This is a genomic window from Mycobacterium sp. 852002-51971_SCH5477799-a, assembly GCF_001667145.1.
In the GTDB taxonomy this organism is placed as follows: Bacteria; Actinomycetota; Actinomycetes; order Mycobacteriales; family Mycobacteriaceae; genus Mycobacterium.
Genome location: NZ_LZIF01000087.1, coordinates 113,736 through 164,485 on the forward strand (window position 1 = coordinate 113,736; position 50,750 = coordinate 164,485).

At 68.9% G+C, this 50,750-nt stretch carries 47 protein-coding genes and 1 pseudogene (1 of these 48 only partly in view); 22 read left to right on the forward strand and 26 right to left on the reverse strand.

Features of this window, described 5'->3' with window-relative positions; translation table 11 throughout:
* The 3 genes in view from pstS to pstA are tightly spaced (at most 19 nt apart) and all read left to right on the forward strand, a layout consistent with a single transcriptional unit that may run on beyond the window.
* A protein-coding gene (pstS, locus tag A5753_RS13255; protein WP_082971300.1) for a phosphate ABC transporter substrate-binding protein PstS crosses the window boundary here: on the forward strand, window positions 1-829 show its 3' portion. The gene continues 287 nt to the left of window position 1, outside the view; 829 of the gene's 1,116 nt are visible here — the last part of the coding sequence; its start codon lies off the left edge, out of view; the stop codon is at window positions 827-829.
* A 19-nt stretch (window positions 830-848) separates the two neighbouring features.
* Window positions 849-1,874, forward strand: a complete 1,026-nt coding sequence (gene pstC, locus A5753_RS13260; protein WP_067128524.1) for a phosphate ABC transporter permease subunit PstC — start codon at window positions 849-851, stop codon at window positions 1,872-1,874.
* A gap of 1 nt (window position 1,875) precedes the next feature.
* Window positions 1,876-2,724 (forward strand): phosphate ABC transporter permease PstA, encoded by an 849-nt coding sequence (pstA, locus tag A5753_RS13265; protein WP_067128338.1) that lies wholly within the window; start codon window positions 1,876-1,878, stop codon window positions 2,722-2,724.
* 6 nt (window positions 2,725-2,730) lie between these two features.
* On the opposite strand, the gene A5753_RS13270 is transcribed toward pstA, so the two are convergent.
* The 6 genes from A5753_RS13270 to A5753_RS13295 all read right to left on the reverse strand — a co-directional run bounded on the left by A5753_RS13270 (window position 2,731) and on the right by A5753_RS13295 (window position 9,239).
* On the reverse strand, window positions 2,731-3,180 hold the full coding sequence (locus A5753_RS13270; protein WP_067098765.1) for a response regulator: 450 nt from the start codon (window positions 3,178-3,180) through the stop codon (window positions 2,731-2,733).
* Window positions 3,177-4,706, reverse strand: coding sequence for a CHASE3 domain-containing protein (locus tag A5753_RS13275; RefSeq protein WP_156656088.1), 1,530 nt, complete (start codon window positions 4,704-4,706; stop codon window positions 3,177-3,179). Before A5753_RS13275 ends, A5753_RS13270 begins: the two co-directional genes overlap by 4 nt.
* A gap of 68 nt (window positions 4,707-4,774) precedes the next feature.
* Entirely contained in the window at window positions 4,775-5,965 is a 1,191-nt protein-coding gene (locus A5753_RS13280) for a PP2C family protein-serine/threonine phosphatase (RefSeq protein WP_067128345.1), read from the reverse strand.
* 199 nt (window positions 5,966-6,164) lie between these two features.
* Window positions 6,165-7,334, reverse strand: coding sequence for an acyl-CoA dehydrogenase (locus A5753_RS13285; RefSeq protein WP_067128348.1), 1,170 nt, complete (start codon window positions 7,332-7,334; stop codon window positions 6,165-6,167).
* Window positions 7,335-7,416: 82 nt separating this feature from the next.
* Window positions 7,417-7,938, reverse strand: coding sequence for a 5-(carboxyamino)imidazole ribonucleotide mutase (purE, locus tag A5753_RS13290; RefSeq protein WP_067128351.1), 522 nt, complete (start codon window positions 7,936-7,938; stop codon window positions 7,417-7,419).
* Window positions 7,935-9,239, reverse strand: a complete 1,305-nt coding sequence (locus tag A5753_RS13295; protein WP_369829313.1) for a 5-(carboxyamino)imidazole ribonucleotide synthase — start codon at window positions 9,237-9,239, stop codon at window positions 7,935-7,937. Before A5753_RS13295 ends, purE begins: the two co-directional genes overlap by 4 nt.
* A 110-nt stretch (window positions 9,240-9,349) precedes the next feature.
* Here A5753_RS13295 and A5753_RS13300 point away from each other — a divergent pair, with 110 nt between their 5' ends.
* Complete coding sequence (locus tag A5753_RS13300) at window positions 9,350-10,009, forward strand: GtrA family protein (RefSeq protein WP_067128357.1); 660 nt, start codon at window positions 9,350-9,352, stop codon at window positions 10,007-10,009.
* Here the strand turns inward: A5753_RS13300 and A5753_RS13305 are convergent.
* The 4 genes from A5753_RS13305 to A5753_RS13320 form a co-directional block, all read right to left on the reverse strand.
* The gene (locus tag A5753_RS13305; protein WP_067128527.1) at window positions 9,964-10,482 is read right to left on the reverse strand and encodes a PH domain-containing protein; all 519 of its coding nucleotides are present in this window, start codon (window positions 10,480-10,482) and stop codon (window positions 9,964-9,966) included. The two genes, A5753_RS13300 and A5753_RS13305, sit on opposite strands and share 46 nt — an antisense overlap.
* Window positions 10,483-10,603: 121 nt before the next feature.
* The gene (locus A5753_RS13310; protein ID WP_067128360.1) at window positions 10,604-11,428 is read right to left on the reverse strand and encodes a biotin--[acetyl-CoA-carboxylase] ligase; all 825 of its coding nucleotides are present in this window, start codon (window positions 11,426-11,428) and stop codon (window positions 10,604-10,606) included.
* Between the two features lie 17 nt (window positions 11,429-11,445).
* On the reverse strand, window positions 11,446-12,993 hold the full coding sequence (locus A5753_RS13315; RefSeq protein ID WP_067128363.1) for an FAD-binding protein: 1,548 nt from the start codon (window positions 12,991-12,993) through the stop codon (window positions 11,446-11,448).
* A 2-nt stretch (window positions 12,994-12,995) separates the two neighbouring features.
* Window positions 12,996-13,622 carry a TetR/AcrR family transcriptional regulator gene (locus A5753_RS13320; RefSeq protein ID WP_067128366.1) on the reverse strand — a complete coding sequence of 209 codons (627 nt, stop codon included), beginning with the start codon at window positions 13,620-13,622 and terminating at the stop codon, window positions 12,996-12,998.
* Between the two features lie 104 nt (window positions 13,623-13,726).
* Here A5753_RS13320 and A5753_RS13325 point away from each other — a divergent pair, with 104 nt between their 5' ends.
* The 7 genes from A5753_RS13325 (at window position 13,727) to A5753_RS13355 (ending at window position 20,139) form a co-directional block, all read left to right on the forward strand.
* Complete coding sequence (locus A5753_RS13325; RefSeq protein WP_067128368.1) at window positions 13,727-15,367, forward strand: acyl-CoA carboxylase subunit beta; 1,641 nt, start codon at window positions 13,727-13,729, stop codon at window positions 15,365-15,367.
* The gene (locus A5753_RS13330; RefSeq protein ID WP_067128371.1) at window positions 15,364-15,633 is read left to right on the forward strand and encodes an acyl-CoA carboxylase subunit epsilon; all 270 of its coding nucleotides are present in this window, start codon (window positions 15,364-15,366) and stop codon (window positions 15,631-15,633) included. The genes A5753_RS13325 and A5753_RS13330 overlap by 4 nt, the downstream gene beginning before the upstream one ends.
* Window positions 15,630-16,262, forward strand: coding sequence for a nucleoside triphosphate pyrophosphatase (locus A5753_RS13335; RefSeq protein ID WP_067128374.1), 633 nt, complete (start codon window positions 15,630-15,632; stop codon window positions 16,260-16,262). Before A5753_RS13330 ends, A5753_RS13335 begins: the two co-directional genes overlap by 4 nt.
* A 22-nt stretch (window positions 16,263-16,284) precedes the next feature.
* Window positions 16,285-17,175, forward strand: coding sequence for a sulfurtransferase (locus A5753_RS13340; protein WP_067128377.1), 891 nt, complete (start codon window positions 16,285-16,287; stop codon window positions 17,173-17,175).
* Window positions 17,176-17,185: 10 nt separating this feature from the next.
* Complete coding sequence (locus tag A5753_RS13345) at window positions 17,186-17,605, forward strand: SufE family protein (protein WP_067128380.1); 420 nt, start codon at window positions 17,186-17,188, stop codon at window positions 17,603-17,605.
* Window positions 17,606-17,731: 126 nt separating this feature from the next.
* Window positions 17,732-19,528, forward strand: coding sequence for an acetyl/propionyl/methylcrotonyl-CoA carboxylase subunit alpha (locus A5753_RS13350; protein ID WP_067128383.1), 1,797 nt, complete (start codon window positions 17,732-17,734; stop codon window positions 19,526-19,528).
* Window positions 19,529-19,710: 182 nt separating this feature from the next.
* Complete coding sequence (locus tag A5753_RS13355) at window positions 19,711-20,139, forward strand: STAS domain-containing protein (protein ID WP_067128386.1); 429 nt, start codon at window positions 19,711-19,713, stop codon at window positions 20,137-20,139.
* Here A5753_RS13355 and A5753_RS13360 read toward each other — a convergent pair.
* The 4 genes from A5753_RS13360 to A5753_RS13375 form a co-directional block, all read right to left on the reverse strand.
* On the reverse strand, window positions 20,110-20,898 hold the full coding sequence (locus A5753_RS13360) for an RNA polymerase sigma factor SigF (protein ID WP_067128390.1): 789 nt from the start codon (window positions 20,896-20,898) through the stop codon (window positions 20,110-20,112). The two genes, A5753_RS13355 and A5753_RS13360, sit on opposite strands and share 30 nt — an antisense overlap.
* Entirely contained in the window at window positions 20,895-21,332 is a 438-nt protein-coding gene (locus A5753_RS13365; RefSeq protein ID WP_007773234.1) for an ATP-binding protein, read from the reverse strand. Before A5753_RS13365 ends, A5753_RS13360 begins: the two co-directional genes overlap by 4 nt.
* A 431-nt stretch (window positions 21,333-21,763) precedes the next feature.
* Window positions 21,764-22,075: a protein UsfY gene (usfY, locus tag A5753_RS13370; protein ID WP_067128393.1), complete on the reverse strand. Its 312-nt coding sequence runs from the start codon at window positions 22,073-22,075 to the stop codon at window positions 21,764-21,766.
* A gap of 47 nt (window positions 22,076-22,122) precedes the next feature.
* A complete protein-coding gene (locus A5753_RS13375) occupies window positions 22,123-22,506 on the reverse strand; it encodes a hypothetical protein (protein ID WP_067128396.1) in 384 nt (127 codons plus the stop codon).
* A gap of 552 nt (window positions 22,507-23,058) precedes the next feature.
* Between A5753_RS13375 and A5753_RS13380 the strand changes: the two genes are divergently transcribed.
* The 3 genes from A5753_RS13380 (at window position 23,059) to nei2 (ending at window position 29,132) form a co-directional block, all read left to right on the forward strand.
* Window positions 23,059-23,721, forward strand: coding sequence for a TetR/AcrR family transcriptional regulator (locus A5753_RS13380; protein WP_067128399.1), 663 nt, complete (start codon window positions 23,059-23,061; stop codon window positions 23,719-23,721).
* Window positions 23,722-23,809: 88 nt separating this feature from the next.
* Window positions 23,810-28,375, forward strand: a complete 4,566-nt coding sequence (locus A5753_RS13385) for an ATP-dependent helicase (protein WP_156656090.1) — start codon at window positions 23,810-23,812, stop codon at window positions 28,373-28,375.
* Between the two features lies 1 nt (window position 28,376).
* Window positions 28,377-29,132: an endonuclease VIII Nei2 gene (gene nei2, locus A5753_RS13390; protein ID WP_067128405.1), complete on the forward strand. Its 756-nt coding sequence runs from the start codon at window positions 28,377-28,379 to the stop codon at window positions 29,130-29,132.
* 24 nt (window positions 29,133-29,156) lie between these two features.
* On the opposite strand, the gene A5753_RS13395 is transcribed toward nei2, so the two are convergent.
* The gene (locus tag A5753_RS13395; protein ID WP_067128407.1) at window positions 29,157-30,074 is read right to left on the reverse strand and encodes a PHB depolymerase family esterase; all 918 of its coding nucleotides are present in this window, start codon (window positions 30,072-30,074) and stop codon (window positions 29,157-29,159) included.
* Window positions 30,075-30,265: 191 nt separating this feature from the next.
* On the opposite strand from A5753_RS13395, the gene A5753_RS13400 reads away from it, so the two are divergent.
* Entirely contained in the window at window positions 30,266-30,628 is a 363-nt protein-coding gene (locus A5753_RS13400; protein ID WP_067128410.1) for a DUF732 domain-containing protein, read from the forward strand.
* Window positions 30,629-30,652: 24 nt separating this feature from the next.
* On the opposite strand, the gene A5753_RS13405 is transcribed toward A5753_RS13400, so the two are convergent.
* From A5753_RS13405 to A5753_RS13435, 7 genes are all read right to left on the reverse strand, one after another.
* A complete protein-coding gene (locus tag A5753_RS13405) occupies window positions 30,653-31,801 on the reverse strand; it encodes a PPE family protein (RefSeq protein WP_067128413.1) in 1,149 nt (382 codons plus the stop codon).
* Between the two features lie 166 nt (window positions 31,802-31,967).
* Window positions 31,968-33,116: a PPE family protein gene (locus A5753_RS13410; RefSeq protein WP_067128416.1), complete on the reverse strand. Its 1,149-nt coding sequence runs from the start codon at window positions 33,114-33,116 to the stop codon at window positions 31,968-31,970.
* Between the two features lie 208 nt (window positions 33,117-33,324).
* Window positions 33,325-34,131, reverse strand: a complete 807-nt coding sequence (locus A5753_RS13415; protein WP_067128419.1) for an MBL fold metallo-hydrolase — start codon at window positions 34,129-34,131, stop codon at window positions 33,325-33,327.
* Between the two features lie 55 nt (window positions 34,132-34,186).
* Window positions 34,187-35,719 (reverse strand): HNH endonuclease signature motif containing protein, encoded by a 1,533-nt coding sequence (locus tag A5753_RS13420; RefSeq protein ID WP_067128422.1) that lies wholly within the window; start codon window positions 35,717-35,719, stop codon window positions 34,187-34,189.
* A gap of 51 nt (window positions 35,720-35,770) precedes the next feature.
* Window positions 35,771-36,637 carry a pseudouridine synthase gene (locus tag A5753_RS13425; RefSeq protein ID WP_067128425.1) on the reverse strand — a complete coding sequence of 289 codons (867 nt, stop codon included), beginning with the start codon at window positions 36,635-36,637 and terminating at the stop codon, window positions 35,771-35,773.
* Between the two features lie 12 nt (window positions 36,638-36,649).
* On the reverse strand, window positions 36,650-38,407 hold the full coding sequence (locus A5753_RS13430; protein WP_067128428.1) for a glycerol-3-phosphate dehydrogenase/oxidase: 1,758 nt from the start codon (window positions 38,405-38,407) through the stop codon (window positions 36,650-36,652).
* 71 nt (window positions 38,408-38,478) lie between these two features.
* Window positions 38,479-39,894: an NAD(P)H-quinone dehydrogenase gene (locus A5753_RS13435; RefSeq protein WP_067128431.1), complete on the reverse strand. Its 1,416-nt coding sequence runs from the start codon at window positions 39,892-39,894 to the stop codon at window positions 38,479-38,481.
* 75 nt (window positions 39,895-39,969) lie between these two features.
* On the opposite strand from A5753_RS13435, the gene A5753_RS13440 reads away from it, so the two are divergent.
* Both A5753_RS13440 and A5753_RS13445 read left to right on the forward strand, forming a co-directional pair.
* Complete coding sequence (locus A5753_RS13440) at window positions 39,970-40,449, forward strand: gamma-glutamylcyclotransferase (protein ID WP_067128434.1); 480 nt, start codon at window positions 39,970-39,972, stop codon at window positions 40,447-40,449.
* A 101-nt stretch (window positions 40,450-40,550) separates the two neighbouring features.
* Window positions 40,551-41,369, forward strand: a complete 819-nt coding sequence (locus A5753_RS13445) for an alpha/beta hydrolase (protein WP_067128529.1) — start codon at window positions 40,551-40,553, stop codon at window positions 41,367-41,369.
* Here the strand turns inward: A5753_RS13445 and A5753_RS13450 are convergent.
* Genes A5753_RS13450 through A5753_RS13460 form a run of 3 tightly spaced genes read right to left on the reverse strand, consistent with a single transcriptional unit; the run spans window position 41,366 to window position 44,393 of the window.
* On the reverse strand, window positions 41,366-42,544 hold the full coding sequence (locus tag A5753_RS13450; protein WP_067128437.1) for an amidohydrolase: 1,179 nt from the start codon (window positions 42,542-42,544) through the stop codon (window positions 41,366-41,368). The two genes, A5753_RS13445 and A5753_RS13450, sit on opposite strands and share 4 nt — an antisense overlap.
* The gene (locus A5753_RS13455) at window positions 42,541-43,731 is read right to left on the reverse strand and encodes a M20 family metallopeptidase (protein ID WP_067128440.1); all 1,191 of its coding nucleotides are present in this window, start codon (window positions 43,729-43,731) and stop codon (window positions 42,541-42,543) included. Before A5753_RS13455 ends, A5753_RS13450 begins: the two co-directional genes overlap by 4 nt.
* Before the next feature lie 47 nt (window positions 43,732-43,778).
* Window positions 43,779-44,393, reverse strand: a complete 615-nt coding sequence (locus A5753_RS13460) for a cutinase family protein (RefSeq protein ID WP_197694687.1) — start codon at window positions 44,391-44,393, stop codon at window positions 43,779-43,781.
* A 197-nt stretch (window positions 44,394-44,590) separates the two neighbouring features.
* Between A5753_RS13460 and A5753_RS13465 the strand changes: the two genes are divergently transcribed.
* The gene (locus tag A5753_RS13465; protein WP_067128446.1) at window positions 44,591-45,406 is read left to right on the forward strand and encodes a purine-nucleoside phosphorylase; all 816 of its coding nucleotides are present in this window, start codon (window positions 44,591-44,593) and stop codon (window positions 45,404-45,406) included.
* A gap of 4 nt (window positions 45,407-45,410) precedes the next feature.
* Window positions 45,411-46,991: a phospho-sugar mutase gene (locus A5753_RS13470; RefSeq protein WP_067128449.1), complete on the forward strand. Its 1,581-nt coding sequence runs from the start codon at window positions 45,411-45,413 to the stop codon at window positions 46,989-46,991.
* A gap of 7 nt (window positions 46,992-46,998) precedes the next feature.
* Here A5753_RS13470 and upp read toward each other — a convergent pair.
* Window positions 46,999-47,616: pseudogene (gene upp, locus A5753_RS23850) on the reverse strand (uracil phosphoribosyltransferase); the annotation flags it as partial.
* Between the two features lie 136 nt (window positions 47,617-47,752).
* Between upp and A5753_RS13480 the strand changes: the two are divergent.
* The 3 genes from A5753_RS13480 to A5753_RS13490 form a co-directional block, all read left to right on the forward strand.
* Window positions 47,753-48,601: an alkaline phosphatase family protein gene (locus A5753_RS13480; protein ID WP_067128532.1), complete on the forward strand. Its 849-nt coding sequence runs from the start codon at window positions 47,753-47,755 to the stop codon at window positions 48,599-48,601.
* A 49-nt stretch (window positions 48,602-48,650) separates the two neighbouring features.
* The gene (locus tag A5753_RS13485; protein ID WP_067128457.1) at window positions 48,651-49,955 is read left to right on the forward strand and encodes a primosomal protein; all 1,305 of its coding nucleotides are present in this window, start codon (window positions 48,651-48,653) and stop codon (window positions 49,953-49,955) included.
* Window positions 49,956-50,000: 45 nt separating this feature from the next.
* A partial coding sequence (locus A5753_RS13490) for a VWA domain-containing protein (RefSeq protein ID WP_067128466.1) occupies window positions 50,001-50,750 on the forward strand: 750 nt, incomplete at its 3' end.

The following is a 50,750-nucleotide window of genomic DNA, read 5'->3' on the forward strand; positions in this document are numbered from 1 at the left end:
CGCCATCGGCGCCTCCGACGCCTACCTGTCCGAGGGCGACATGGCCGCGCACAAGGGGCTGATGAACATCGCGCTGGCGATCTCGGCGCAGCAGATCAACTACAACCTGCCCGGTGTCACCGAACACATCAAGCTCAACGGCAAGGTGCTGGCCGCCATGTACAACGGCACCGTCAAAACCTGGAACGATCCGCAGATCGCCGGGCTGAACCCCGGCGTGAATCTGCCCGCCACGCCGGTGGTTCCGCTGCACCGCTCCGACGGCTCCGGTGACACCTTCCTGTTCACCCAGTACCTGTCCAAGCAGGACCCCGACGGCTGGGGGAAGTCACCCGGTTTCGGCACCACCGTCGCCTTCCCGACGGTGCCCGGCGCGCTGGGCGAGAACGGCAACGGCGGCATGGTGACCGGCTGCGCCGACACCCCGGGCTGCGTGGCCTACATCGGCATCAGCTTCCTCGACCAGGCCCAGCAGAAGGGGCTCGGCGAGGCGCAGCTGGCCAACGCCTCCGACAAGTACCTGCTGCCCGACGCCAAGAGCATTGCGGCCGCGGCGTCCGGCTTCGCCTCGAAAACCCCGGCGAATCAGGCGATCTCGCTGATCAACGGCCTGGCCGCGGACGGCTACCCGATCGTCAACTACGAGTACGCCATCGTCAACACGGGGCAGAAGGACGCCGCCACCGCCCAGACCCTGCAGGCGTTCCTGCACTGGGCGATCACCGACGGCAACAACGCCTCGTTCCTGGACAAGGTTCACTTCCAGCCGCTGCCGGCCGAGGTGGTGAAGTCCTCGGACGCCCAGATCGCCAAGATCAGCGGCCAGTAAGGATTCGGTGACCGACGTGATGGGGGGCGCGCTGCGGCGGATCCGCGGCGTGCGCCGCCCGGGCCTGGCCATCCGCTCCCTGGGTGCCGTGGGCGCGGTGGTTCCGCTGCTCGCGCTGGTGTTCGTGCTCGCAACCCTGCTGCTCGAGGCGCTGCCCGCGATCAGGGTCAACGGGCTGCACTTCTTCACCGGCACCGACTGGAACCCCGGCAACACGTATGGCGACGCCGTCGTCACCCGTGGCGTCCGACATCCGGTCGGCGCCTACTACGGCGCGCTGCCGCTGATCGTCGGGACCCTGGCGACCTCGGCGATCGCCCTGATCATCGGGGTGCCGGTGTCGATCGGGGCGGCGCTGGTGATCGTGGAGCGGTTGCCGAAGCGTCTCGCGTCGGCCATCGGCATGGTGCTCGAACTGCTCGCCGGCATTCCCAGCGTCATCGTCGGCCTGTGGGGCGCGATGACGTTCGGGCCGTTCATCGCCCACTACGTGGCTCCGGTGATCGCCCGCAACGCCCCCGACGTGCCGGTGCTGAGCTACTTCCGCGGCAATACCGGCAACGGCGAGGGCTTGTTGGTGTCCGGCCTGGTGCTGGCGGTGATGGTCATTCCCATCATCGCCAGCACCACCCGTGACCTGATCCGCCAGGTGCCGTTGTTGCCGCGCGAGGGTGCCGTCGCACTGGGAATGACCGACTGGGAGTGCGCGCGGCGGGTCACCCTGCCGTGGGTGTCGAGCGGCATCGTCGGCGCCGTCGTGCTCGGGCTCGGGCGCGCGTTGGGCGAGACGATGGCCGTCGCCATGGTGTCCGGCGCGGTGTTGGGCGCGATGCCCGCCAACATCTACGCGACGATGACCACCATCGCCGCCACCGTTGTGTCGCAGCTGGATTCGGCGATGACCGACTTCACCGACTTCGCGGTGAAGACCCTGGCCGAGGTCTCCCTGGTGCTGATGGTGATCACGTTGCTGACCAACATCGCGGCCCGCGCGATGGTGCGGCGGGTGTCGGGCACGGCACTGCCGGTGGGGCGGGGAGTCTGACGTGGTCGGTACCCGGCGCAAGGTCGTCAACGCGCTGTTCTGGGTCGCGTGCGTGTGCTGCCTGGCGGTGGTGGTCGTGCCGACACTGTGGATGCTGATCGAGGTCGTCGGGCGCGCGTTACCGGTCTTCAAATGGAGTGTGTTGACCGAAAACACCCGCGGCAACGGTGGCGGGCTGCGCAACGCCATCGCCGGGACCGTCGTCGTCGGCGTCGGCGTCATGCTGGTCGGCGGCACCGTCAGCGTGTTGACCGGCATCTATCTCTCCGAATTCGCCGGTGGCAGAACGCGTTCCATTCTGCGCGGCGCCTACGAAATCCTGGCCGGCATCCCGTCGATCGTGCTCGGATACGTCGGCTATCTGGCGCTGGTGGTGAAGTTCGGCTGGGGGTTTTCCCTGGCGGCCGGGGTGCTGACGCTCTCGGCAATGAGCATTCCGTACATCGCCAAGGCCACCGAATCCGCGCTTGCCCAGGTGCCCACGTCCTACCGGGAAGGGGCGGAGGCGCTCGGGCTGCCGCTCGGTTGGACGCTGCGCAAGATCGTGCTCAAGTCGGCCATCCCGGGAATCGTCACGGGCCTGCTGGTGGCGCTCGCGCTGGCGGTCGGCGAGACGGCGCCGATGTTGTACACGGCGGGCTGGTCGAATTCGGTCCCGAGCGGAAAGCTCACCGACTCACCGGTCGGCTATCTGACCTACCCGATCTGGACGTTCTACAACCTGCCCTCGAGGGCGGCTCGCGACCTGTCCTACGACGCGGCGTTCCTGCTGATCGTGTTCGTGCTGCTGCTGATCCTCCTCGGGCGCCTGATCACCTGGTTCGCGCGGCGGCACTCGGAGTCGCAGTGACCCCGGCTAGGCGCCGTTGCCCGGCAACCGCACGACCTGGACGAAGAACTCGTCGATCTGCCGGACGGCCTTCATGAATTGGTCCAGGTCAACGGGTTTGGTGACGTAGGCGTTGGCGTGCAACTTGTAGCTCTTGAGGATGTCCTCCTCCGCCGAGGAGGTGGTGAGCACCACGACCGGGATGCGCGCCAGGTCGGGGTCGGACTTGACCTTCTCCAGTAGCTGGCGGCCATCGTATTTGGGCAGATTCAGGTCGAGCAGGATCAGGTCGGGCCGCGGCGCGTCGGCGAACTCGCCGCGCCGGTAAAGGTAATTGAGGCCTTCCTCCCCGTCATGGGCGACGTGGAGCCTGTTCTTGAGCTTGTTGTGCTCGAACGCTTCTCGCGTGATGAGCTCGTCGCCCGGGTCGTCCTCGACGAGCAGGATGTCGATTGCTCTGCCTTCCGGCGTGGTCATTGATGCGCTCCTTCCAAAGCAACCGAGTCTGCTTCGTCGACGGGTTCGGGCATGGGAAGGGTGAATTCGAATCGGGTCCCCTCGGTGTAGGACGTGTCGATCCGGACGGTGCCGCCGTGATGCTCGATGATCTTCTTGACCAGTGCCAGGCCTACTCCGGTGCCGGCGTACACATCCCGGCCGTGCAGCCGCTGGAAGATCACGAAGACCTTGTCGGAGAATTCCTCCGGGATGCCGATGCCATTGTCGGCCACACTCAGCAGCCATTCGCGGTCATGGATGCCGGTCCCGGGCGCGCATTCGATGACGATGCGGGGCCGACGGTCCTTGTGCCGGAACTTGATTGCGTTGCCGATCAAGTTCTGCCACAGCATCGTCAACAGCATGGGATCCCCGACGATCTGCGGCAGCGGCTGCGCCGGGCGGACGATTTGGGCATCCGTTTCCTCAACCGCGACGGCCAGGTTGGCCAGGCCGGCATCGAGCGTCGCGTCGAGCTGCACCTCGGTTTCGGTGGTGCCCAGCCGGCCGACCCGGGAGAAGGTGAGCAGGTCGTTGATCAGCGCCTGCATGCGCTTGGCGCCGTCGACCGCGAACCCGATGTATTCGATGCCGCGCTCGTCGAGCTTGTCGGCGTACCGGCGCTCCAGCAGCTGGCAGAACGAGGCGACCTTGCGCAGCGGCTCCTGCAGGTCATGGGAGGCGACGTAGGCGAACTGCTCGAGTTCGGTGTTGGAGCGGCGCAATTCGGCGGTCTGCTCGTCCAGCTGCTCCTGCGCCAACCGCGACGCCGCGAGTTCCTCGACGATGCGCTTGCGCATGTCCTCCACGTCGATCGCCATCTTGCGGATGTCCCTGGGCCGCCGCGGAGGCGAGATCGTCTCCTCGAAATTGCCCTCGGTTATCCGCCGGCAGGACGCGGCCAGCGCCGCGATCGGCCGGGTGATCACGGCTCGACTGAGCAGCCCCAGCACCAGGGCCGCCCCGATGACGATCAGCACCGTGCTACCCAGCACCCAATCGCGCCAGCCGTTGAACTCGTTGAGCTCGTCGATGGCCGCCGCAGAAGCCGTCGCCAGGTGGGTGTTCTGCGTGTCGAAAAGCTCACGCAGATGGTCGAATTTGACCTTGCCCATGTCGGCCGTGCCGGGGCTGAGATAGGTCGGCGTCTTGGGAGCCACGCGGGCGATCAGTGCCTCGGCATAGTTTGTCCGCCAGTCGGCGGCGGCGGCCTCCACCGCGTCCAGGTCGGCCATGAGCTCCGCGCGCCCGCCGACCAGACGCCGAACCTCGTCGGCCGCAGCCTGTTCGGCGCGCTGCCCGTCGTAATACGGCGCGAGGAACTGCCGGTCGGCGGCCATCAGGTAGCCCCGCATGCCCGTCTCCTGGTCACGCAGAGCCGCCTGCAAGCGCGCAGCGGCGACGCGCGCCGGCTGAATGTTCTGGGCCATCTGGCGCGCCACCTCGTCGGTGCGGTGCAGCAACACGGCGCCGGCCAGCGCCCCGACGAGCACCGTTACGCCCATGACCCACAGCACCAACGCCAGCCATCCCCGCACGGTGAGATCCGTGAGCCGAGACGCACGCGACGCGATCACTTGATAGTCCTTTCGATGCGCAGAACGGCGATGTCATCGGTCAGACCGCCGCGTGGCTGGGCGAGCGTCTGGGCACCGTTGATGAGCGCGTCGACGAACGCGGGGCCGGGCTGATCCGCGTGCGCGCGGGCCAGGGCAAGCAAGCCGTCCTCGCCGAGACGTTGCGTGCCCTCTCCCGAATATCCCTCGAAGAGTCCGTCGGTCAGCAAGAGCAGGGCACACCCGGTGGGCAGGTCCAGCTCCTCGGACGGCCAATCGCCGGCGTGCAGGCCCAGCGCCGGGCCACCGGCCGGCTCGTGCCATTGGACGGTTCCCCCGGCCTGCACCAACATCCCGGGATGGCCGGCGCGGATGACGCTCACCCGCGGGCTGCCGGGCGAGATCTCGAGACTGAGCACTGTCGCGAAGATTCCGGTATCGGTTCGTTCCGAATACAAGACCCGCTCGAGCTGGCGCATCCGTTCGACGCCGTGCACACCGGCGAAGGTGAGCGCGCGAAACGCGATCCGCAATGCCGCGCCCAGCGCCGCCTCGTGCGGACCGTGCCCGGCGACGTCGCCGATCAGGACGTGCACGACTCGGTCGGTCGTCTGGATGACGTCGTAGAAGTCTCCGCACAGCAACGCGTCTTCGCGGCTCGGCCGGTACCGGGCGACGATGTCGACGCCCGGGTTGTCCAGCAGCAGCGGTGAGGGCAGCAGGCCCCGTTCCAGCAACGCGTTCTCCCGGGCCCGCAACTGCGTCGCGTGCAGATCGGCGGCGATGAGTTCGGCGCGCTTGCGCTCGATGGCGTACAGCAGCGCTCGGCGCAACATCTCCGGCTCGACCCGGCCCTTGACCAGGTAGTCCTGGGCGCCGGCGGCCACCGCCGAAGCCCCGAAATACTCGTCGTTCAGTCCGGTCAGCACCACGATCGGCACGGTGGCGTCGAGGTTGGCGATGCGGTTGAGCGCGTCGATCCCGCTGGCGTCGGGCAGGTGCAGATCCAGCAGCACGCAGTCGGGCCGGGCGGACTCCAGCTCGCGTTCGGCGTGGGCCATCGACTTCGCCCACACCACCTCGATGTTGGCGACCGCGTCGGTGATCAGGTCTTCCACCAGCACCGCGTCGGCGCGGTCGTCCTCGACCAACAGCAACGACAGTGACTGCCAACTTGCCGTCGGGGTCACAGGAGCGCGCACGGGCATCAAATCCCGGCCAGCTGTGGACGGACATCAGAAGGCACGTTCTGCACTGCGGACCCCTTTGCCGCGATAAGGCCTTTTGTGACAGTGGTCGGACGTATGTCGGTGACTGTTTACCGATCGTCGGTGTGCACTTCACGCACCGAGTGCAGATCCTAAGCGGTGCGGCTCGACTCTTCGCAACAGCATCGCCGAAAAACCATCAGCGCAGCAACGCTCGCGACATCACCACGCGCTGAATCTGATTGGTGCCCTCGTAGATCTGCGTGATCTTGGCGTCACGCATCATCCGCTCGACCGGGAAGTCGGTGGTGTAGCCGGCGCCGCCGAACAATTGCACGGCCGCCTCCGTCACATCCATGGCGGTGTCGGAGGCGAAGCACTTTGCGGCCGCGGAGATGAATCCGAGGTTCGGCTCGCCGCGTTCTGCGCGGGCGGCGGCGGTGTAGACCATCAACCGGGCGGCTTCGACCTTCATCGCCATGTCGGCCAGCTCGAACTGCACACCCTGGAAGTCCGAGATCGACTTGCCGAACTGCTTGCGCTCCTTGGTGTAGGCGACGGCGGCGTCCACGGCGCCCTGCGCGAGGCCAACCGCCTGCGCGCCGACGGTCGGGCGGGTGTGGTCGAGGGTCTGCAGTGCGGTCTTGAACCCGGTGCCGGGTTCGCCGATGATCCGGTCGCCCGGGATGCGGCAGTTCTCGAAGTACAACTCCGTGGTCGGTGAGCCCTTGATGCCCATCTTCTTTTCCTTCGGGCCGAAGGAAAAGCCCTCGTCGTCTTTGTGCACCATGAACGCCGAGATGCCGTTGGCGCCTTTGTCCGGATCGGTCACCGCCATCACGGTGTACCAGGTCGACTTGCCGCCGTTGGTGATCCAGCACTTGGTGCCGTTGAGAATCCAGTCATCCCCGTCGGCCCTGGCCTTGGTCCGCATCGACGCCGCGTCGCTACCGGCTTCGCGCTCGCTCAATGCGTAGGAGGCCATCGCCCCGTCCTTGGCCAGTGCCGGCAACACCTGCTTTTTCAGCTCCTCCGAGCCCTGCAGGATCAGGCCCATGGTGCCCAGCTTGTTGACGGCGGGGATCAGCGAAGCGGATCCGTCGACGCGCGCGACCTCTTCGATCACGATGCACGCGGCGACCGAGTCCGCGCCCTGACCGCCGTATTCCTCGGGAATGTGGACCGCGTTAAAGCCCGACGCGTTCAGCGCGTCCAGGGCCTCCTGCGGGAATCGGGAATTCTCGTCTACATCGGCGGCGTGCGGGGCGATCTCCTTCTCCGCCAGTGCCCGAATCGCCGCGCGCAGTTCGATGTGTTCCTCGGGCAGTTCGAACAAATCAAAGGTGGGGTCTCCGGCCCACTGAGCCATGTCGGCCTCCTTGCACTCTGCTGGATACGCCCGACTTTCCCCGCAAGCGGGGGGACCCCCACCGTGGGCCATTGGCGCCGAGCTACTGGCCAGTAACCTTACCCTGACGCTGCTGCAGCGCCTCATCCTTGGCCCGCACGCTCCGCGCCAGCTGGTCCTGGAAGTCGACGATCCGCGCCCGCAGCGCCGGGTCCGACGAGCCGAGGATGCGCACGGCGAGCAGGCCCGCGTTGCGGGCGCCCCCGATGGAGACCGTGGCCACCGGGACCCCGGCGGGCATCTGCACGATCGACAGCAACGAGTCCAGGCCGTCGAGGCGCGCCAGCGGCACCGGCACCCCGATGACCGGCAGCGGCGTCGCGGACGCGACCATGCCGGGCAGGTGCGCGGCTCCCCCGGCGCCGGCGATGATCACCTCGATGCCCCGCCCGGCCGCCTCACGCGCGTAATCGAACATCACCTGCGGGGTTCGGTGCGCCGAGACGACCCGGACCTCGGCCGGCACGTCGAACTCGGCCAACGCCGTCGCGGCGTCGGCCATCACCGACCAGTCACTGTCGCTGCCCATGATCACCCCGACGCGAGGCGCTCTAGTCATGGTCATTTATGCCGCTTCTCCTCATCGCTGCGCTCTGCATCGTCGCCGGCATGCGGATCCCATCCGTCCGTCCACTGCGCGTGTGACAACCAGTGTGCCGCCAGCTCGGCGCGTTCCCGCAGCTTCCCCACGCTTTCCTGGTCCGCCGGGCCGGAGCCGACGAAGTTGATGTGCCCGACCTTGCGGCCGGGACGTTCCTGTTTGCCGTAGAGGTGGACGCGCGCGTGGGGCATCCGTGCGAACAGGTGATGCAGCCGCTCGTCGACGCTCATCTTCGGGGTTTCGGGCGCGCCCAGCACGTTGGCCATCACGGTCACCGGCGCGAGGGCGTCGGTATCGCCGAGCGGGTAGTCCAGTACCGCGCGCAGGTGCTGCTCGAACTGGCTGGTGCGCGATCCGTCCATGGTCCAGTGCCCGGAGTTGTGCGGCCGCATCGCCAGCTCGTTGACCAGCAGTTCGCCGTCGACCGTCTCGAAAAGCTCGACGGCGAGCACCCCGACCACGCCGAGCTCGGCCGCCAACCGCAACGCCAGCTGTTGTGCGGCGGCGGCCCGTTCGGCGGGCAGCTCCGGCGCGGGCGCGACCACCTGCACGCAGATCCCGTCTTTCTGCACCGTCTCGACGACGGGCCACGCCGCGCCCTGGCCGAACGGTGACCGGGCCACCAGGGCCGACAGTTCGCGGCGCAGGTTCACCTGCTCCTCGGCCATCAGCGGCACATCGTCGGCCAGGAAGGCCTCGGCGATCTCACGGGCGTGTGCCGGGTCGCGCGCCATCCGCACCCCGCGCCCGTCGTAGCCGCCGCGGATCGCCTTGACGACCACGGGGCCGGCTATGCGTCGCGCGAAGGCATCAAGTTCGTCGACGCCCCGGGTCTCGGCATAGCGGGGTACCGGGACGCCGAGGGCCTCGAGCCGGCGGCGCATCACGAGCTTGTCCTGCGCGTGCACCAGTGCTTGTGGCGGCGGCGCCACGTTGACGCCCTCGGCGACCAGCTTCTCCAGCAGTTCGTTGGGCACGTGTTCGTGGTCGAAGGTCAGCACGTCGGCGCCCGCGGCCACCCCGCGAAGGTCGTCGAGATCGGTGTGCGAACCGATGACGACGTCGCGGGCGACCAGCGCGGCCGGCTCGTCGGCGGCAGTGGCCAGTACCCTCAGCGTCTGGCCCAGGGCGATCGCGGCTTGGTGGGTCATCCGGGCGAGCTGACCGCCACCGACCATTGCGACCACGGGGACGCCGCGCGGGGCGGCGCGGGGAGCTGCGGTGGGGGCTGCGCCCGCTGGGCGTGTAGTCGGCACGGCCATCATGGTGTCACGGCGAAACAAACCGGCGCCAAAGGCATGTTGACCGGCGCTGACACCGAATTGTTATGTACGATTTTGCGTCGAATTTGTGTCCGTCCGTAGACTGACGTGTTGTGTCCTTCGCCGAAGCCACGATCGCGCGTCTACCTAGGGTTATGCAGCCCTATTTGCAACGCCACCACGAACTGATCAAATTCGCCATCGTCGGCGGAACCACATTCGTCATCGATTCGGCGATTTTCTATACGCTGAAGCTGACAATTCTGGAACCGAAACCGGTGACCGCAAAGGTGATTGCGGGCATTGTCGCGGTCATCGCGTCTTATGTGCTGAACCGGGAATGGAGCTTCCGCAATCGCGGCGGGCGCGAGCGCCACCACGAGGCGCTGTTGTTCTTCGCGTTCAGCGGCGTCGGGGTGCTGCTGTCCATGGCTCCGCTGTGGTTCTCCAGCTACGTGTTGCAGCTGCGCGAGCCAACGGTGTCGCTGGCGGTGGAGAACGTCGCAGACTTCATCTCGGCGTACATCATCGGGAACTTGCTGCAGATGGCGTTCCGGTTCTGGGCGTTCCGCCGCTGGGTGTTTCCCGATCAGTTTGCGCGCGACCCCGAGAAGGCGCTGGAATCCGCGCTTACCGCCGGCGGTATCGCCGAGATCTTCGAGGACGAGATCGAGGGCGGCAACGTCACGCTGCTGCGCTCCTGGCGCAACCGCGCCGGCCGGCTGGGTCAGCTGGGCGATTCCTCGGATCCCAGGGTGTCGAAGACTTCGTGATACAGCAGCGCGTGCACCTCGCGCAGCCGCGGAATGTCGTAGAACTCCAACGGATCTTGTGACGCCGATTCGATGATCAGCGTCCCCGTGCGGAACATGCGCTCGGTGATCCGGTCGCGGAATTCGACGCTGTTGATCCGGGCCAGCGGGATGTCGATGCCGGTGCGGGTGAGCACGCCGTGCCGGAACATCACCCGCCGGTTGGTCACCACGAAATGGGTGGTCAGCCAGCTCAGGAACGGCCACAACGTCAGCCAGCCCACGATCACCAGCCAGATCCCCCAGATGACGCCGTAGATGATGTTTTTGGCGAGTTGCTCCCAGTGCGTCGAGTTGAGGTATCCGGAGCCGAATGCGGCCAGCCCGGTCACCCCGATGAGAACCAGCACCGGCCAGATCAACCGCTTCCAGTGCGGGTGGCGGTGCACGATGACGTGTTCGCCGGCGGCCAGAACGTTATCCGGGTAGCCCATGCCCGCCGACATTAGCTGGGCAACGCGACGATTCGCGGCTAACTAGGCCGATGGTGGCGACCCGTCCCCCGCAAGCGGGAGGTACCCCCAGCACCCGGCTCCGCCGCGCTTGCGATCGCCACTAGCGCAAATGCACCACGTCGCCGGCCGCGACGACGACGGTCTGCCCGCCGCTTTCCAGGCAGAGCCTGCCCTGGTCATCGATGGCGCTCGCGGTGCCGTCTACCTGCTTGCCGCCGGGCAGGTGCGCGCGGACCCGGTTGCCGATGGTCAGGCTGCGCGCCCGGTAGTCGGCGGCCAGCGCCCAGTCGGCCCCGCGCGCGGCGCGCCAGGCCACGATCCGCCGGCCCAGCTCCCGCAGCAGGGCCGACACCAGCCGGGTGCGGTCGGGCGCGGCGACGCCCAGGTCGAGCAGCGACGTCGCGTCGGGGCCGTCGATCTCCTCGGCGGACTGAGTCACGTTGAGCCCCAGGCCGATAACGACGACGGGCTTCGCCACCTCGGCGAGGATCCCGGCCAGCTTGCCCGGCGAACCCGGCGGGCCGGCCAGCACGTCGTTGGGCCATTTGAGACCCGCTCGCGCCCCGGTGCCCGCCAGCAGCGGCGTCACGGTGTCGACCACCGCCACCCCGGTGGCCAGCGGCAGCCAGCCCCATCCGGTGGTCGGGACGTCGACGACGCTGACCCCGACCGACATGGTGATCTGGGCCCGCGGCGTGGCGGACCAGCCTCGGCCGTGCCGGCCCCGCCCGGCGGTCTGGTGCTCGGCGATCAGCACGGCACCGGCGACGTCGTCGCCCGACGCCGCCCGCGCCAGCAGGTCCGCGTTGGTGGAGCCGGTCTGCTCGACGACCTCGAGCTTGCGCCAGCCCAGCCCGGTGCCGATCAACTCGGCGCGCAATGCGCTCTCGTCCAACGGTGCTCGAAGCTGATCTCGTTCTGTCACCGCACCCAGCCTAGAACTCAGGGCCGACGGTCGCGCATGTCCAGCACGGCCAAATGACTGAACAGCATGCTGGTTCCGATCGGGTTGCCCCCGCCGGGATAGGCCGTGCCGCTGGGTGCGGCCATGGTGTTACCCGCCGCGTACAGGCCGGGGATCGGGTTGCCGCAACGGTCGAGCACCCGCGCCGCGCTGTCGGTGCGCAGGCCGCCCTTGGTGCCCAGATCGGAGATGCCGAACGCGGCGGCGTGATACGGCGGTGAGTCGATGGGCACCAGCGGCGACGCTCCGGCGGAGAACGCGCGGTCGAACGCCTCGTCGCCGCGGCCGAAGTCTTCGTCGACGCCTGCGGCAGCAAAGGCGTTGAACCGGGCCACCGTTGCCGCCAACCGCTTGCCCGGAATGCCGATCTTGGCGGCGAGCTCCTCCAGCGTGTCCGCGGTGTGCCACAGGCCCGCGGCGACGTACTTCTCGGTCTCGACGATGCTGACGTTGGCCGCCTTGACCGGCGGCACCTCGCCCTCGGAGTCGTCGTAGATCATCCAGTACGGCAACGTGAGCGACCCGTCGCGCAGCTGCGCGATGATCTCGCGGCCGGCCCGGTCGTAGGCCCGCGACTCGTTGACGAACCGGTTGCCGTCCTGGTTGACGAAGATGCCGCCGGTGAACCACAGCGCGAAGGCGGACCGGCCGTCGGGATGCGTCATGCCCGGCGACCACCAGGCCTGGTCGAGCAGGTCGGTGTCGGCGCCCGCGGCGATGCCGGCCTGCAGCGCCAGGCCGCGACTCCCCGGACCGCCCATGGTGTCTCGCGACGTTCCCGGCACGCCGTAGCGCCGCCGCAGCTCCTCGTTGGCTTCGAAGCCGCCGGCGGCCAGCAGCACTCCGCGGCGGGCGCGGATGGCGCGGCGCTGCCCGGCGGTCTCGACGATCGCGCCGGTGACCCGGCCGTCGGAACCGACCAGCTCGACCAGGGCGGTGTCGCGGCGCAGCGACGCCCTCGGGTACTGCCCGATGGCCTTGAGGAACCGGGCGATCAGGGCGCGACCCCCGACGTAGTAGTCCGAGGGGGGTTCGGTGCCGAGCCGGTCGGTGTCCAGCGGCCCGCGGATCGCCTCGCGGAATTCGGGGGCGGCGGCCACTTTCAGGGGCTTGGCCGCGATGTGGCGCTGGCCGTCCAGCCGCGCCTTGGGCGCCTTGCCGTAGTAGTCGGGCCAGGGCAGCGGCACGAACTTCAGGTTCGGGTCGGCTTCCAGGTACTCGATCAGCGGCGCGCCGCCACGGACGTAGGTCTCCTGTAGCTCGGGCGGGGTTCGGTCGCCGACCACGGCGCGGTAGTAGGTGAGCGCGTCCTCGATGGTGTCGTCGGTTCCGGCGCGGACCAGAACGGGATTGCACGGGAACCAGACGCCGCCCCCGCCGGAATACGCGGTGGTGCCACCGAATTTCGAGGTCACCTCGACCAGCAGCACGTCGAGGCCTTCGCGCGCCGCGGTGTACGCACCGGTCAGGCCGCCGCCGCCCGATCCCGCGATCAGCACGTCGCATTCGGCCGCCCAATCGACCATCGCTACTCCTGCGCCGCCGTCAATACGCTCTGGATCGCGGGCGCCAGCCGCGCGATCAGCGTGTCGGTGTCCGCTTCCGCGAGGATCCGAACTCCCACGATTCGTCGTCCGACGACGATACCGACCAACATCGACGACGCCAGACCGGCGCGCAGCGCCGCGTCGTCGGGGTCACCCGGTCGCGAGCGAACGCCGTCGAGCAGGCGAGCCTGAATGAACTCGCGCAGCTGCTCGTTGGCGCCGGCTTTTGCCCCACCTTCCGCCAGGGCTCCGCGCAGCATCGCCAGCAACGGCTCCGAGTCCCTCGGGTGGCCCTCCCACACGTCGAGGAAGGCGCGCACTACTCGCTCCCCGAGGTGTTCGTCGGGTCCTTCGAACGCGGATCCCAAGCGCGCCAATGCTTCCGGCGTGATCGACATGACCGCCCCGAACAGCTCGTCCTTCGACTTGAAGAACTGCATCACCAGCGACGCATCGACCCCGGCGTCGGCGGCGACCCGCCTGATCGTGGTGCCGGCATAGCCATCGGCGGCGAACCTCGCACGAGCCGCGTCCAAGATGGCCTGCCTGGTTGTGCTCGCCCCCGGCCGGCGGCCGCGGCGCCCGGCGGCAACTGGCTTGGCAGTCATGGCGCCGGGTGAACCGGCAACTGCTGTTTATATTCGCGAATCGCCGGCGACTACTTAAGGGCTGCTTAAGGGAGACCGACAGGGCTGCCGATAACATCGCTCCCATGACGAGCGTTACCGACCACACTGCGGAACCCGCCGCCCAGCACAGCATCGACATCCACACCACCGCGGGCAAGCTCGCCGAGCTGCACAAGCGGCGCGAAGAGTCACTGCACCCGGTGGGCGAAGAGGCCGTCGAGAAGGTGCACGCCAAGGGCAAGTTGACCGCCCGCGAACGCATCCTCGCGCTGCTCGACGAGGACTCGTTCGTGGAGCTCGACGCGCTGGCCCGCCACCGCAGCAAGAACTTCGGCCTGGAGAACAACCGCCCGCTTGGCGACGGGGTGATCACCGGCTATGGCACCGTCGACGGGCGCGACGTGTGCATCTTCAGCCAGGACGCCACGGTGTTCGGCGGCAGCCTCGGCGAGGTGTACGGCGAGAAGATCGTCAAGATCCAGGACCTGGCCATCAAGACCGGTCGCCCGCTGATCGGCATCAACGACGGCGCCGGCGCGCGGATCCAGGAGGGCGTCGTCTCGCTCGGCCTGTACAGCCGCATCTTCCGCAACAACATCCTGGCCTCCGGCGTCATCCCGCAGATCTCGCTGATCATGGGGGCGGCCGCCGGTGGGCACGTCTACTCCCCCGCCCTGACCGACTTCGTGGTCATGGTCGATCAGACCAGCCAGATGTTCATCACCGGGCCCGACGTCATCAAGACCGTCACCGGTGAGGACGTCACCATGGAGGAGCTGGGCGGCGCGCACACCCACATGGCCAAGTCGGGCACCCTGCACTACGTCGCCTCCGGCGAGCAGGACGCCTTCGACTGGGTCCGCGACCTGCTGAGCTATCTGCCGCCCAACAACGCCACCGACGCGCCGCGCTACGCCGAGCCGCACCCCCCGGGCGCCATCGAGGACAACCTCACCGAGGAGGACCTCGAGCTCGACACGTTGATCCCGGACTCGCCCAACCAGCCCTACGACATGCACGAGGTGATCACGCGCATCCTCGACGACGACGAATTCCTCGAGATCCAGGGCGGCTACGCGCAGAACATCGTCGTCGGGTTCGGCCGCGTCGAGGGCCGCCCGGTCGGGATCGTCGCCAACCAGCCGACCCAGTTCGCCGGCTGCCTGGACATCAACGCCTCGGAGAAGGCCGCGCGGTTCGTGCGGACCTGCGACTGCTTCAACATCCCGATCATCATGCTGGTGGATGTCCCGGGCTTCCTGCCGGGCACCGGCCAGGAGTACAACGGCATCATCCGCCGCGGCGCCAAGCTGCTGTTCGCCTACGGCGAGGCGACGGTCCCGAAGATCACCGTCATCACCCGCAAAGCCTACGGCGGCGCCTACTGCGTGATGGGGTCCAAGGACATGGGCTGCGACGTCAACCTGGCGTGGCCGTCGGCGCAGATCGCGGTGATGGGCGCCTCCGGCGCGGTCGGGTTCGTCTACCGCAAGCAACTGAGTGAGGCCGCCAAGGAGGGCAAGGACGTCGACGCGCTGCGGCTGCAACTGCAGCAGGAGTACGAGGACACCTTGGTCAACCCGTATGTCGCCGCTGAGCGGGGCTATGTCGACGCGGTGATCCCGCCGTCGCACACCCGCGGTTACATCGGCACGGCGCTGCGTCTGCTGGAACGCAAGATCTCCCACCTGCCCCCCAAGAAGCACGGGAACATCCCCCTATGACCCAACCGACCGACGACGTGCAGGCCGACGGGGCCGAGGACGCCTCGCAGCCGCAGACGCACGAGCCGCACATCCAGATCCTCAAGGGTGAGCCGACCGCCGGGGAGGTGGCCGCGCTCGTCGCGGTGCTGGGATGCGCCGGCGGTGCGCCGGAACCGGAGCAGCCCGAGCGGACCCGCTGGGGTCTGCCGGTCGACCGCTTGCGTTTCGCGATGACCAACTTCCAGCGGCTGACGTTCCAGCAAATGACCCACATGAGGCAGTGACCCGCCTGGTGCTGGCATCGGCCTCGACCGGCCGGCTCAAGGTGCTGCGCCAGGCCGGCGTCGATCCGCTGGTCGTGGTCTCCGGCGTCGACGAGGATGCCGTCGCCGCCGCGCTGGGTCCGGACGCGTCGCCGCCCGACGTGGTGTGCGCCCTGGCCCGGGCCAAGGCCGAACGGGTCGCGAGTGAGCTGGATGGCGGCGTCGCGGCCGATTGCGTTGTCATCGGTTGTGATTCGATGCTGTCCATCGACGGCCGGCTGTGCGGGAAGCCCGGCTCGGCCGATGCCGCCGCGAGCCAGTGGCGCGTGATGGCTGGCCGCTCCGGGGAACTGCACACCGGGCACTGCCTGCTGCGGCTGCGCGACGGCGTTATCACCCACCGCGAAGTCGAATCACGGTGCACGACAGTGTATTTCGCCGTCCCAACGGACGCGGACCTGCGGGCGTATGTCGCCCACGGCGAACCGTGGCACGTAGCAGGCGGCTTCACCCTGGACGGCCTGGGCGGCTGGTTCGTCGACGGCATCGACGGTGACCCGTCCAACGTGATCGGCGTCAGCCTGCCGCTGCTGCGGTCGCTGCTTGAGCGGGTCGGGCTGCCGGTGTCCACGCTGTGGGCCGGCATCTAGCCCTGGCGGTAGGCTCGGCAACGTGGCATTACCACCCGATCCAAGCCCGACACTGCAGGCCTACGCCCACCCCGAGCGACTGGTCACCGCCGACTGGCTGTCCGCCAACCAAGGCACCCCCGGCCTGGCGATCGTCGAATCCGACGAGGACGTCCTGCTCTACGACGTCGGTCATATTCCCGGGGCTGTGAAGGTCGACTGGCATACCGACCTCAACGACCCACGGGTCCGCGACTACATCGACGGCGCGCAATTCGCGGAGCTGATGGACCGCAAGGGCATCGCCCGCGACGACACCGTGGTGATCTACGGCGACAAGAGCAACTGGTGGGCGGCTTATGCCCTGTGGGTGTTCACGCTGTTCGGGCATCCCGACGTGCGGCTGCTCAACGGCGGCCGTGACCTGTGGCTGGCCGAACGCCGGGAGACGACGCTGGACGTGCCCACCAAGACGTCCAGCGGCTATCCCGTCGTCACCCGCAACGACGCGCCCATCCGCGCCTTCAAGGACGACGTGCTGGGCATTCTCGGCAGCGAGCCGCTGATCGACGTGCGCTCGCCGGACGAGTACACCGGCAAGCGCACGCACATGCCCGAGTACCCCGAGGAAGGCGTGCTGCGCGGGGGCCACATCCCCACCGCCCGGTCGATTCCGTGGGCCAAGGCGGCCGACGAGAGCGGGCGTTTCCGCAGCCGCGAGGAGCTCGAGGAGCTGTACAGCTTCATCGAGCCGGACGACAAGACGGTCGTCTACTGCCGCATCGGCGAGCGCTCCAGCCACACCTGGTTCGTGCTGACGCATCTGCTCGGCAAGCCCGGGGTGCGCAACTACGACGGATCGTGGACCGAGTGGGGCAACACCGTGCGCACGCCGATCGTGGCGGGTGAAGAGCCGGGCACCGTCGAAGTCTGATGGCGCCGCGATGAGCATGCCCGCGCCGCTGGCAGAGGTGGTCTCCGACTTCGCCGAGGTCGAGGGCCAGGACAAGCTGGCGCTGCTGCTGGAGTTCGCCAACGAGCTCCCCCCGCTGCCGTCCGACCTCGAAGAAGCGGCCATGGAGCCGGTGCCCGAATGCCAGACCCCGCTGTTTTTGCACGTCGACGCGAGCGACCCCGAGCGGGTGCGGCTGCACTTCAGCGCGCCGGCCGAATCGCCGACCACGCGGGGGTTCGCGTCGATTCTGGCCGCCGGTCTCGACGAACAGCCGGCCGCCGACATTCTGGCCGTGCCCGAGGATTTCTACGCCGACCTCGGGCTGGCCGCACTGATCAGCCCGCTGCGGCTGCGCGGCTTGTCGGCGATGCTCGCCCGCATCAAGCGCAGGCTGCGCGAGGCGTCCTGAAAAAAGTTGGACCGCCTCGTCGGGCCGAACGGCGCGGCGCTTAGACTTCCCCAGAACTCGTTGTAAGAAATTCTCTTAGAGAAGTCCGCAGAAATACGTCTGCGGATATGCCAAACAGGAGGCGCAGTGGCTAATCACGCCAGCTCGAGGATCTCCAAGGTGCTCGTTGCCAACCGCGGCGAGATCGCTGTCCGGGTGATCCGCGCGGCCCGCGATGCGGGCCTGTCAAGCGTGGCGGTGTACGCCGAGCCCGACGCTGACGCGCCGCACGTGCGTCTGGCCGACGAGGCGTTCGCGTTGGGCGGCCAAACTTCCGCGGAGTCCTACCTGGATTTCGCCAAACTCCTTGACGCGGCGGCCAAGTCGGGCGCGAACGCCATCCACCCCGGCTACGGCTTCCTGTCGGAGAACGCGGACTTCGCCCAGGCCGTCATCGACGCCGGGCTGATCTGGATCGGGCCCAGCCCGCAGTCGATCCGCGATCTCGGCGACAAGGTCACCGCCCGCCACATCGCGGCCCGCGCGCAGGCCCCTCTGGTGCCCGGCACCCCCGACCCGGTGAAGGACGCCGACGAGGTGGTCGCCTTCGCCGAGGAATACGGCGTGCCCGTCGCGATCAAAGCCGCGTTCGGCGGCGGCGGCAAAGGCATGAAAGTCGCCCGCACCATCGAGGAGATCCCCGAGCTGTTCGAGTCGGCGGTCCGCGAGGCCACGGCCGCGTTCGGCCGCGGCGAGTGCTTCGTCGAGCGCTACCTGGACAAGCCCCGCCACGTCGAAGCCCAGGTGATCGCCGACCAGCACGGCAACGTGATCGTCGCCGGAACCCGTGACTGCTCGCTGCAGCGCCGCTTCCAGAAGCTGGTCGAAGAGGCGCCGGCGCCGTTCCTGACCGACGCGCAGCGCAAGGAGATCCACGAGTCGGCCAAGCGGATCTGCAAAGAGGCGCACTACTACGGCGCCGGGACCGTCGAATACCTGGTCGGCCAGGACGGCCTGATCTCCTTCCTGGAGGTCAACACCCGTCTGCAGGTCGAGCACCCGGTCACCGAGGAGACCGCCGGCATCGACCTGGTGCTGCAGCAGTTCAAGATCGCCAACGGCGAGAAGCTGGACCTCACCGAGGACCCCACGCCGCGCGGGCACGCCATCGAGTTCCGGATCAACGGCGAGGACGCCGGACGCGGCTTCCTGCCCGCGCCCGGCCCGGTCACCCGATACGACATCCCGACCGGCCCCGGCGTCCGGCTGGACTCGGGTGTAGAGGCCGGCTCGGTCATCGGCGGGCAATTCGACTCGATGCTGTCCAAGCTGATCGTCTACGGCGCGACCCGCGAGGAGGCGCTCGCCCGCTCGCGCCGGGCCCTGGACGAGTTCCATGTCGAAGGTCTGGCCACCGTCATCCCGTTCCACCGCGCCGTGGTGTCCGACCCGGCGTTCATCGGTGACGGCGACGGCTTCTCGGTGCACACCCGCTGGATCGAGACCGAGTGGAACAACACTATCGAGCCGTTCACCGGCGGCGAGCCGCTGGACGAAGAGGACGCCCGGCCGCGCCAGAAGGTGGTCGTGGAGGTCGGCGGCCGCCGGCTTGAGGTGTCGCTGCCCGGCGACCTGGCGCTGTCTGGCGGCGGCGCGGCGGACCCGGCCGGCGTCATCCGCAAGAAGCCCAAGGCGCGCAAGCGCGGGCCGCACGCGGGTGCGGCCGCCTCCGGTGACGCGGTGACCGCCCCCATGCAGGGCACCGTCGTCAAGGTCGCGGTCGAGGAAGGCCAGGAGGTCGCCGCGGGCGACCTGGTGGTGGTACTCGAGGCGATGAAGATGGAGAACCCGGTCACGGCGCACAAGGACGGCGTCATCACCGGCCTCGCGGTCGAGGCCGGTGCCGCCATCACTCAGGGCACGGTGCTCGCCGAGATCAAGTAGCTGTCTGAGAGTTTTCCCAGACAACGTTGTCGGCCCTGGCTATCGGGAGTAGGGTCTCGGACAAGGTTGAGTTCACAGCCGCCCGGGATACGTCGGTGACGTGGGGGTAGGCGGAATTCCCATATTTTCCGAACTCTTTTCACGTGGCTGACGTATCCACAGCAGGAAACTCCCGCAATGGGATGGAGTCAGTGATGTCCGCCGCCCAATCTTGGCAACAAAGCCGCACAGCACAATTCACCGCCCGCTGGGGCCCCGCGGGATCCCTGATCACCGTGGACGGCGAGCTCGACGCGGCCAACGCCGATCAGCTGGTCGCGCACGTGCAGCAGAGCACCAGCCGCTCCCGGCGGGTGATCCTCGACCTGCGTGGCCTCAAATTCATTGGTACCGCGGGTTTTTCGGCCCTGCACCGGATCAATGTGGCATGCTCGGGCGCTCAGGTGTCCTGGGCCATGGCGCCGAGTCCGGCGGTAGCCAGGTTGCTTAGGGTGTGCGACCCCGACGCGACGCTGCCGGTGACGACGCAGCAGGCCGAGCCGCTGCTGGAACCGCTGTGGGTAGAAGAAGAAGCCCGGCCGCTACTGCAACTGGTCACGGAGCCGCGTTAGCGACTTCGCCAGCAGCCGCGACACGTGCATCTGTGAGATGCCGACCCGCTCGGCGATCTGCGTCTGCGTCATCGACTCGAAGAATCGCAGCACCAACACCGTCCGTTCCCGCTCCGGCAGCGCCTCGAGCAGCGGACGCAACGACTCCTGATCCTCGATCCGGTCCAGGCCGGTGTCGACGTCACCGAGGGTGTCCGCGATAGCGCGGGCCTCCTCCTCCTCGCTGCCGCCACCGCTGTCGATGGACAAAGTGTTGTACGAGCTCCCCGCCACCAGCCCCTCGACCACCTCTTCGCGGTCCATGTCCAGCTCCGCGGCGAGTTCGGTCGCGGTAGGCGCCCGCCCAAGTCGCTGCGACAGGTCGGCGGTGGCGGTGCCCAGCCGCAGGTGCAGTTCCTTCAGCCGCCGCGGGACCTTGACCGACCAGCTGTTGTCGCGGAAGTGGCGGCGAACCTCTCCCATGATCGTGGGCACCGCGAACGAAACGAAGTCCGAGCCGGCGTCGACGTCGAACCGGACGACCGCGTTGACCAATCCGACCCGCGCCACCTGAACCAGGTCGTCACGCGGCTCGCCGCGACCTTCGAAGCGGCGCGCGATGTGGTCGGCGAGCGGCAGGCAGCGCTCGACGATCTTGTCCCGTTGACGTTGAAATTCCATCGAGTCCGGCGCGACGGCGGCCAACTCGCGGAACATGCCCGGAACATCGGCGTATTCGTTCGGACGAGAAACCGAACCGCCGGCAGCTCGCGCTGTCACCTGCTGGAGGCCGCCCGTCGCGCCGTCAGTGTGATGCCGAAAACACTGCCGGTTTCATTGGGTTCGCGACCGTCATGGAAAGTCTGGACGTCGTCGGCGAGCGACGTCAGCACATGCCAACTGAAGCTGCCGGGCGCCACCACGTCGTGAGTGTCGCATGCCGCGGAAGCTTCCACTACCAATTGGTCGTCCTGGGGGTCGACCACGACGATCAGGGTCGCGTCGGGAGTGGCCGAACGAATCAACCGGGTGCACACTTCGTCGACCGCGAGCCGCAGGTCCGCCACCGCATCGAAATCCAGGTCCTCGAAGGTGCCGATGGCACCGACCAGGGTGCGCAGCATCGCCAGGTTCTCCAGTCGCGCAGCAACGTGAAGTTCGACGGCGCGATGGCCGCGCGGACGCTTGTTAGCGTGCAATCCAGCATCGTTCATATGGTCTCCCGGCAATGTTTGACTGACACTACTACTGCTCCGCAGTCCGCCGTGGACTTCGCGTTCGAGCCGGTTAGTCATGATCGCCGCCGGGTATTCGACCCGCTGTCGGCGGGCCTGACACGACCGACACAATCCGGAAGCGCCGACATGGGGGCTTCGCGGTGATCGCCGGGGTCACGCTGGTCATATCGATAGTCGTCGCAGTAGGCATATATGTATTCGGTGTGATCGTGATTCCGACCCCCATGATGGGGTGACCACGCAACCGTTCCGGCACTCATCATGGTGCAGACCTGATACCCACAAGTTCCCGCCCGTAATCTTGCAATCGCCTTTCATGCGGAAGATCACACCAGTGGCGTAGAGGCAGGTCACGCGGAGAAAAGAGGCGATCGACGGGACGCGTGTCAGTTAGTCGGCGGCTTGCCCTAGCTGGCCGGCCGTTGGCGGTAGACGTCCGGATGTTCGGTGTACCAGCGATCGCAGATCCGGCGAATCCTGCGGTGCTCCACCGCCAGCCAGGTCAGCCCCAGCACCGCGGCGATGACTCCGACGATTCCCGCCGTCATGCCCTCGTGGTGATGTCCGCTGCCGAAGGCCGCAAGGCTGCCGCAGGTCCCGATCACGCCCGCGACGACTAAGAGGTACCCGGGCCAGTGCAGGACGTCGATCAGCGACTCGCCGGCGAGCGGCCGTGTGGTCCTCAGATGGTCGACGGGGTCGTGGTAGGTGTCTCCCATAACTGCTCCTCACCGCGCCTTCAACGGTAGATCGCGGGAGGGCAAACCTAAAGGGCCAGTACCGGACCGGCGATCGGCGCAACCCCCATGGCGACCATCAGCGCCATCGCGGTGAGCAGGAACCAGCCCGCGCCGTGCCACCCCCACCACGTCCCCTGGGCCTTCCACACCAGATAGGTCCGCATGAAAGCCCAGATTCCGGCGCCGAGCGCGATCAGCGGACCTCCGAACGCCAGCAGGGTGCGCTGCGGTGGGCCACACGCCACCGTGTCCACGCCCACTCCGGGGCAGGTACTGACCCATACGGCCGCGATCAACAGGAAGCCGACGGCGGCAAGCGTGGACAGGACGGCGAAACGGATGGCGGCGTGCACCTCGCCGTCCTCCTGGCCTAAGCGGTCACCGCCCGATCGCGCGTCTGCTTTCTGCATCGGTGTTCACCTCCCTTTGAAACCCCGCGCTGAGTTCATCGCTCGCTACGTCACATTAGTTACAGGGCGGCAGCGCCCGCGCTGGTAGCTGCGGAATCTGCACGAACTCACATACCCCATGGCAAACCCCGGTAAACGGGACGATCTGAGGTCAAGCTCTAGGTCGTCGACGGCGGGCGGCACGGGCATCCGCACCGGCTCCGGGCGACGAGTCCGACGATACGATCGCACTCAATACCCCCGTGTCTGAGGATCTTTCGCCTACCATCCGCATCGCCGACTTGTGCGGGTCGAAGCGATCCTGGCCGAATCCGATTGCAATCGCCGATGTCGACATCGGCGCGTCCCGGGAGCGGGGATCGGCGCCGCGTTCGGCGGAGGGAAGCAGGCCGGTGGCGGCCGCGAATCCGGCACGGACTCGTGGAAGGCCTACTGGCGCCAAAGTGCCAATACCGTCAAATTATTGCGGCGATTTACCGCTGGTCCGAGCTGGGGAGTTCGGATGATTCCAATGTGGCTAGCGTTTTATGTCCCATGGGTACTATCTGACACATGCCAACAGCCCGCAGGCGCTTATCCCCCGAGGATCGACGGGCTGAGCTGCTCGCTTTAGGAGCAGAGGTCTTCGGGAAGCGACCCTACGACGAGGTCCGCATCGATGAGATCGCGGAACGCGCTGGAGTGTCTCGGGCCCTGATGTACCACTACTTCCCCGACAAGCGCGCATTCTTCGCGGCGGTCGTCAAAGACGAGGCCGACCGCCTGTACGAGAACACCAACATGGACGACGCGACCGGTCTGACCATGTACGAGGAGATCCGCGCCGGTGTGCTGGCCTACATGGCTTACCACGAGCAGAACCCGGAGGCCGCGTGGGCCGCGTACGTCGGCCTGGGCCGGTCCGACCCGGTTCTCTTGGGCGTCGAGGACGATGCCAAGAACCGCCAGATGGAACACATCATGTCCCGGATCAACCGGTTACTCGGCGAGGTCAACGCTGACACCATGGCACCCGACGTCGAGCGGCACCTGCAGGTGATTCTGAACGGCTGGCTGGCCCTGACCTTCGAGATCTGTCGGCAACGGATCATCGACCCCTCCACCGACGCCGAAAAGCTCGCCGACGCCTGCGCGCACGCGCTGCTTGACGCGATCGCACGGGTGCCCGAGATTCCGGAGGCACTCGGCGAGGCGATGTCCACCTCGCGCCTGTAGAGCGGAGCGGCATCTTGTCGGTGGCCGTTGGCACGATGGACAGGTGAGCACTCGCGCTGATTCCGGGCCGTCCGGCCCCTCCGACCCGATGGGCCGGTTCAGCGCGATCACCCGCGAGTGGTTCACCAGCACCTTCGACGCACCGACCATCGCGCAGGCCGACGCCTGGAACGCCATCGCCGACGGCAACAACACCCTGGTGATCGCGCCCACCGGATCGGGCAAGACGCTGGCGGCGTTCCTCTGGGCGCTGGATAGCCTCGCCGCCTCGACGGAACGCCCGCCCGGCACGCGCGTGCTCTACGTTTCCCCGCTCAAGGCGCTGGCGGTCGACGTCGAGCGCAACCTGCGCACTCCCCTGGCCGGGCTCACCCGCATCGCGGAACGCCAGGGCTTGCCGGGCCCCGACATCAGCGTCGGGGTCCGTTCCGGCGACACCCCGCCCGTCGCCCGTCGCCAACTGATCAACCGACCGCCCGACGTGTTGATCACCACTCCCGAGTCGCTGTTTCTGATGCTCACCTCGGCCGCCCGCGAGACCTTGGCCGGCGTGCAGACGGTGATCGTCGACGAGATCCACGCCATCGCCGCCGGAAAGCGCGGCGCGCACCTGGCCGTGTCGTTGGAGCGCCTCGACGCGCTGCGGGAGGACAAACCCGCCCAGCGCATCGGATTGTCGGCGACGGTGCGTCCGCCCGAGGAACTCGCGCGGTTCCTGTCCGGGCAGGCGCCGACGACCATCGTGGCCCCGCCGTCGGCCAAGACGGTCGAGCTCAGCGTGCAGGTGCCGGTGCCCGACATGGCGAACCTGGCGAACAACACCATCTGGCCTGACGTCGAGAACCGGCTGGTCGACCTGATCGAGTCGCACAACTCCACGATCGTGTTCGCCAATTCACGGCGGCTGGCCGAGCGACTTACCGCCCGCCTCAACGAGATCCACGCCGAGCGCAGCGGTGTGGAACTGAACACGGACGCCAATCCGAAGGTGGCCGGCGGCGCTCCGGCGCACATCATGGGCAGCGGGCAGACCTACGGCGCCGACCCGATATTGGCCCGCGCCCACCACGGTTCGGTGAGCAAGGAGCAGCGCGCCCTGGTCGAAGAGGACCTCAAACGCGGGCTGCTCAAGGCGGTGGTGGCCACCTCGAGCCTGGAGCTGGGTATCGACATGGGCGCCGTCGACCTGGTGATCCAGGTGGAGGCGCCGCCCTCGGTGGCCAGCGGCCTGCAACGCATCGGTCGCGCCGGCCACCAGGTCGGTGAGGTCTCGCAGGGAGTGCTGTTCCCCAAGCACCGCACCGACCTGATCGGCTGCGCGGTCAGCGTCCAGCGCATGCTCACCGGCCAGATCGAAACCATGCGGGTGCCGGCCAATCCGCTCGACATCTTGGCGCAGCAGACCGTGGCCGCGGCCGCACTGGAACCGTTGGACGCCGACCGCTGGTTCGACACGGTCCGGCGGGCCGCGCCGTTCGCCACGCTGCCCCGCAGCGTGTACGAGGCCACCCTGGACCTGTTGAGCGGCAAGTACCCGTCCACCGAATTCGCCGAGCTGCGACCGCGGTTGGTGTACGACCGCGACACCGGCACCCTGACCGCCCGCCCCGGCGCGCAGCGGCTGGCGGTGACGTCCGGCGGCGCCATCCCCGATCGCGGGCTGTTCACCGTCTACCTTGCCTCCGAGGCCGAAAAGCCTTCGCGGGTAGGCGAACTCGAAGAGGAAATGGTCTACGAGTCGCGTCCCGGCGATGTCATCTCGTTGGGCGCCACGAGCTGGCGGATCACGGAGATCACCCACGACCGGGTGCTGGTGATTCCCGCGCCCGGCCAGCCGGCCCGGTTGCCGTTCTGGCGCGGCGACGGCCTGGGCCGCCCGGCCGAGCTGGGCGCCGCGCTCGGCGCATTCACCGGTGAGCTGGCCGGCCTGAAGCGCGAGGCTTTCGACACCCGCTGCGCCGGACTGGGTTTCGACGCATACGCCATCGACAACCTGTGGGGCCTGCTCGACGAGCAGCGCAGCGCCGCCGGGGTGGTGCCCACCGACACCGCCCTGCTGGTCGAGCGGTTTCGCGACGAGCTGGGCGACTGGCGGGTGATCCTGCACTCGCCGTACGGCCTTCCGGTGAACGGACCGCTGGCGCTGGCGGTGGCCCGCCGGCTGCGCGAGCGCTACGGCATCGACGAGAAGCCCACCGCCTCCGACGACGGCGTCGTGGTGCGCCTGCCGGACATGTTGTCCGACACCACCGACACCCCGCCCGGCGCAGACCTTTTCGTTTTCGATGCCGAGGAGGTCGACCCGATCGTCACCGCCGAGGTGGGCGGCTCGGCGCTGTTCGCCTCGCGGTTCCGTGAGTGCGCGGCCCGGGCCCTGCTGTTGCCGCGCCGGCACCCCGGGCGCCGCTCGCCGCTGTGGCAGCAGCGCCAGCGCGCCGCCCAATTACTGGAAGTGGCCCGCAAATACCCCGACTTCCCGGTGGTGCTGGAGACCATCCGCGAATGCCTGCAAGACGTCTACGACGTGCCGGCCCTGACCCAGCTGATGACCGGCATCGCGCAGCGGCGGGTGCGGGTGCTCGAGGTCGAGACGCAGCGGCCGTCGCCGTTCGCGGCCTCGCTGCTGTTCGGCTACGTCGGCGCGTTCATGTACGAGGGTGACAGCCCGCTGGCCGAGCGCCGGGCCGCCGCGCTCTCGCTGGACAGCACGCTGTTGGCCGAGCTGCTGGGGCGGGTGGAGCTGCGCGATCTGCTCGATCCCGAGATCATCGCCGCCACCGGCCGCCAGCTTCAGCACCTCGCGCCGGACCGGGCCGCCCGCGACGCCGAAGCCGTCGCGGACCTGTTGCGGCTGCTGGGCCCGCTGACCGAGGACGAGGTGGCCGCCCGCGCCGGTGGCGCCGACGTGGGCGGTTGGCTGGAGGGGCTGCGCGGCGCCCGGCGCGCGTTGACCGTGTCGTTCGTCGGCCGCAGCTGGTGGGTGGCCATCGAGGACATCGGCCGGCTGCGCGACGGCATCGGGATCGCGGTTCCCCTCGGCGTGCCGGCCGCGTTCACCGCGGAGGTCGCCGACCCCCTGGGCGAACTGTTGGGCCGCTACGCGCGCACCCACACCCCGTTCACCACGGCCGAGGCCGCCGCCCGGTTCGGGCTGGGGTTGCGAGTGACCGCCGACATCCTCGGGCGGCTGGCCGGTGACGGCCGGCTGGTGCGCGGCGACTTCGTCGCCGCGGCCGAAATGCCCGGGGTGCCCGTGGCCGGGGGCGAGCAGTGGTGCGACGCCGAGGTGTTGCGCATCCTGCGGCGGCGGTCGCTGGCGGCGCTGCGGGCCCAGGTAGAGCCGGTCAGCACCGCCGCCTACGGCCGGTTCCTGCCCGCCTGGCATCGCGTGGGCTCGGCCGAATCATCGCGCTCCCCAAGCCATTCCGGGCTCGATGGCCTGATGTCGGTGATCGATCAGCTGGCCGGCGCACGGATGCCGGCGTCGGCGATCGAGCCGCTGGTGCTGGCGCCCCGGGTCCGCGACTACTCCCCCGCGCTGCTCGACGAGCTGCTGGCCACCGGCGAGGTCACCTGGTCGGGGGTCGGCTCGATTTCGAGCGGCGACGGTTGGATCGCGTTGCATCCCAGCGAATCCGCGCCGTTGACCCTGCCCGGACCCGCCGACATCGAATTGGGCGATGCCCACCGCGCCGTCCTGGACACGCTCGCGCCGGGGGGCGCCTACTTCTTCCGCCAGCTCACGCAGAGCGGATTCAGCGAGTCCGAACTCAAAGCTGCGCTGTGGGAACTGATTTGGGCCGGATGGATCACCGGCGACACTTTCGCTCCGGTGCGCGCCCTGCTCGGTGGCACCGGAACCCGTAAGCGCTCGGCGCCTGCGCACCGGTCACATCGTCCGCCGCGGCTGAGCCGGTACAGCGTCGCGCACCCGCAGGCCCGGCCCGCCGACCCGACGGTGGCCGGCCGGTGGTCGATCCTGCCGGCCCCGGAGCCGGACGGCACGCTGCGCGCCCACCACCAAGCCGAACTTTTGCTGGGCCGCCACGGCGTGCTGACCCGGGGCGCGGTGACAACCGAAGGCGTGCCCGGCGGTTTCGCCACCCTGTACAAGGTGCTGAGCACGTTCGAGGATGCCGGTCGGTGCCAGCGCGGCTACTTCATCGAGTCGCTGGGCGGGGCGCAATTCGCGGTCGCGTCGACCGTCGACAGGCTGCGCGCATATTCCGACGGGGTCGATCCGGAGCGGCCCGAGTACCGCGCGGTCGCACTGGCCGCCGCGGATCCGGCCAACCCGTACGGAGCGGCGCTGCCCTGGCCGGCCTCCCGCGGCGAGGGCCCGGAGTCCGGGGGGTCGGGGGCACGCCCGGGCCGCAAGGCGGGTGCGCTGGTGGTGCTGGTCGACGGCGAGCTGGCCTGGTTTCTCGAGCGCGGCGGGCGGTCGCTGCTCACGTTCACCGACGACCCCGCCGCCCATCTCGCCGCGGCGACGGCGCTGGCCGACCTGGTCTCGTCCCGGCGAGTCGCGTCGATCCTGGTCGAACGCATCGACGGGGTGCCGGCCCTGCAGCCCCGCGCGGACGGGCCCGGTCCGGTCGATGCGCTCTCGGACGCCGGCTTCGCCCGGACTCCGCGTGGAATGCGGCTGCGCTGACATGCCCGAAGGCGACACCGTCTGGCACACGGCCGCCGTGCTGCGCGAGCGCCTGGTCGGCGGCACCCTGACCCGCTGTGACGTCCGGGTGCCGCGATTCGCCACCGTCGACCTCACCGGGCGGGTGGTCGACGAGGTGCTCAGCCGCGGAAAGCACTTGTTCATCCGGGTGGGCGACGCCAGCATTCACTCGCATCTGAAAATGGACGGCAGTTGGCGGGTCGGCAACCGCTCGGTGCGGGTCGACCACCGCGCGCGCATCATCTTGGAGACCGACAGCGTCCGCGCGGTCGGCGTCGACTTGGGCGTGCTGGAGATCCTGGAGCGCGAGCGTGACGGCGACGCGGTCGCGCACCTGGGACCGGATCTGCTGGGCGAGGATTGGGATCCCGCGCTCGCCGTCGCCAACCTGACGGCCGACCCGGACCGGCCGATCGCCGCGGCGCTGCTGGACCAGCGCCTGCTGGCCGGGGTCGGCAACGTCTACTGCAACGAATTATGTTTCCTGTCCGGGCATCTGCCCACCGCGCCGGTGCGCGACATCGCCGACCCACATCGGCTGGTTTCGCGCGCGCGGGACATGTTGTGGCTCAACCGTTTTCGTTGGAATCGGTGCACCACCGGCGACACCCGGACCGGACGCCAGCTGTGGGTCTACGGGCGATCCGGGCAGCCGTGCCGCCGCTGCGGTACCCGGATCAACTTCGACGACTCGGGGGATCGGGTGACGTACTGGTGCCCGTCCTGCCAGCGCTGAAGCGTGTGGCCCTGTTCCGGGTGTTCAGTCGCGGGCGTGGGCGAGGAAGAACTCGGCGATGGCCTCGGACCCGTCGAGCGCGCGCGTGGTGGGACCGATGACGACCGCAGGCAGGTATTGCTTGCCGCCCGGCCAGGTGTGCCCGCCGCTGTCGATCTTGACGAACACCACCTCGGTGTTGTCCGCGCACCCCGTGGACCGGTAGCGGTGCACGACCGTGCCGTCGCGGACATCGGGCAGCGCTTCCATCGCCGGCTCTGACGGGCAGCCATCGATCGAGCGCCACTTGTCCACCATGCTGTCCGCCGAGATGGAGTGGCTGACCCCGCCGCGGCCGCGCACCGTCCCGCCCTTGAAGGGCACCAGCGGGTCAGCGGTTCCGTGGGCTTCCCAGACCGACACCGGTCGCGACGGATTACAGGCCACCCCCACACCCAGCGTCCCGGCCACCGGCGCGACCGCGGCGAAGACGTCGGCGCGGTCGCACGCCAGCCGGTTGCTCATGAAGCCGCCGTTGGACATCCCGGTGACGAAAACGTGCCCGGCAGCGACGCCGTAGTCGTTCTGCAGCTTGGTCACCAGCCCGACCAGGAAGCTCACATCGTTGATGTGGCGGCGATCGGCGGGCGAGGCGCCACGCCCGTCGGCCCAGCTCTTGTCGTAACCGTCGGGATAGACGACCAACAAATTGTGAGCATCAGCAACCCTGTTGAAGCCCGTCAGGCCGCGCTGCGAGAACCCCGTGCCGCCGCCGCCGTGCAAACTGAGCACCAGCCCGACGGGTTCGCCCGCCGGCACGTGCAACATGTAGGTTCGGTCCATGCCGCCGGATCGAAAAGTGCCGGAGATGTCTCGAGCACTAGCCGCCGACACGGGTCGCACACCGCAGCCGACCACGCATATTGCCACCACACCGAGCCACAACCACCGCGCGTACGCCATGTCGTCAGATCACCGGCGGCGCGTCGCCGAAGGCTCGCCGGTAACGCGCGTGCGACCGCCGAGCAAACACTTGTGTGGCACACACCGCATTATCGGCGATACGGCGCCGGGTAGCGCCGCGAGATGCGAGCATGCGACCTAGCCCCGCCTTCAGCAAGCGACGGCACTTCTGTTCCACGGGAGTATCAGAAATGACGACCACCCAGATGCGCAACCCCATTCGGCCGCTGCTCCTGGCGATCGCCGTGCTGCCGGTGGCCGGGCTGCTCGGCGCGCTGGTGGCGTCCGCGACCGCTCACGCCACGTCCGCCGATGACGCATTCCTGGCCGCCCTGAAAGCCAAGGGCATCAACTACGAGTCATCCGACGCCGCGGTCAACTCCGGGCACACCGTCTGCCACGAACTCGACATGGGCCAGTCGCCGGAGCAGGTCGCCAACAGCGTGCTGTCCAGCAGCACCTTGGACAGCTATCACGCCGGCTATTTCGTCGGGGTCAGCATCAAGGCGTACTGCCCGAAGTACGCGGAAGCGGCGGCGTCACCGGGATCCTGACAGCTACGGGCCGCAAGGCGGAAGCTATCCCGCCGACGGCGGCCTGTGCATCACGGTGCCCGGCAGTTCCGCACCGTATTCAATATCGTCGTAGTCGCGGCCCTTGCGCCGGCGGCCGTTCGCCGAGCCACGCGTCGGGCGCATCGGGACCATCGGAAGCATCGGGGTCTGGCCGGCTCCTGCGGGCAGCGCGGAGACCGCCGACGCCAGTTGCACCGGCGCCGAAGACCCAAGCATGCCCACCGTCGCCGGCGGCATGGTCAGGCCGCCGAGCGAAACACCGACCCCCAACGAGGCCTGGGGCGCCAACGAGGACCCGACCGCGCCGACCAGGCTCACGTCCGCCGCCGACAGCGCGGCCGTGCCCTCGGCGAGGCCCAGGCCGGTGTCCGCCCCTAACGACGCAAACCCCTGGGCCGTCTGCAATTGCGCGAGCACACCGAGGAGGTTGATGGGGAATCCGCTGGCGGCAAAGAATTGGTTCGCCCAGCTGCTCCAGTATTTGAACCAGCCAGAGTTGGGATCAAAGCCGACGGCGGTGGAGGTCGCGAGGTCTTGACTTGCTCCGGAGAGGGTGGTGGCCGTCTGCGTCCCCGTGTTGGCGGTGGTCGTGGCCGGCACCATGGCGGCTTGTCTGGTCGTCGCGGACGGATCGGAAACCGGAGGCGGCGAAGAGAATTGGGGCGGCCTGACGGTGCTCGCCGAGGTGGCGGCGTAGCGGACCAACGCCGCCGAGTTGTTCACCCACATGGCGTTGTACTCGGCCTCGGTCTCGGCGATGGCCGGGTAGTTGATCCCGAAGAAGTTGGTGGCCAACAACACCGCCAGCCGCGCACGGTTTGCGGCGACCAGCGAGGGATGCACGACTGTCCAGTGCGTCAACTCGAATGCCGCGGTCATGACCTCGACCGACGTGGCGATCTCCTGGCACTGCTGCGCTGTGACGCGCAGCCAATCCAGGTAGGGTTCGAGCGCTCGGGCCATCGCCAACGCGGACGGGCCGTGCCACGTCGTCATCAGCCACGACAACTCCGCGGTGTAGCTGCCTGCGGCCTGCTCCAGCTCGGCGCTCAGCTCGTGCCAGGAGCCGGCGGCCGCGATCCATGACCAGGCGCCGGGTCCAGTGTGGATCAGCGCCGAAGTTGCCTCCGGCGGCAGTATCCAGAAGTCCATGAACTTTTACCTTGGAGAAGAACGTGGGTTGGGCGAACGCTGCGCGTCGACCCGTCCGGCGATTCGCGCGTGAGTGTGCGGAGGACATTGCGGTGACCTGCCGCTGGTCGCCGTTGACCTGCGCGGTGGCGGTGTCCGCCATCCGCAATCGAGGAGCGGCATCGTCTCATCCCGCCGACGGGTTTCGAGGCATCACTTTGCCCTTGACCTCCCGGCCGACGGCGACGTCGTCATACTTCTGCTGTTTGCGCTTGCGCCAGCCGGTGCCCGCCGAGCCCGTCCCCGGCGGCACCATCATCGGCACCATCGGGAAGCCCGGCTCCCCCGCGGGCAGCGGCGAGGCCGCGGACGCCAGTTGAACCCCGGTTTGCGTGCCCGGCAACAGCCCCACCACGGCCGGTGGCGCGGTCAGCTTGCCCAGCGACACGCCGACGCCCATCGCGCCCGACGGCGCCATTCCCGCGCCGATGCCCTTGACCGCGTTGGACAGGCTCGCCGTGGCCGCCCCGAGGCCTTCCGACAGGCCGCTGCCGATGTCACCGCCGACCGACTGAACTCCTTGGGCGGTCGCCAGCTGTGCCCACACGCCGAGCAGGTTGATCGGAAAACCGGAGGAGATGAACTGGTTGCCCCAGGTGCTGAAGTAGCCGAACCACCCTTGGTTGGGGTCACCGTCGGCGCCGAAGAGGCCGCCGAACGAAGAGTCTGCCGCACTGAGGTTCTGTACCGCGTTGCCCGCGCCCAGAGCCTGGGCCTGGCTCACCGCCAGCTCTTGCCTGGCCGGTCCGCCCGAATCGGTATTGGGCAGCGGCGAATTGAAATTCGACAGCTGCGTGGTCGCCTGCGACGACGACGCCTGATATCGGGTCATCGCCGCCGAGTTGTTCGCCCACATGGTCTGGTATTCGTTCTCGGTCTCGGCGATGGCCGCGGTGTTGGTGCCGAACCGGTTGGTGGCCAGCAACTGCGCCAGCCGCGTTCGGTTGGCGCTCACCACCGAGGGATGAACCACCGTCGACCGGACGGTGGTGAAGGCGGACGCGGCGGTCTCCGCCGAAGTCGCCATCTGCGCGGATTGCTGGGCGGTCTCGCGCAACCAGAGCAGGTAGGGCTGCACGGACTGCAGCATCGCCATCGCCGACGGACCGTCCCACGAATCGATGAGCGTCGACAACGTCGAGGCATAGGTGGAGACCGAATTCTCCAGCTCGACGGCCAGGCGCTGCCAGGCGCCGGCGGCCTCGATCAGCGAACCGGCGCCCGGTCCGGTGTGGATGAGCGTCGAGGTGACCTCTGGGGGTGCAAAAAGATCCATCACGTCTCACAATGCCCACGCTGAGAACGCCTCAGCAAATTTGCGTTAACCAGGCCGCGAAGAACCTTGAAACTCTGCACGTCGAAGCCTGTCACCTGCGGTCGGGACCTCCCAGTTCGACCGCCCGGTGTTAGGACACCCTATACCCAAAGCTGAGAGCGATTTGACATTTGCTGGCCAGGGGCACTTACGCGACACCGGCCGTCTGTCAAACGGTCACCGAGGCGCCGCGGTTCACCGTGATGATCCGATCGCCCAGGCCTCGGCGCGTCATTTCCCGGGTGAAGTCGGCCAGCGGCGACGCGAAGGCAGCATAGTCGTCGAAGTGCACCGGGATGGCCTTCGGCAGGGCGAGCATCGCGACGAGTTCAGCGCCCTGACGGCCGTCCATGGTGACGGTCAGACCGAACGGCAGCCGCCCGCCGGCGGGCAGCCGGGTGCCGCCGAGGTGCAGCATGCCCACGTCGATCGGGTCGAACCTCGCGGGAATTTCCTTGAGCTCCTCGATCAGCAGGGTGTCTCCGGAGATGTAGAGCCGGCGCCGGGGCGAGCCATCGTCGGCGGCGACCTCCAGCATGGTGCCCATTACGGGCGGGAGGAGCCGCTGACTCCATCCCGGCGCGTGACGCCCCGGCAACGACGTGAGGGTGAGCGTGGTGCCGCCCTTCGTGATCGTGTGCTGCTGCCAGGTGGTCAGGCCATGCGCCCGCGCGAAGCCACGCTTGTGCAGCCGTTTGGCGGCGTGCGGGGTGGTGACGACGGGCAGTTCGTGGTCCAGGCCCTTCTGCGACACCCTGTCCCAGTGGTCGCCGTGCATGTGCGACAGCACGATCGCGTCGACCGGGGGAAGTTCGCTGAGTTGCAGCGCGGGCTCCTTGAGCCGTTTGGATACCAGCCCATGGCCGAGGTAGGCGCGTTGCCCCCGGTGCAAGAAGTTGGGGTCGGTCAACAGCGTCAGCCCGCCCGCGGAAATGAGCGTGGTGGCGTTGCCCACGAACGTGACGGTGATGTCCATAGCCGCGGGCTACCCGGTCCCGCGCCTTCCATGCCGTTAAACGACGTTCATGCTGCTAGAAGGGTGGTGGATCGCCGCCGCCGGGCGGGCCGGGGCCGCTGCTCGAGCCCGAGCCCATGCTCGTGGTTCGGGTGCGCCGGCCCATGCGGGCGTCGCGATTGTGCCGGCGTTCGGCCGCGATACGCCCGGCGCGGTCCTGGGCGCGGGTGCGGCGCCGGAGGGGCATCATCGCCGTGCGGTCTCCGCAGTAACCGGGCGCCACGTCGGCCTCGGGGGCCGCGATCGCGCCGACGCCCTGGCACAAACTCGGGAACAGCAGCGCGCTGCCCGGCGTGGTGACATAGGTGCACCCAGCCGGTGAGGTCAGGATCAGCGTCGCATCGGACAGCTGCTTTTCCCGCCAGCCCCAAAAAGTTTTCACCAAATGATGTGTGCGGCAATAGCATTTAAGGTTCGACGCGTGCGTGCGCCCACCATCCGCGTAGGGAATCGTATGATCCACATCGCAATTGGCGGCGGGCTGGTCGCAGCCGGGCCAGCGGCACGTCAAGTCGCGGCAGCGCACGAAGTCGGCCAGCGCCTTCGACGGCACGTAACCCGGCTCGGGTGGGGCATCACCCGGGTGGACCAGCGGTGCCAGCGTGGCTGACGCTGCCAGCTCGGCGACCAACTCCGGCGCGATCAAGCCCTCGGTGCCCAGCTCGTAGGCCGGCGCCGGGCTGGTGCCGTCCAGACTGCCGCGCTCGGCGACCACGTGGATCACCACCGGCCGCGCGGGCCGTTTGCCGGCCGGGCAATCGCGGCGCCCGCAGCGGCATCCCAACCGGTCGGCCCCGCCCGCCAATGCCCCCAACGCGTCGGCGCGGCGCTGCTCGCGGGTGCGCGGGTCGTGCTCACACACCGTGGCCGCCAACGCGTCCAGGCGCCGGTCCAGTAGATGCGCGTCGGGGGCCAGCAGGGTTCCGTCGATATGCGCCAACCCATCCCCCATGTCGGCGACCCACACTTCCCGCCCGGCGGCGCGCTCCTTGCGGCGCCGCACCGCGTCCGCGTCGGCCCGCGCGACGACCTTGTCCACCTGCGCGGCCAGCCGGCCTTGAGTCATCGACGGCCATCGCGCCACGTTGGCCGCCAGCCGGGCGTCCACCACCGCCAGCACCTGCGGGTCGGTGATCAGGTCCGTTCGGTACACCGCGGTGGCGAACATCCGAAAGTCGATGTCACCGGCCGTGAACACCTCGCCCACCTGCGGCAGCCGCTCCCGCATGGCCCGGGCGTAGCGCACCTTGCTGCCGGCCAGGCCCTGACTGATCCGCAACTCGGCGGCGACCTCAGCACTGACGGCCGCCTCGGTGTCGACGGCCCAGCTTTCGGTCTCCGCGCAGCGCGATAGCCGATACCTGAACAACTCACCGACGGCCGCGAGCTGGGCGGCCGCCGCCCGGTTCTCCGCGCGCGCCGCCGCTCCGATCCGTTCCAGCAGACCGGCCGACACCGGCGTTCGCGACGGATACTGCCGCTCGACCAACTCGTCGAAGTAGTCGATCGCCTCTGCTGGCGACCGATGACCCCCTGACTGTTCGAACATAGGTTCGACTATTCCACGCGCCACCGACAAAACGTGGGCGCAGCGGTCCACCTACGGCGCGGCTCGGCCGCTGACGAACTCGCGCCGCACGCCGGTCAGCGGATCGGTGAACTCGATGCGCTGCGCCACTAGCCGCAGCGGCGTGCTGAAGTCGTCGGCAGCGACGTCGATGATGTTGGGATACAACGGATCACCCTCGATCGGTATCCCCAGCGAGGCCATGTGCAGGCGCAGCTGATGGGTGCGCCCGGTGCGGGGGATGAGCCGGTACAGGCCGTCCGGCGATAACAGCTCCACGCGGGTCTCGGCATTGGGTGCGCCGGGCTCGCTGACGGCCTGTAGGTGGCCGCGACGCTTGATGATTCGGCTTTTCACCACCCGCGGGAGCTCCACCTCCGAGTCGACGGCGGCCCGGGCCAGATATGTCTTAGCGACCAAGCCGCGAGAGAACAGTGTCTGATAGGCGCCGCGCACCTCGCGCCTTGCGGTGAACAGCAGCACCCCGGCGGTCAGCCGGTCCAGCCGATGCGCCGGGCTCAGCTCGGGCAGCCCCAGTTCGCGCCGCAGCCGCACCAGCGCGGTCTGCGCGACGTGGCGTCCGCGCGGCATGGTGGCCAGGAAGTGCGGCTTGTCGACGACCACGATGTCGGCGTCGCGATGCAGCACTGGCACGTCGAACGGGACGGGCACCTCGTCCGGCAGCTCGCGATACAGGTAGACGCTCGCGCCGGCGGGAAGCACTGTGGCGCTATCGATTACCGCACCGTCGGCGCCGACGACCTCACCAGCCAGCACCTTGGCGCGGGCCCGCGCGCCGAACCGCGCGGTGAGCTCGGCCAGCACCGGCCCGCCGCGCAGCCGCACGCGCGCCGGGCCGAGCCCGTCGCGCAGGGGCAGAGGGGACGGCCGCACGGCCATGTCAGGACCCGCTCAACTGAGCGGGACCGGTTCGAGGATCTCGGCACGAGCCTCTGGCGCGCTGGCCCGCAACTCGTCCGCGGAGACGTCGTCGGGCTGCGCCTGGGACAGGATCTCGGCCTCCACCCGGGCGGTGTAGTTTGCGACCTCACGCGCGACCTCCTCAGCCGACCAGCCCAGGATCGGAGCGACGACGTCGGCGACCTCGCGCGCGCAGTCGACGCCGCGGTGGGGGTACTCGATGGAGATGCGCATGCGGCGGGCCAGGATGTCCTCCAAATGCAAAGCGCCCTCGGCGGTTACGGCATACAGCGCCTCCACCCGCAGGTAGCCCGGCGCCTCCTTGATCGGCTCGAGCAGATCGGGGCTCTGCGCCGCCAGCGCCAGCACGTCACCGATCAGCGAACCATAGCGGTCCAGCAGATGACGCACCCGGTAGGGATGCAGACCCTGCAGCTGGGCGACGTGTTCGGCCTGGTTGATCAGCGCGAAGTAGCCGTCGGCGCCCAACAGGCTGACCTTCTCGGTGATCGACGGGGCTACCCGGGCCGGAATGAATTGGGCCGCAGCATCGACCGCGTCGGCGGCCATCACCCGGTAGGTGGTGTACTTGCCGCCGGCGATGGCCACCAGGCCCGGCGCGGGCACCGCCACGGCGTGCTCCCGGGACAGCTTGGAGGTCTCCTCGCTCTCCCCGGCCAGCAGCGGCCGCAGCCCCGCGTACACCCCGTCGATGTCGGCATGCGTCAGCGGGATGGCCAGCACGGTGTTGACGGTTTCCAGGATGTAGTCGATGTCGGCCTTGGTCGCCGCGGGGTGAGCCAGGTCGAGATTCCAGTCGGTGTCGGTAGTTCCGATGATCCAGTGGCTGCCCCACGGGATGACGAACATCACCGATTTCTCGGTGCGCAGGATGATCGCGACGTCGCTGACGACACGGTCGCGCGGCACCACCACGTGCACGCCCTTGGACGCCCGGACCTGAAAACGCCCGCGCTGCTTGGACAATGCCTGGATCTCGTCGGTCCACACCCCGGTCGCGTTGACCACGACGTGACCCCGGACCTCGGTGATGGCACCGTCCTCGGAGTCGCGCACGCGAACCCCGGTCACCCGATCGCCTTCGCGCAGCATCGCCACCACCTGAGTGGAGGTCCGCACCACCGCGCCGTAATGCCCCGCAGTGCGCGCCACGGTCATGGTATGGCGTGCGTCGTCGACGACGGTGTCGTAGTAGCGAATACCGCCGACCAGGGAGCTGCGCTTGAGTCCCGGACTCAAGCGCAATGCGCCGGCACGAGTCAAATGCTTCTGCGCCGGAACGGATTTCGCGCCACCCAGACTGTCGTAGAGAAAGATCCCGGCGGCGACGTACGGACGCTCCCACAACCGTTTGGTGAGCGGAAACAAGAACGGTAACGGCTTGACCAGATGCGGCGCCAAGGTGGTCAGCGACAGCTCACGCTCGTAGAGCGCCTCGCGCACCAGCCCGAATTCCAGTTGCTCGAGGTACCGCAAGCCGCCATGAAACATCTTCGAGGAGCGGCTTGACGTGCCGGACGCGAAATCGCGTGCCTCGACCAGCGCTACCTTGAGTCCGCGCGTGGCGGCATCCAGCGCGCATCCCGAACCGACCACCCCGCCACCGATCACCACGACGTCGAACTGCTCGGCGCCGAGTCGCTCCCAGGCCAGCGCACGTTGCCGTGGCCCCAGCGAGGACGCCGCCCACGTCTGCAGGCTGTCCGGTGCTTGAATCGGATTGCTCACGGCAGAAAACTCCTCATCGGGAACTCCTGTCGGTTACTGGTCAGTAGCACGTGCTGCACCAAGGCTAACCGCTAGTCCAGATCGTCGTGCGCCATCAACCGCCGCGCGGCCTCGGTGACCGAGCCGGACAACGACGGGTAAACCGCCAGCGTCTGGGCCAGCTCGTTGACCGTGATGCGGTTGGTCACCGCGACCGCGATCGGCAGAATCAGCTCGGAAGCGATGGGCGCCACCACGACGCCACCGATCACCACGCCGGTCGCCTGCCGGCAGAAGAGCTTGACGAAACCTTGTCGCAGGCCGGACATCTTGGCGCGCGCGTTGGTGCGCAGCGGCAGCGTGACCGTGCGGGCCGGCACCGAACCGTCGTCGATCATCGTCTGCGGGACCCCGACGGCGGCGATCTCGGGCCTGGTGAACACCGTGGCCGCCACCGTGCGCAACCGGATGGGGCTGACGCCTTCGCCCAGCGCGTGATACATCGCGATCCGGCCCTGCATGGCGGCGACCGAGGCCAACGGCAGCAGACCGGTGCAGTCACCGGCGGCGTAGATGCCGGCCACCGAGGTCCGCGACACCCGGTCCACGGTCAGGTAACCGCCGCGGCCCAGCTCGATGCCGACCCGGTCCAGTCCCAAGCCGCTGGTGTTGGGGACCGACCCGATGGTCATCAGGGCGTGGCTGCCCTCGACCGTGCGCCCGTCGGCCAGCGTGACCAGCACGCCGTCCTCGGTGCGGGTGACCGACTGCGCGCGGGCGTTCTTGACCAGCTGGACGCCGCGCTCGGAGAACGCCTCCTCCAGGACCAGCGCTGCGTCGGCGTCCTCGTAGGGCAGCACCCGGTCGCGGCTGGCCACCACGGTCACCGGGACGCCCAATTCGGTGTAGGCGTGCACGAATTCGGCGCCCGTGACCCCGGACCCGACCACGATGAGGTGGTCGGGCAGCGCCTCCAGGTTGTACAGCTGGCGCCAGGTCAGGATCCGCTCGCCGTCGGGCGGCGCCGACGGCAACACCCGCGGGCTGGCGCCGGTGGCTATCAGCACGACGTCGGCCTCGTACTCGCTGGCGGAGCCGTCGGCGGTGGTCGCCTTGACCCGGTGGCAGGCCAGTCCGGGCGTGGGATCGATCAGCTCGCCATGGCCGGCCACCACGTCCACGCCCACCGCGAGCAGCTGGTCGGTGATATCGGCGGACTGCTCGGTGGCGAGTTGCTTGACCCGGGCGTGGATTTGCGGGAGCGAAATCTTGGCGTCGTCGATGTCGATGTCGAACCCGAGTCGCGGCGCCCGGCGCAATTCGGTGCGCAGCCAGGTCGAGGCGATGAACGTCTTGGACGGCACACAGTCATCCAGGACCGCCGCACCGCCGATGCCCTCGGAGTCGATCACCGTGACGCGGGTCGTGTCGGGGTGCGAGGTCGCGGCCACCAGTGCGGCTTCGTAACCGGCCGGGCCTCCACCGAGGATCACGATGCGGGTCACCACAGCCACCAACCTAACGAAGCGGCCGTCCGAATGCTCAGGGAAGACCCGCCCGCATCGGACGTCTAAGCTTTCCCCGTGCCGCTCTACGCCGCTTATGGGTCGAACATGGATCCCGAGCAGATGCAGAAACGCGCGCCACACTCGCCGATGGCCGGAACCGGCTGGCTGCACGGATGGCGATTGACCTTCGGCGGCGAGGACATCGGCTGGGAGGGCGCGCTGGCCACCGTCGTCGAGGACCCGGGTTCGAAGGTGTTCGTCGTGCTCTACGACATGACTCCCGCGGACGAGAGAAACCTGGACCGCTGGGAGGGCTCGGAGTTCGGCGTCCACAAGAAGATCCGCTGCCGCGTGGAGCGCATCTCATCGGACACCGACACCGACCCGGTGTTGGCGTGGCTGTATGTTTTGGACGCGTGGGAAGGCGGGATGCCGTCGGCCCGGTACCTGGGGGTGATGGCCGACGCCGCCGAAATCGCCGGGGCGCCAATCGAATACGTTCATAGCCTGCGGACCCGTCCGGCCCGCAACATCGGCCCGGGCACCAGCTCCTGATCCGGAAGGAAAGTCGGCTGTCAGTTTTGTCCGTACCGCTGGTCGCCGACACGCTCGCGCGCACGTTCGCCGCCGCGGTCAATCCCACTCCCAAGGCCGCCGTGCGGTTCCCGGAGATTGCGGGCCGAACCACTGAGGTCGCCATCGGAACCCGCCACGGCCCGGTATCGGCAACCGTCTATTACCCGCCGGCGGCGACGCACCCGCCCGTCTACGTCAACGTGCACGGCGGCGGGTTCGTAATCGGCCACCGCGAGCAGGACGATCCGTGGTGCCGATACCTGGCCGCCCACGCGGGCGTGGTGGTGATCAACGCCGACTACGTCCTGGCACCGCGGCACCGCTTTCCCGCCGCGGCGCACCAAATCTATGACGTCGTGTGCTGGGCGGCCGGCCCCGACCGCGATTGGAACGGCGCCCGACTGTGCGTCGGCGGCCAGAGCGCGGGCGGCAACCTGTCCGCCGCGGCGGCGCGGCTCGCGCTGGAGAGCGGCGGGCCCGACATCGCGCTGCAGGTGCTGCACTACGCGCCGCTGGACCTGGTGACGCCGAGCCGCGAAAAGGCGTCGACGCTGGGGCGCCGGGCGATCATGAAGCCGTGGATGAGCGAGGTCTTCGACACCGCCTACATCCCCGAGCCGGCCCAGCGGCGCGACCGCCTGGCCTCGCCCGCCTGGGGCGACAACGCCGATGACATCGCCGGCATCGCGCCCGCGCTGATCGTGACGGCCGAGCACGATCGGCTGCGCGACGAAGCCCGCAGCTATGCAGACAGGCTCGGCGGCGTCGGCGCGTTAGCGGAGTACTACGAGGTGGCCGGCGTCGACCACGGCTACAACATCATGAGCGACGCCGGCGACGTCACGCGGCGCGCCTACGCCCATATCGCCGAACATGTCGTGCGGGCCACCGGCGCCTAGCACCGCTCGAACGCGGCCGACTGCTCGACGATGTTCGTCATCACGCGCACGCCGATCGGCAGGGCCCGCTCGTCGAGATTGAACGTCGGCTGGTGCAGGTCAAGCTGAGGCCCCACTCCCGGCCACACCCCCAACCGGGCCATCGCGCCGGGCACCTCCTCCAGGTACCAGGAGAAGTCCTCGCCGCCGCCGGACTGACGGGTGTCGGCGAGCGCGTCGGGGCCGATCTGTTCGATCGCGTGGATGAGGATGCGCGTCGAGACGTCCTCGTTGACCACCGGTGGTACCCCGCGCCGGTACTGCATCGTGTGCTCGATGGCCAGCGGCGCCAACAGCCCGGACACCGTCTCGCGGATGACCTCCTCCATGCCCACCCAGGTTTGCCGGCTCGCCGTGCGCACGGTGCCCGCCAGCACCCCGGTCTGCGGGATGGCGTTGGCGGCCACCCCGGCGTTGACGGCGCCCCAGACCAGCACCGTGCCGTTGCGCGGGTCGATGCGCCGCGACAACACCCCGGGCAGCCCGGTGATCAGCGTGCCCAGCCCGTACACCAGATCGGCGGTCAGATGCGGGCGCGACGTGTGCCCGCCGGGTGAATACAAGGTGATCTCTATCTGGTCGGCCGCCGAGGTGATGGGGCCGTGGCGGACCGCGACCTTGCCGACCTCCAGCCTGGGGTCACAGTGCAGGGCGAAGATCCGCGACACCCCGATGACGGCGCCGGCCGCGATGGCGTCGATCGCGCCGCCGGGCATCAGCTCCTCGGCGGCCTGAAAGATCAGCCGCACCCCGACCGGCAGCTCGGGCACCGACGCCAGCACCAGGGCGGTGCCCAGCAGGATCGCGGTGTGCGCGTCGTGACCGCAGGCATGCGCGACGCCCGCCAGGGTGGAGGCGTACGGAACGCCGGTGAGCTCGGCCATCGGCAGGGCGTCCATGTCGGCGCGCAACGCGATCCTGGGCTCGTGCTCGGGGCCGATGTCGCAGACGAGTCCGGTCCCGCCCGGCAGGACCTTCGGGTTGAGCCCGGCTTCGGCCAGCCGCTCGCCGACGAACTGGGTGGTGGCGTGCTCTTGTCGGCCCAGCTCCGGATAGCGGTGAATGTGACGGCGCCATTCGACCAGGTCTTGGTGGTGGACGGCCAGCCAGGAATCGGCGGCGTCGACGAGGCTCATGAGTGCCCCCCGCCGCGCCTGCGCTCCTGCGCGTCCAACACCCGGTCGCGCTGGGCCGGCGTCTGCGCCAGCTGAACCACCGTGCGCGCCAGCATGATCGCGCCCTCGACGACCGCGCGGTCGGCGCTGGGACCCGCGGCGGCGTCGGCGAAGGCGCGCTGGTGAACCATGGCGCCCCCGGCGTCGACCCCGACCACCGGGTGGATCCCCGGCAGCACGTGCGTGACGTTGCCCATGTCGGTGCTGCCCATGGGCAGCGCCGCCTCGTACTCGCGGGCCACCGGCTCGCGGCCGAGCCGGCACATCTCGTCACGGAAGGTGTCGGCCAACCATTGGTCGGGCTTCAGTTCGTCATACGGCGGTGCGGGAATGTCGATCTCGTATTCGCAGCCGGTGCCCAGCGCGCCCGCGGCGAAGCAGGCGTACATCCTGCCCTCCAGCTCGCGCAGCGAATCCGCTTCGACCGCCCGCATCGCGTACTGGAGCGCCGCGTGCCCCGGGATGACGTTGACTGCCTGGCCGCCGTTGGTGACGATCCCGTGCACCAGCTGCCCGGGCGCCAGTTGCTGGCGCAGCAGCCCGATGGCCACCTGTGCGACCGTGACCGCGTCGACGGCATTGATGCCCAGGTGCGGCGCGACGGCCGCGTGGGACTCCTTGCCGCGGTAGTTCACCGTCGCCTCGGACAGGGCCAGCGAGCGGGCCCCGGCGATGTCGGCGGGGCCTGGGTGGAGCATGACCGCCGCGGCGATGTCGTCGAAGACCCCGGCCTTGAGTAACAACGCCTTGCCGCCGCCGGCCTCCTCGGCCGGCGTCCCTAGCAGCGACACCCGCAGCCCGAGGTCGTCGGCCACCTCGGCGAGCGCCAGGGCGGTCCCCACCGCCGACGCCGCGATGATGTTGTGGCCGCAGGCGTGGCCGATCTCGGGCAGCGCGTCGTACTCGGCGCAGATCCCGATGGTCAGTGGCCCGCTGCCGAAGTCGGCGCGAAAGGCGGTGTCCAGGCCGCCGGCTGCCGCGGTGATGTCGAAGCCGCGCTCTGCGACCAGCGCCTGCGCCTTGGCGCAGCTGCGATGCTCGGCGAAGGCCAGCTCGGGCTCGGCGTGGATGTCATGGGACAACTCGACCAGCTCGGCACCACGCCGCCGCACGACATCTTCGACGCTGTCTAACGGGGTGATGGGCACTCTCGCAGTATGTCGCAGTGTGCGATCAGGGCCCAACCCCGTCGGGGCTACACCAGCCCGGCGATGAACCCCGCCGCCTGGCCGGGGTAGGGCGGTGCGGAGTAGTCGTGGTGCGCATCGCGGTCACGGCCGCCGACGACGCAGACGGGATCGCCCTCGCTGCACAGGTCGATGGCGCGGCCGGCGAACGCACCAGTCGACGACAGCGGCGTGTTGAAGCGGTTGCCGGGGTTACCGAACACCGCGACCGCCCGGATCTTGCCGGCGAGACCGGGATCCAGCGCCGGAGCCGAGCCAAAGTTGCCGATGCGCTGGCCCACCGGCGGCACCCCCGCGAGCATCGAGACCGCGGCGGCGCCCTGCGAGAAGCCGCCCAGCACCAGCCGCGTGGACGGGCATTGGTCGACCATCTGCGCGATGTGGTCGCGCGCGTCGTTCGCGCCGTCGGCGGTGGTCAGGAAGTTGTAGCTGGCCGGGTAGTTCACCGCGTAGGAGTCGACGTTGCGCGATCCCAGCGCGGGCTGCAGCGCGCCGAACAGCGCGTCGCCCACCGCCCCCAGGCCGGGCGGCTCGGCGGTACCGCGGATGAAGATGAGTTGCACGTCGGGGCAGTCCGCTTTGGCCGACGGCGCCGGGCCGAATGTGATCGAAACCACCGACAGCACAACACCGACGGCAACCCCCATGACCGGACCAACCACCGGCCACCTACCAAGATTCATAAGGCAAATCCTGACACATAGCGGGGACACCGTCGCACGGCCAGCTTCGATCGACCCGCGGGGGCCAGGTGCGATCGCCCCGCCCCTCACTCGCGCCGCTATCGGCGCTCGGCGTCGCGCGGCTAGGCTCCCCGACTGTGACCGAAACCCCGTCGGACCCAGGCGACCTCGCTCGCCGGGCAGCCGAGGTCATCGCCGAACGCACCGGAATCGCCGAACACGACGTCGCCATCGTGCTCGGATCGGGCTGGCCGCCTGCGGTCGCGGCGCTCGGCACACCCACCACCGTGCTGGCCCAGGCCGAGCTCCCCGGCTTTGCCCCGCCCACCGCGGTCGGGCATACCGGCGAGCTGTTGTCGATGCGCATCGGTGCACACCGGGTGCTGGTGCTGATCGGCCGCATCCACGCCTACGAGGGCCACGACCTGTGTCATGTTGTGCACGCGGTGCGGGCGGCCTGCGCGGCCGGCGTACGCGCCGTGGTGCTCACCAACGCGGCGGGCGGCCTGCGTCAGGACATGGCCGTCGGCGAACCCGTGCTGATCAGCGACCACCTGAACCTGACGGCCCGGTCCCCGTTGGTCGGCCCGCAGTTCGTGGACCTGACCGACGCCTACTCGCCGCGGCTGCGTGCGCTCGCCCGCCAAGCCGATCCCTCGCTGACCGAAGGCGTCTACGCCGGGCTGCCCGGCCCGCACTACGAGACACCCGCCGAGATCCGGATGCTGCGCACGCTGGGCGCCGACCTGGTGGGCATGTCGACGGTGCACGAGACCATCGCGGCCCGGGCGGCAGGCGCCGAGGTGCTGGGGGTGTCGCTGGTGACCAACCTGGCCGCCGGCATCAGCGGCGAACCGCTGAGCCACACCGAGGTGCTGGCCGCCGGCGCCGCGGCCGCCACCCGGATGGGGGCGCTGCTGGCCTTGATCCTTTCTGAACTCCCCCGCTTCTAGGGCCATGACGCCCGAGGAGTGGATCGCCCACGATCCCGACCCGGCGACGGCGGCCGAGCTCGCCGCGTGCGACCCCGACGAACTCGCCGAGCGGTTCGCCCGCCCCCTGATGTTCGGCACGGCGGGCCTGCGCGGGCCGGTGCGCGGCGGACCGGACGCCATGAACGTCGCCGTGGTCTCGCGGGCGACCTGGGCCGTCGCACAAGTACTGATCGCGCGCGGCCTGCACCGCTCGTCGGTGATCGTGGGACGCGACGCCCGGCACGGCTCGGCCGTATTCGCCACGGTAACCGCCGAAGTGCTTGCCGCCCAGGAGTTCTCCGTGCTGCTGCTGCCCGGTTCGGTGCCCACGCCGGTGCTGGCGTTCGCGGTGCGGCATACGGGTGCGGCGGCCGGGATCCAGATCACCGCATCGCACAACCCACCCGCCGACAACGGTTACAAGGTGTACCTCGACGGCGGCATCCAGATCGTCTCCCCCACCGACCGCGAGATCGAGGCCGCGATGGCCGGCGCCCCGCCCGCCGACCAGATCGACAGGGCCCCCGTCGAACCCGCGCAAACCGATCTCGTCAAGCGTTACATCGAGCGGGCCGCGGGGTTGCGGCGCGGAATCGGGTCGGTGCGGGTCGCGCTGACCGCGCTGCACGGGGTGGGCGGTGCGGTGGCCGTCGAGACGTTGCACCGCGCGGGGTTCGTCGAAGTGCACTCCGTCGCAACGCAATTCGCACCCGACCCGGATTTTCCCACGGTCGCGTTTCCCAATCCCGAGGAGCCCGGCGCCGCCGACGCGCTGCTGGACCTGGCCGCGGACGTCGGCGCCGACGTGGCGATCGCGCTCGATCCCGACGCGGATCGATGCGCCGTCGGCGTCAAAGACGGGCCGCGCTGGCGGATGCTGTCCGGTGACGAAACCGGTTGGCTGCTGGGCGATTACCTACTGTCGATGACTCAGGCGGATAAACCGGTGGTGGCCAGCACGGTGGTGTCGTCGCGGATGCTGTCGGCCATCGCCGCGCGCTACGGCGCCGTCCACGTCGAAACCCTCACCGGCTTCAAGTGGCTGGCCCGCGCCGACGCGAAAGTGCCGGGAGGCACGCTGATCTACGCCTACGAGGAAGCGATCGGGCACTGCGTCGACCCGGCGGCCGTGCGCGACAAGGACGGCATCAGCGCCGCGGTGCTGGTGTGCGACCTGGTGGCCACGGCGATGCGGCAGGGCCGTTCGGTCCGCAACCTGCTCGACGACCTGGCCCGGCGGTACGGGGTGCACGACGTCGCCGCGGTGTCGCGCCGGGTCGCCGACGCCACGGAGGCGGCCGGACTGATGCGGCGGTGGCGGGCGGACCCTCCGAAGACACTGGCCGGTTACGCCGCGACCCTCACCGACATCACCGACGCGCTGATCTTCACCGCAGGAGACGAGGACACGTCGATCAGGCTGGTGGTGCGGCCTTCCGGGACCGAGCCGAAGTTGAAGTGCTACTTGGAGATTCGTGCTGCGGTGTACGACGACCTGGACTCTTCGCGGCGGCGCGCCGGCGCCCTGCGCGAGGCGCTGATCGCTGCTGTGCGGAGCTGGTGAACAGGTTGGGCCCGAATTGACGGTCGCCGGCATCGCCGAGACCCGGCACGATATAAGCCGACTTGTTCAGCCCCTTGTCGACCGCGGCGCAGAACACTCGCGCGTCCGGCGCCGCTTTCTTCACCGCCGCAAGGCCTTCGGGAGCCGCCACCACACAGAGCACGGTGATATCGGTTGCGCCGCGGCGCTGTAGCAGGCCGATGGTGTGTGCCATCGACCCGCCGGTAGCCAGCATGGGATCGAGGACGATCACCGGTCGGCCCGCAAGCTTGCGCGGCAACGCCTCCAGATACGGCACCGGCACGTGGGTTTCCTCGTCGCGGGCGACGCCGACGAATCCCGCTTCCGCGTCCGGTATCGCGGCGTGCGCGGCGTCGAGCATGCCCAGCCCGGCCCGCAGCACCGGCACCAGCAGCGGCGGCTTGACCAAGCGCGTCCCGACGGCCGAGGCTACTGGGGTGCGAATCTTCACCGACTTTCGCGCCGCATCCCGGCTGGCCTCGTAGACCAGCATCAGCGTCAGCTCACGCAGCGCGGCGCGAAAGCCGGCGTTATCGGTGCGTTCGTCACGCAGTACCGTCAGCCGGGCGGCGGCCAGCGGATGGTCGATGACGCGAATTTCCATGTGATAGAGGGTATATAACGATCGGGCTACGCCCTTCTGACACGCTCGCGCCGTCCCGGAAACCGGCTGCGCCCGTTCATATACTCCGGGCGTGTTGCGCGAAATTCGAGGTCCGATCGGAGGCGCGTATCGGGCCCTGCGGCTGCTGGGTGCGTGCGCGTTGGTGGCTTTGGCGGCCAGCCCGTTGACCCCGCGTATAGGCCTTGCGGCAGCGGCCATTCCGCAACCCGCGCATGTCGTGATCGTGGTCGAGGAGAACCGCTCCGAGAACGGCATCATCGGGAACAAATCGGCGCCCTTCATCACCACACTGGCCGCCGGCGGCGCCAACATGACCCAGTCGTTCGCCGAAACCCATCCCAGCGAACCGAATTATTTGGCGCTCTTCGCCGGCAATACGTTCGGGGTGACCAAGGACGTGTGCCCGGTCAACGGCGGCGCCGCACCGAACCTCGGCTCCGAATTACTCGCCGCGGGTTACACATTCGTCGGTTTCGCGGAGGGCCTGCCCGCGGTCGGCTCACCGGTCTGCAGCGCGGGCAAGTACGCGCGCAAGCATGTGCCGTGGGCCAACTTCACCAATGTGCCGGCCGCCAACTCGCTGCCGTTCTCCGCGTTCCCGATGGGCAACTACTCCAGCCTGCCGACCGTCTCGTTCGTCATCCCCAACAACGACGACAACATGCACGACGGTTCGATCGCGCAGGCCGATTCCTGGCTGAACCGCGAACTGTCCGGATATGCGAACTGGGCGGTGGCCAACAACAGCCTGCTGATCGTGACGTTCGACGAGGACGACAACTCCAATGTTTCAGGCAACCGCAACCAGATCCCCACGGTGTTCTACGGAGCGCACATCCGTCCGGGCAACTACAGCGAACAGATCAACCACTACAACGTGCTGTCCACGGTGGAGCAGATGTACGGATTGCCCAAGACGGGCTATGCCGCCGGCGCCGCGCCTATCACCGATATCTGGGGCTAGGTCTGATGGGCCGATAACGCGTTCGCCGGTCGTCGCTATTCTGTGCCGCATGGTTGCTGACCTCGTGCCGATCCGCCTGAGCCTGTCCGATGGTGACCGCTACACCGTGTGGGCACCCCGCTGGCGTGACTCCGGCGACGAGTGGGAGGCGTTCCTGGGCAAGGACGAGGACCTGTTCGCGTTCTCCTCCGTCGCCGACCTGGTCGCGTTCGTGCGCGCGGACGACGACAACGACTTGACCGACCACCCGGCATGGAAGGAGCTGCGGGCGGCACACGCGCACGCGTTCTCCCCCGCCGAAGACAAGCAGTTCGACCTGATCGCCGTCGAGGAGCTGGTGGCCGAGAAGCCCACCGAGGAGTCGGTGTCCGCGCTGGCCGGCGCGCTGGCCATCGTGTCGTCCATCGGATCGGTGTGCGAGCTGGCGGCGGTGTCGAAGTTCTTCAACGGCAACCCGAGCGTGGGCACCGTGTCCGGCGGAATCGAGCACTTCACCGGCAAGGCCGGCGCCAAACGCTGGCATGCGATCGCCGAGGTGATCGGGCGCAGCTGGGACGACGTGCTCGCCGCGATCGAGGACCTCGTCACCACCCCCGAGGTCGACTCCAAGCTGTCCGACAAGGCCGCCGACGAACTGGCCGAAGAGCGCGAAGAGGACGAGCCGGACAAGGACACCGACCCTGAGGACGCCGTCACCGAACAGACCGCAGAGGAGGTCACCGCGGACGACAACGCCGAGGCCGACGACGAGGACACCGAGGACGAGGACGACCGGGCGACCGGCGACACGGTGGTGCTGGGCGGCGATAAGGACTTCTGGGTGCAGGTCGGCATCGATCCGATCCGGATCATGACGAGTTCGGGCACCTTCTACACGTTGCGCTGCTACCTGGACGACCAGCCGATCTTCCTGGGCCGCAACGGCCGCATCAGCGTCTTCACCTCCGAACGCGCGCTGGCCCGCTACCTGGCCGACGAGCACGACCACGACCTGGCGGACCTGAGCACCTACGACGACATCCGCACAGCCGCGACCGACGGCTCCCTGGCGGTGGAGATCACCGAGGACAACATCTACGTGCTCAGCGGGCTGGCCGACGACCTGGCCGACGGACCGAATGCCGTGGATCGCGAGCAACTGGAACTCGCCGTCGAGGTGCTCCGCGACATCGGCGACTACTCCGAGGAGAGCACCGTCGACAAAGCGCTCGAGACCAGCAGGCCGCTGGGCAAGCTGGTGGCCGCCGTGCTCGAGCCGGACTCGGTGACCAAGCCGTCGCCGCCGTATGCCGCGGCGGTTCGCGAGTGGGAGAAACTGGAGCAATTCGTCGACGGGCGGCTGCGCCGCGAGTAGTGCCATCGTTTGACGGGCCGGGCTTGGACGGGAAGGTTGGATGACGTGTCGCTTCCCGGTATCGGCCCGTTACCGCTCTACGGATTCCAGCGGCCCGCCCTGTTGTTGTTCGGGCTGGTGCCCCTGGCCCTACTGGCCCTCTACGTTGTGGTCCAGGCGCGGCGGCGCCAACGGCTGCACCGCTACACCGACACCCCCGTGGCGCAGTCGCCGTGGCGTCATCTCCCCATCGCCGTGTCGCTGCTGTGCCTGGCGTTGTTGACCATCGCGCTGGCCACGCCCACCCACGACATGCGCATCCCGCGCAACCGCGCCGTCATCATGCTGGTGATCGACATGTCCCAGTCCATGCGGGCGACGGACGTCGAACCCAACCGGCTCAAGGCGGCCGAACGGGCCGCGACCCAGTTCGCCGGTCAGCTGACGCCCGGCATCAACCTCGGGCTGGTCGGATTCGCCGGCACGCCCTATTTGCTGGTGCCACCGACCCCGCAGCACCAGACCACCATCGATGCCCTGAAGAAGCTCGATTTCGCCGACAGCACCGCGACCGGCGAAGCGATCTTCACCGCCCTGCACGCGATCAGCGCCACCGCGGTCGTCGGCGGCGACACCCCGCCGCCGGCGCGGATCGTGCTGGAGTCCGACGGTGCCGAGAACGTGCCGCTGGACCCCAACGCCCCGCAGGGGGCGTTCACCGCGGCCCGGGCCGCCAAGGCCGAGGGCGTGCAGATCTCGACGATCTCGTTCGGCACCCCGTACGGCACCGTCGACTACGAGGGCGCGACGATCTCT

Coding starts and splice junctions, on each gene's coding strand:
- A5753_RS13410 (WP_067128416.1), bottom strand. CDS start 33,116: ATGGATCTTTTTGCACCCCCAGAGGTCACCTCGACGCTCATCCACACC.
- A5753_RS13380 (WP_067128399.1), top strand. CDS start 23,059: ATGCCAACAGCCCGCAGGCGCTTATCCCCCGAGGATCGACGGGCTGAG.
- A5753_RS13345 (WP_067128380.1), top strand. CDS start 17,186: ATGAGCATGCCCGCGCCGCTGGCAGAGGTGGTCTCCGACTTCGCCGAG.
- A5753_RS13385 (WP_156656090.1), top strand. CDS start 23,810: ATGGGCCGGTTCAGCGCGATCACCCGCGAGTGGTTCACCAGCACCTTC.
- A5753_RS13415 (WP_067128419.1), bottom strand. CDS start 34,131: ATGGACATCACCGTCACGTTCGTGGGCAACGCCACCACGCTCATTTCC.
- A5753_RS13420 (WP_067128422.1), bottom strand. CDS start 35,719: ATGTTCGAACAGTCAGGGGGTCATCGGTCGCCAGCAGAGGCGATCGAC.
- A5753_RS13305 (WP_067128527.1), bottom strand. CDS start 10,482: ATGGGCTACCCGGATAACGTTCTGGCCGCCGGCGAACACGTCATCGTG.
- A5753_RS13295 (WP_369829313.1), bottom strand. CDS start 9,239: ATGATGGCCGTGCCGACTACACGCCCAGCGGGCGCAGCCCCCACCGCA.
- A5753_RS13330 (WP_067128371.1), top strand. CDS start 15,364: ATGACCCAACCGACCGACGACGTGCAGGCCGACGGGGCCGAGGACGCC.
- A5753_RS13285 (WP_067128348.1), bottom strand. CDS start 7,334: ATGGCTCAGTGGGCCGGAGACCCCACCTTTGATTTGTTCGAACTGCCC.
- A5753_RS13315 (WP_067128363.1), bottom strand. CDS start 12,993: ATGGTCGATTGGGCGGCCGAATGCGACGTGCTGATCGCGGGATCGGGC.
- nei2 (WP_067128405.1), top strand. CDS start 28,377: ATGCCCGAAGGCGACACCGTCTGGCACACGGCCGCCGTGCTGCGCGAG.
- A5753_RS13400 (WP_067128410.1), top strand. CDS start 30,266: ATGACGACCACCCAGATGCGCAACCCCATTCGGCCGCTGCTCCTGGCG.
- A5753_RS13395 (WP_067128407.1), bottom strand. CDS start 30,074: ATGGCGTACGCGCGGTGGTTGTGGCTCGGTGTGGTGGCAATATGCGTG.
- A5753_RS13450 (WP_067128437.1), bottom strand. CDS start 42,544: ATGAGCCTCGTCGACGCCGCCGATTCCTGGCTGGCCGTCCACCACCAA.
- A5753_RS13375 (WP_067128396.1), bottom strand. CDS start 22,506: ATGCAGAAAGCAGACGCGCGATCGGGCGGTGACCGCTTAGGCCAGGAG.
- A5753_RS13320 (WP_067128366.1), bottom strand. CDS start 13,622: ATGACTGCCAAGCCAGTTGCCGCCGGGCGCCGCGGCCGCCGGCCGGGG.
- usfY (WP_067128393.1), bottom strand. CDS start 22,075: ATGGGAGACACCTACCACGACCCCGTCGACCATCTGAGGACCACACGG.
- A5753_RS13485 (WP_067128457.1), top strand. CDS start 48,651: ATGGTTGCTGACCTCGTGCCGATCCGCCTGAGCCTGTCCGATGGTGAC.
- purE (WP_067128351.1), bottom strand. CDS start 7,938: ATGACCATGACTAGAGCGCCTCGCGTCGGGGTGATCATGGGCAGCGAC.
- A5753_RS13275 (WP_156656088.1), bottom strand. CDS start 4,706: ATGGGCGTAACGGTGCTCGTCGGGGCGCTGGCCGGCGCCGTGTTGCTG.
- pstC (WP_067128524.1), top strand. CDS start 849: ATGGGGGGCGCGCTGCGGCGGATCCGCGGCGTGCGCCGCCCGGGCCTG.
- A5753_RS13470 (WP_067128449.1), top strand. CDS start 45,411: ATGACGCCCGAGGAGTGGATCGCCCACGATCCCGACCCGGCGACGGCG.
- A5753_RS13355 (WP_067128386.1), top strand. CDS start 19,711: ATGGAGTCAGTGATGTCCGCCGCCCAATCTTGGCAACAAAGCCGCACA.
- A5753_RS13325 (WP_067128368.1), top strand. CDS start 13,727: ATGACGAGCGTTACCGACCACACTGCGGAACCCGCCGCCCAGCACAGC.
- A5753_RS13405 (WP_067128413.1), bottom strand. CDS start 31,801: ATGGACTTCTGGATACTGCCGCCGGAGGCAACTTCGGCGCTGATCCAC.
- A5753_RS13280 (WP_067128345.1), bottom strand. CDS start 5,965: ATGCCCGTGCGCGCTCCTGTGACCCCGACGGCAAGTTGGCAGTCACTG.
- A5753_RS13270 (WP_067098765.1), bottom strand. CDS start 3,180: ATGACCACGCCGGAAGGCAGAGCAATCGACATCCTGCTCGTCGAGGAC.
- A5753_RS13425 (WP_067128425.1), bottom strand. CDS start 36,637: ATGGCCGTGCGGCCGTCCCCTCTGCCCCTGCGCGACGGGCTCGGCCCG.
- A5753_RS13365 (WP_007773234.1), bottom strand. CDS start 21,332: ATGAACGATGCTGGATTGCACGCTAACAAGCGTCCGCGCGGCCATCGC.